This is a genomic window from Steroidobacter denitrificans (assembly GCF_001579945.1).
In the GTDB taxonomy this organism is placed as follows: Bacteria; Pseudomonadota; Gammaproteobacteria; order Steroidobacterales; family Steroidobacteraceae; genus Steroidobacter; species Steroidobacter denitrificans.
In genome coordinates, this window is sequence record NZ_CP011971.1 from 403701 (window position 1) to 461371 (window position 57671).

At 61.0% G+C, this 57671-nt stretch carries 49 protein-coding genes and 2 riboswitches (1 of these 51 only partly in view); of the genes, 31 read left to right on the forward strand and 18 right to left on the reverse strand.

The genetic code is table 11. The annotated features are described in order from the left end of the window. The 5 genes from ACG33_RS01725 to lpxC form a co-directional block, all read left to right on the forward strand. Positions 1 to 682, forward strand: partial view of a D-alanine--D-alanine ligase gene (locus ACG33_RS01725; protein WP_066918177.1) — the 3' portion only. Its footprint begins 263 nt before the window's first position; the window shows 682 of its 945 coding nt (coding positions 264-945); the start codon falls outside the window, past its left edge; it ends in the stop codon at positions 680 to 682. Next, a complete protein-coding gene (locus ACG33_RS01730) occupies positions 682 to 1509 on the forward strand; it encodes a cell division protein FtsQ/DivIB (protein WP_066918179.1) in 828 nt (275 codons plus the stop codon). Before ACG33_RS01725 ends, ACG33_RS01730 begins: the two co-directional genes overlap by 1 nt. Next, on the forward strand, positions 1502 to 2734 hold the full coding sequence (ftsA, locus tag ACG33_RS01735; RefSeq protein ID WP_066918181.1) for a cell division protein FtsA: 1233 nt from the start codon (positions 1502 to 1504) through the stop codon (positions 2732 to 2734). The genes ACG33_RS01730 and ftsA overlap by 8 nt, the downstream gene beginning before the upstream one ends. Positions 2735 to 2909: 175 nt before the next feature. Further along, complete coding sequence (gene ftsZ, locus ACG33_RS01740; protein WP_066918183.1) at positions 2910 to 4091, forward strand: cell division protein FtsZ; 1182 nt, start codon at positions 2910 to 2912, stop codon at positions 4089 to 4091. Between the two features lie 149 nt (positions 4092 to 4240). Beyond that, positions 4241 to 5158 carry a UDP-3-O-acyl-N-acetylglucosamine deacetylase gene (gene lpxC / locus ACG33_RS01745; RefSeq protein WP_066918185.1) on the forward strand — a complete coding sequence of 306 codons (918 nt, stop codon included), beginning with the start codon at positions 4241 to 4243 and terminating at the stop codon, positions 5156 to 5158. Positions 5159 to 5245: 87 nt separating this feature from the next. Here lpxC and ACG33_RS01750 read toward each other — a convergent pair whose 3' ends face one another. Further along, a complete protein-coding gene (locus ACG33_RS01750; RefSeq protein WP_157071627.1) occupies positions 5246 to 5560 on the reverse strand; it encodes a DciA family protein in 315 nt (104 codons plus the stop codon). A gap of 82 nt (positions 5561 to 5642) precedes the next feature. Then, positions 5643 to 5733: riboswitch (cyclic di-GMP riboswitch) on the forward strand. A 269-nt stretch (positions 5734 to 6002) separates the two neighbouring features. On the opposite strand from ACG33_RS01750, the gene ACG33_RS01755 reads away from it, so the two are divergent. From ACG33_RS01755 to mutT, 3 genes are all read left to right on the forward strand, one after another. Next, positions 6003 to 6923, forward strand: a complete 921-nt coding sequence (locus ACG33_RS01755; protein WP_066918189.1) for a M23 family metallopeptidase — start codon at positions 6003 to 6005, stop codon at positions 6921 to 6923. Between the two features lie 190 nt (positions 6924 to 7113). Next, positions 7114 to 9846: a preprotein translocase subunit SecA gene (gene secA / locus ACG33_RS01760; RefSeq protein ID WP_066918191.1), complete on the forward strand. Its 2733-nt coding sequence runs from the start codon at positions 7114 to 7116 to the stop codon at positions 9844 to 9846. Then, positions 9843 to 10271, forward strand: coding sequence for an 8-oxo-dGTP diphosphatase MutT (mutT, locus tag ACG33_RS01765; RefSeq protein ID WP_066918193.1), 429 nt, complete (start codon positions 9843 to 9845; stop codon positions 10269 to 10271). The genes secA and mutT overlap by 4 nt, the downstream gene beginning before the upstream one ends. A gap of 107 nt (positions 10272 to 10378) precedes the next feature. On the opposite strand, the gene ACG33_RS01770 is transcribed toward mutT, so the two are convergent. Then, positions 10379 to 11140, reverse strand: a complete 762-nt coding sequence (locus tag ACG33_RS01770; RefSeq protein WP_066918195.1) for an ABC transporter permease — start codon at positions 11138 to 11140, stop codon at positions 10379 to 10381. Then, complete coding sequence (locus ACG33_RS01775; RefSeq protein ID WP_066918197.1) at positions 11137 to 12063, reverse strand: ABC transporter ATP-binding protein; 927 nt, start codon at positions 12061 to 12063, stop codon at positions 11137 to 11139. Before ACG33_RS01775 ends, ACG33_RS01770 begins: the two co-directional genes overlap by 4 nt. Positions 12064 to 12403: 340 nt before the next feature. Between ACG33_RS01775 and ACG33_RS01780 the strand changes: the two genes are divergently transcribed. Further along, on the forward strand, positions 12404 to 14572 hold the full coding sequence (locus tag ACG33_RS01780; protein ID WP_083536351.1) for a prolyl oligopeptidase family serine peptidase: 2169 nt from the start codon (positions 12404 to 12406) through the stop codon (positions 14570 to 14572). Between the two features lie 23 nt (positions 14573 to 14595). Here ACG33_RS01780 and yacG read toward each other — a convergent pair whose 3' ends face one another. Further along, on the reverse strand, positions 14596 to 14790 hold the full coding sequence (yacG, locus tag ACG33_RS15540) for a DNA gyrase inhibitor YacG (protein WP_083536352.1): 195 nt from the start codon (positions 14788 to 14790) through the stop codon (positions 14596 to 14598). Between the two features lie 19 nt (positions 14791 to 14809). Beyond that, a complete protein-coding gene (zapD, locus tag ACG33_RS01785; protein WP_066918199.1) occupies positions 14810 to 15622 on the reverse strand; it encodes a cell division protein ZapD in 813 nt (270 codons plus the stop codon). Between the two features lie 172 nt (positions 15623 to 15794). Here zapD and ACG33_RS01790 point away from each other — a divergent pair, with 172 nt between their 5' ends. Next, complete coding sequence (locus ACG33_RS01790; protein WP_066918201.1) at positions 15795 to 16535, forward strand: DUF481 domain-containing protein; 741 nt, start codon at positions 15795 to 15797, stop codon at positions 16533 to 16535. On the opposite strand, the gene ACG33_RS01795 is transcribed toward ACG33_RS01790, so the two are convergent. Next, a complete protein-coding gene (locus ACG33_RS01795; RefSeq protein WP_237392664.1) occupies positions 16528 to 18753 on the reverse strand; it encodes a M3 family metallopeptidase in 2226 nt (741 codons plus the stop codon). The two genes, ACG33_RS01790 and ACG33_RS01795, sit on opposite strands and share 8 nt — an antisense overlap. Before the next feature lie 926 nt (positions 18754 to 19679). Between ACG33_RS01795 and ACG33_RS01800 the strand changes: the two genes are divergently transcribed. After that, positions 19680 to 20258 carry a PEP-CTERM sorting domain-containing protein gene (locus ACG33_RS01800; protein WP_168159991.1) on the forward strand — a complete coding sequence of 193 codons (579 nt, stop codon included), beginning with the start codon at positions 19680 to 19682 and terminating at the stop codon, positions 20256 to 20258. Between the two features lie 146 nt (positions 20259 to 20404). Here the strand turns inward: ACG33_RS01800 and ACG33_RS01805 are convergent, their stop codons facing one another. Genes ACG33_RS01805 through ACG33_RS01815 form a run of 3 tightly spaced genes read right to left on the reverse strand, consistent with a single transcriptional unit; the run spans position 20405 to position 24085 of the window. Then, on the reverse strand, positions 20405 to 21610 hold the full coding sequence (locus ACG33_RS01805; protein WP_066918205.1) for an exo-beta-N-acetylmuramidase NamZ family protein: 1206 nt from the start codon (positions 21608 to 21610) through the stop codon (positions 20405 to 20407). Then, positions 21607 to 22248 (reverse strand): DOMON-like domain-containing protein, encoded by a 642-nt coding sequence (locus ACG33_RS01810; protein ID WP_066918207.1) that lies wholly within the window; start codon positions 22246 to 22248, stop codon positions 21607 to 21609. Before ACG33_RS01810 ends, ACG33_RS01805 begins: the two co-directional genes overlap by 4 nt. Before the next feature lie 7 nt (positions 22249 to 22255). After that, complete coding sequence (locus tag ACG33_RS01815; protein ID WP_066918209.1) at positions 22256 to 24085, reverse strand: ATP-binding cassette domain-containing protein; 1830 nt, start codon at positions 24083 to 24085, stop codon at positions 22256 to 22258. A 133-nt stretch (positions 24086 to 24218) separates the two neighbouring features. Here ACG33_RS01815 and ACG33_RS01820 point away from each other — a divergent pair, with 133 nt between their 5' ends. Further along, positions 24219 to 24434, forward strand: a complete 216-nt coding sequence (locus ACG33_RS01820) for a hypothetical protein (RefSeq protein ID WP_157071628.1) — start codon at positions 24219 to 24221, stop codon at positions 24432 to 24434. Between the two features lie 18 nt (positions 24435 to 24452). On the opposite strand, the gene crcB is transcribed toward ACG33_RS01820, so the two are convergent. After that, on the reverse strand, positions 24453 to 24839 hold the full coding sequence (gene crcB / locus ACG33_RS01825; protein ID WP_066918214.1) for a fluoride efflux transporter CrcB: 387 nt from the start codon (positions 24837 to 24839) through the stop codon (positions 24453 to 24455). A 329-nt stretch (positions 24840 to 25168) separates the two neighbouring features. On the opposite strand from crcB, the gene ACG33_RS01830 reads away from it, so the two are divergent. The 4 genes from ACG33_RS01830 (at position 25169) to aguA (ending at position 30666) form a co-directional block, all read left to right on the forward strand. Beyond that, on the forward strand, positions 25169 to 26107 hold the full coding sequence (locus ACG33_RS01830; protein WP_168159992.1) for an FAD:protein FMN transferase: 939 nt from the start codon (positions 25169 to 25171) through the stop codon (positions 26105 to 26107). Between the two features lie 96 nt (positions 26108 to 26203). Further along, on the forward strand, positions 26204 to 29107 hold the full coding sequence (gene glnE, locus ACG33_RS01835) for a bifunctional [glutamate--ammonia ligase]-adenylyl-L-tyrosine phosphorylase/[glutamate--ammonia-ligase] adenylyltransferase (protein ID WP_168159993.1): 2904 nt from the start codon (positions 26204 to 26206) through the stop codon (positions 29105 to 29107). 38 nt (positions 29108 to 29145) lie between these two features. Next, positions 29146 to 29349: a zinc-finger domain-containing protein gene (locus ACG33_RS15545; protein ID WP_083536354.1), complete on the forward strand. Its 204-nt coding sequence runs from the start codon at positions 29146 to 29148 to the stop codon at positions 29347 to 29349. A 78-nt stretch (positions 29350 to 29427) separates the two neighbouring features. Further along, the gene (gene aguA, locus ACG33_RS01840) at positions 29428 to 30666 is read left to right on the forward strand and encodes an agmatine deiminase (protein ID WP_083536355.1); all 1239 of its coding nucleotides are present in this window, start codon (positions 29428 to 29430) and stop codon (positions 30664 to 30666) included. Positions 30667 to 30682: 16 nt separating this feature from the next. On the opposite strand, the gene ACG33_RS15980 is transcribed toward aguA, so the two are convergent. Continuing rightward, positions 30683 to 32764, reverse strand: a complete 2082-nt coding sequence (locus tag ACG33_RS15980) for a TonB-dependent receptor (RefSeq protein WP_066918219.1) — start codon at positions 32762 to 32764, stop codon at positions 30683 to 30685. A 232-nt stretch (positions 32765 to 32996) separates the two neighbouring features. On the opposite strand from ACG33_RS15980, the gene ACG33_RS01850 reads away from it, so the two are divergent. Next, positions 32997 to 35252 carry a patatin-like phospholipase family protein gene (locus ACG33_RS01850; protein ID WP_066918221.1) on the forward strand — a complete coding sequence of 752 codons (2256 nt, stop codon included), beginning with the start codon at positions 32997 to 32999 and terminating at the stop codon, positions 35250 to 35252. A 96-nt stretch (positions 35253 to 35348) separates the two neighbouring features. Here ACG33_RS01850 and ACG33_RS01855 read toward each other — a convergent pair whose 3' ends face one another. Beyond that, complete coding sequence (locus ACG33_RS01855) at positions 35349 to 35591, reverse strand: RNA-binding protein (RefSeq protein ID WP_066918223.1); 243 nt, start codon at positions 35589 to 35591, stop codon at positions 35349 to 35351. A gap of 317 nt (positions 35592 to 35908) precedes the next feature. On the opposite strand from ACG33_RS01855, the gene ACG33_RS01860 reads away from it, so the two are divergent. Next, positions 35909 to 36856: a helix-turn-helix domain-containing protein gene (locus tag ACG33_RS01860; protein ID WP_168159994.1), complete on the forward strand. Its 948-nt coding sequence runs from the start codon at positions 35909 to 35911 to the stop codon at positions 36854 to 36856. 177 nt (positions 36857 to 37033) lie between these two features. Continuing rightward, positions 37034 to 37663, forward strand: a complete 630-nt coding sequence (msrA, locus tag ACG33_RS01865; protein ID WP_066918227.1) for a peptide-methionine (S)-S-oxide reductase MsrA — start codon at positions 37034 to 37036, stop codon at positions 37661 to 37663. Between the two features lie 146 nt (positions 37664 to 37809). Here msrA and ACG33_RS01870 read toward each other — a convergent pair whose 3' ends face one another. The 3 genes from ACG33_RS01870 to ACG33_RS01880 form a co-directional block, all read right to left on the reverse strand. Continuing rightward, positions 37810 to 38655, reverse strand: coding sequence for a lipid-binding SYLF domain-containing protein (locus ACG33_RS01870; RefSeq protein ID WP_157071630.1), 846 nt, complete (start codon positions 38653 to 38655; stop codon positions 37810 to 37812). Positions 38656 to 38764: 109 nt separating this feature from the next. Then, the gene (locus ACG33_RS01875) at positions 38765 to 41536 is read right to left on the reverse strand and encodes a serine/threonine-protein kinase (RefSeq protein ID WP_066918229.1); all 2772 of its coding nucleotides are present in this window, start codon (positions 41534 to 41536) and stop codon (positions 38765 to 38767) included. A gap of 4 nt (positions 41537 to 41540) precedes the next feature. Next, positions 41541 to 42161 carry an ECF-type sigma factor gene (locus tag ACG33_RS01880; protein ID WP_210399232.1) on the reverse strand — a complete coding sequence of 207 codons (621 nt, stop codon included), beginning with the start codon at positions 42159 to 42161 and terminating at the stop codon, positions 41541 to 41543. Between the two features lie 305 nt (positions 42162 to 42466). Between ACG33_RS01880 and ACG33_RS01885 the strand changes: the two genes are divergently transcribed. The 4 genes from ACG33_RS01885 (at position 42467) to ACG33_RS01895 (ending at position 46269) form a co-directional block, all read left to right on the forward strand. Continuing rightward, a complete protein-coding gene (locus tag ACG33_RS01885; protein ID WP_066918233.1) occupies positions 42467 to 42871 on the forward strand; it encodes a hypothetical protein in 405 nt (134 codons plus the stop codon). A 27-nt stretch (positions 42872 to 42898) separates the two neighbouring features. Then, positions 42899 to 43105 carry a hypothetical protein gene (locus tag ACG33_RS01890; RefSeq protein WP_066918234.1) on the forward strand — a complete coding sequence of 69 codons (207 nt, stop codon included), beginning with the start codon at positions 42899 to 42901 and terminating at the stop codon, positions 43103 to 43105. Positions 43106 to 43264: 159 nt separating this feature from the next. Next, positions 43265 to 43402 carry a hypothetical protein gene (locus tag ACG33_RS15985; protein WP_210399138.1) on the forward strand — a complete coding sequence of 46 codons (138 nt, stop codon included), beginning with the start codon at positions 43265 to 43267 and terminating at the stop codon, positions 43400 to 43402. A 134-nt stretch (positions 43403 to 43536) separates the two neighbouring features. Further along, entirely contained in the window at positions 43537 to 46269 is a 2733-nt protein-coding gene (locus ACG33_RS01895; RefSeq protein ID WP_066918236.1) for a phosphoenolpyruvate carboxylase, read from the forward strand. 59 nt (positions 46270 to 46328) lie between these two features. On the opposite strand, the gene ACG33_RS01900 is transcribed toward ACG33_RS01895, so the two are convergent. Continuing rightward, positions 46329 to 46508 carry a hypothetical protein gene (locus ACG33_RS01900; RefSeq protein WP_157071632.1) on the reverse strand — a complete coding sequence of 60 codons (180 nt, stop codon included), beginning with the start codon at positions 46506 to 46508 and terminating at the stop codon, positions 46329 to 46331. A gap of 478 nt (positions 46509 to 46986) precedes the next feature. On the opposite strand from ACG33_RS01900, the gene ACG33_RS01905 reads away from it, so the two are divergent. Further along, on the forward strand, positions 46987 to 47457 hold the full coding sequence (locus tag ACG33_RS01905) for a MarR family winged helix-turn-helix transcriptional regulator (protein ID WP_066918239.1): 471 nt from the start codon (positions 46987 to 46989) through the stop codon (positions 47455 to 47457). A gap of 168 nt (positions 47458 to 47625) precedes the next feature. Here the strand turns inward: ACG33_RS01905 and folD are convergent, their stop codons facing one another. Continuing rightward, positions 47626 to 48519: a bifunctional methylenetetrahydrofolate dehydrogenase/methenyltetrahydrofolate cyclohydrolase FolD gene (gene folD, locus ACG33_RS01910; RefSeq protein ID WP_066918242.1), complete on the reverse strand. Its 894-nt coding sequence runs from the start codon at positions 48517 to 48519 to the stop codon at positions 47626 to 47628. 312 nt (positions 48520 to 48831) lie between these two features. Here folD and ACG33_RS01915 point away from each other — a divergent pair, with 312 nt between their 5' ends. From ACG33_RS01915 to ahcY, 3 genes are all read left to right on the forward strand, one after another. Further along, a complete protein-coding gene (locus ACG33_RS01915; protein ID WP_066918244.1) occupies positions 48832 to 49812 on the forward strand; it encodes a carbohydrate kinase family protein in 981 nt (326 codons plus the stop codon). Continuing rightward, positions 49809 to 50993: a methionine adenosyltransferase gene (gene metK, locus ACG33_RS01920; RefSeq protein ID WP_066918246.1), complete on the forward strand. Its 1185-nt coding sequence runs from the start codon at positions 49809 to 49811 to the stop codon at positions 50991 to 50993. The genes ACG33_RS01915 and metK overlap by 4 nt, the downstream gene beginning before the upstream one ends. A gap of 13 nt (positions 50994 to 51006) precedes the next feature. After that, positions 51007 to 51097, forward strand: a riboswitch (S-adenosyl-L-homocysteine riboswitch). Positions 51098 to 51114: 17 nt separating this feature from the next. Beyond that, positions 51115 to 52560 carry an adenosylhomocysteinase gene (gene ahcY, locus ACG33_RS01925; protein WP_066922686.1) on the forward strand — a complete coding sequence of 482 codons (1446 nt, stop codon included), beginning with the start codon at positions 51115 to 51117 and terminating at the stop codon, positions 52558 to 52560. Between the two features lie 73 nt (positions 52561 to 52633). On the opposite strand, the gene ACG33_RS01930 is transcribed toward ahcY, so the two are convergent. After that, a complete protein-coding gene (locus ACG33_RS01930; RefSeq protein ID WP_066918248.1) occupies positions 52634 to 53350 on the reverse strand; it encodes a hypothetical protein in 717 nt (238 codons plus the stop codon). Positions 53351 to 53713: 363 nt separating this feature from the next. Between ACG33_RS01930 and ACG33_RS01935 the strand changes: the two genes are divergently transcribed. The 4 genes from ACG33_RS01935 (at position 53714) to ACG33_RS01950 (ending at position 57384) form a co-directional block, all read left to right on the forward strand. Next, positions 53714 to 54037, forward strand: a complete 324-nt coding sequence (locus tag ACG33_RS01935; protein ID WP_210399139.1) for a hypothetical protein — start codon at positions 53714 to 53716, stop codon at positions 54035 to 54037. 126 nt (positions 54038 to 54163) lie between these two features. Then, a complete protein-coding gene (locus tag ACG33_RS01940) occupies positions 54164 to 55129 on the forward strand; it encodes an MBL fold metallo-hydrolase (RefSeq protein ID WP_066918252.1) in 966 nt (321 codons plus the stop codon). Between the two features lie 109 nt (positions 55130 to 55238). Continuing rightward, a complete protein-coding gene (locus ACG33_RS01945; RefSeq protein WP_066918254.1) occupies positions 55239 to 55505 on the forward strand; it encodes a GlsB/YeaQ/YmgE family stress response membrane protein in 267 nt (88 codons plus the stop codon). Between the two features lie 274 nt (positions 55506 to 55779). After that, positions 55780 to 57384, forward strand: coding sequence for an ABC-F family ATPase (locus ACG33_RS01950; protein WP_066918255.1), 1605 nt, complete (start codon positions 55780 to 55782; stop codon positions 57382 to 57384). The last annotated feature ends 287 nt before the right edge of the window (positions 57385 to 57671 follow it).

The following is a 57671-nucleotide window of genomic DNA, read 5'->3' on the forward strand; positions in this document are numbered from 1 at the left end:
GCCCTACACGGGTTCAGGTGTCCTGGGTGCGGCATTGACCTTGGATAAGATCCGCACCAAGCAGGTGTGGCTGTCTCTGAGCTTGCCGACGCCGCGATATGCGTGCGTGTCGGGCGTCGATGATATTCATCGGGCCGCGAGCGAGCTGGGATTGCCCTTGATCGTCAAGCCGGCCTGCGAGGGTTCCAGTGTCGGCGTCAGCCGGGTGTTCAGGGAAGCGGATCTGAACCAGGCCGTCGATCTTGCCCGGACTTATCCGGGTAGCTTGTTGATGGAACAATTGATCGACGGGGAGGAGTATACCGTCGGGATACTGGGTGAGCGGGCGCTGCCGTCGATTCGGATCACGCCGTCCGGCGAGTATTACGACTACCACGCCAAGTATGTTGCCGAGGATACGCAGTATCTCTGTCCGGGACTGCAAGGCGAGGCGGAGGCCGGCATGCTGGCTTTGTCGCTGCAGGCGTTCCGTGCGGCCGGCTGCGAAGGCTGGGGAAGAGTCGACCTGATGCGCGATCGCCGCGGTGTGAACTACCTGCTGGAGGTCAACACCACACCGGGGATGACCAGCCACTCGCTGGTGCCCAAGGCTGCACTGGCAGTCGGTATCGACTTCGATGAACTGGTATGGCGCATCCTGGCAACCAGCCGGGCGCGCACTGGTGCCGGAGGATCGTGCTGATGGTGTTCAACCTGTCTTTCAGGAGGAACCGATCCAATCGGCGCAAACCCGCCGGTGCCGGATGGGCGTTTCCGCCGGCATGGCTCAAGGCCTTGTTCGTGGGCGGATTTCGGACGGTGCTGGGTGCCGGCGCGCTGGCCGGCGGACTGGCGGTGATGGTGTGGGGATTGCTGGTATTGCTGGATCGGCCGATCGGGACGGTCGAGGCGGGCGGCCAGTTCCAGCGGGTCGCACCGGTGCAGATCGAGGAGGCGGTGGCGCCGTTTCGCGGCACCGGATTCCTGTCCGTGGATCTGGACGCCATGCGCGCAGCGATCGAAGGCATTCCTTGGGTGGACCGGGCGCGGATCGAGCGCCGCTGGCCTCATGGCGTCGGGGTGTTCATTACCGAGCATGTACCGGCGGCGCGCTGGGGGGATGATGGATTGATGAACACGCGTGGTGAGCTGTTCCTGCGCGGCGTGCGCCATATGCCGCCGGAGCTGCCGCTGCTCGATGGCCCGCAGGGCACCGAGACACAGGTCGCGAAGTTGTATCTGGAAAGCTATCCGCGCCTGTTGGAGGTCGGTCTGCGGTTGAGCAAGGTCGAACTGGACGCGCGTGGCGCGTGGGAGCTGACCTTGTCCAACGGGGTACGTGTTCGTCTGGGGCGCCAGGCCGTCCAGGCGCGTCTGGAACGATTCATCGAAGTGGCAAGCCCGATGCTCGCGGCTCGCGGCGGCGAAGTCGCTTATGTCGATCTGCGCTACAGCAACGGCTTTTCCGTGGGCTGGAATGCATCTACCCGCGTCGGCCGTGACGCAGAGGATTACGCTCCAGATGTCTAGAAGAAATGACCGCAACCTCATCGTCGGCCTGGATATCGGTACATCCAAGGTCGTGGCGATCGTCGGAGAGATGACTTCTGAAGGGCGTATCGAGGTGGTCGGCCTCGGTTCGCATCCTTCGCGGGGGTTGAAGCGCGGCGTCGTCGTCAATATCGAATCGACGGTGCAGTCGATCCAGCGGGCGGTCGAGGAAGCCGAGCTGATGGCGGGCTGCGAGATTCATTCGGTGTACACGGGAATCGCCGGTAGCCATGTGCGCAGCCTGAACTCTCATGGCATCGTTGCGATCCGCAACAAGGAAGTCACTTCGGAAGATGTCGATCGTGTGATCGATGCGGCACGTGCAGTGGCGATTCCCGCGGACCAGAAGATCCTGCACATTTTGCCGCAGGAGTTCCTGATCGATAGTCAGGAAGGGATACGCGAGCCGATCGGCATGTCCGGCGTGCGCCTGGAGGCGAAGGTGCACATTGTCACCGGCGCGGAAAGTGCGGCGCAGAACATCGTCAAGTGTGTGCAACGCTGCGGATTGACCGCGGAGGATGTCGTACTGGAACAGCTGGCCTCGGCCTATGCCGTGCTGGCCGACGACGAGAAAGAACTTGGCGTGTGCCTGGTCGATATCGGCGGCGGCACCACCGACATGGCGGTGTTCTCCGGCGGGGCGATTCGTCATACCGCCGTCATTCCGATCGCGGGCGATCAGGTGACGAACGATATCGCGGTGAGCCTGCGCACGCCGACGCATCACGCCGAGGAAATCAAGCTGAAGTTTGCCTGTGCGCTGTCGCAGCTTGCCAACGCGGACGAAACCATCGAGGTACCCAGCGTCGGCGACCGGCCGGCGAGGCGTCTGTCGCGACAGACGCTCGCCGAAGTCGTCGAGCCGCGCTACGAGGAGCTCTTTGCGCTGGTACGCGAAGAGCTGTGTCGTTCCGGATTCGAGGAGGTGATCGCCGCGGGCATCGTCATCACCGGCGGCAGCGCGAAGATGGAAGGAGCAGTCGAACTTGCCGAGGAAGTATTTCATATGCCGGTGCGCATGGGCGTGCCGCAACACATCATGGGATTGGTCGATGTCGTGAGCAATCCGATTCATTCGACCGGCGTCGGTTTGCTGCTGTATGGCCGCGAGAATTACCTGCGCGGTCGGCGCGAACCGCTGGTGGGGAGCGTACGCGGCGTATGGGAGCGGATGAGAGCGTGGTTTCAGGGCAATTTCTAGATGAAGGGAGCGTCCCGGCGGAGCACCGGGACATCGACATAGGGTTGGGGGATCGGATTGGGTGATCGAGTAAGGGCTGAGTGCGACTCGCGGGCTGCTGACCCGTGCGGCGTGCCAGGCAAGGGTCGAAACGTGGATTTGAGAGATGTCTAGAGGACATCGAAGGGGACTAGCGATGTTTGTACTTGCGGATACCGAAAACCAGGGCGCCGTCATCAAGGTCATCGGCGTGGGCGGCGGCGGCGGAAATGCCGTCGCCCATATGCTGTCGGCCGGGATCGAAGGCGTGGACTTCATTTGTATCAACACCGATGCGCAAGCGCTGAAGCATTCCAAGGTGAAAGTTGGACTGCAGATCGGTTGCAACATCACCAAGGGCCTGGGTGCCGGCGCCGATCCGGAAGTCGGTCGACAGGCGGCCATGGAGGACCGCGACCGGATCATCGAGATGATCGAGGGTTCGGACATGCTGTTCATTACCGCCGGCATGGGCGGCGGTACGGGAACGGGCGCGGCGCCGGTCGTGGCGCAGGTCGCCAAGGAGCTGGGCATTCTCACTGTCGCGGTCGTGACCAAACCCTTCGACATGGAAGGCAACAAACGCCTGGGCTCGGCTGAGCGCGGTATCGATGAATTAGGCAGGCATGTCGATTCTCTGATCACCATCCCCAACCAGAAGCTTCTGACGGTGCTCGGCGGCGATGTGACCTTGTTGGACGCCTTCAAGTCGGCCAATCAGGTATTGCAGGGCGCTGTCCAGGGCATTGCCGAGCTGATCACCCGGCCCGGCATGATCAACGTCGACTTTGCCGACGTGCGTACCGTCATGGCCGAGACCGGCATGGCGATGATGGGCTCGGGCTCGGCCCGCGGCGACAACCGCGCGCGTGAGGCGGCGGAGGCGGCGGTGTCCAGCCCGCTGCTGGAAGACGTCAACTTGCAAGGCGCCCATGGCTTGCTGATCAACGTCACGGCCGGGATGGATTTGCGTACCAGCGAGTTCAGCGTGGTCGGCGACACCGTCAAGCAGTACGCTTCCGAGGATGCGAACGTGGTCGTCGGCTGCGTGATCGATCCGGATATGCAGGAGGAAATCCGCGTGACCGTGGTGGCCACGGGCATCGGCCGTCCGGGTGTCATGGGCCAGCATTCGCCGGTGGATCAGCGTCGCATGACGGCGATTCAGGGAGGCCGCGGCCGCGTTCCCACCTTGGATGATCTGCATGTGCCGACCTATATCCGCAACCAGCGCGATCCGCATGTGTCGATGCAGCGCCGAGCGGTCGGTGACGGGTTGTCGGTCGAGGATACCTCGATGCTGGATATTCCGGCATTTCTGCGCCGGCAGGCGGACTGAAGACGGGGAGGCCGATCAGCATCGGGCGATAGACCGTCTCCGAACGCTGTTGCAAATGTGACGGCAAGTCAGAGACTTGCCGCTGTTTGCTCACAGTGCTAGGGTGCCGCGGCCTGCGTCCGATGTGCGCAGAAGGATAATCGAGCCGAATGCTGCGACAACGCACTCTCAAAAATACCATCCGCGCCACCGGCGTCGGCCTGCATTCCGGTAAAAAAGTGTTGATGGTGCTGCGTCCGGCACCCGTCGATACGGGCATCGTATTCCGGCGTGTCGATCTGGCGGAACCGGTAGACGTGGCGGCGCAGGCAAAAAATGTCGGCGACACCATGCTGGGCACCACCTTGGTCAGCGGCGGTGTCCGCGTTGCGACGATCGAGCACCTGTTGTCGGCCTGCGCCGGCCTGGGGCTGGACAACGCTTACGTGGACCTGTCGGCGGAAGAAGTGCCGATCATGGACGGCAGCGCCGGACCGTTCGTGTTTCTGTTGCAGTCCGCTGGTATCGAAGAGCAGGCCGCTCCCAAGCGTTTCATGCGTATCCTGGAGTGCATGGAGGTGCGTGACGGGGACAAGTGGGCGCGTTTCGAGCCGTATAATGGTTTTCGGATCAATCTGGCGATCGAGTTTGACCATCCTATTTTCAAGAAGCGTGCGCAAACCGCATCGATGGAGTTCTCGACCACTTCCTTCCTGAAGGAAATCAGCCGCGCGCGCACCTTCGGGTTCATGCGTGATCTGGAATTCCTGCGTGCCAGGAATCTGGCGTTGGGCGGCACGATGGAAAATGCGATCGTGCTGGACGATTATCGTATCCTGAACGAGGATGGTCTGCGTTACGAAGACGAATTCGTCAAGCACAAGATCCTGGACGCGATCGGCGATCTGTATTTGTTGGGCCGCAGCCTGATCGGTGAATTCAGCGGCTACAAATCCGGACATGCATTGAACAACCAGCTGGCGCGCAAGCTGATCGATACGCCCTCGGCCTGGGAGGAAGTCATCTTCGACGATGTGAAGGATGCGCCGATTTCCTACCTGCCCGTCGCTGCGATGGCGAGCGCTTAGCTGCCGAGCGTGGCGCTGCAGGCCGGAGCCGTCGGGTTCATGAAGATGTCGAAGCCGGCCGGACTCCTCCTCGGGTGCCGCGCATTGTCACCCGTCACGGAGCGACGGATCCTTGCGCCCCACCTTGACTTTGATTTTTGTGAACCGGGTCTCTCCGGTCTGGTTGAGGCGGGCGAGCAGAATGTCCTGGGCGTAGCGGATATAGGGACACCAGGCGGCGGAATCGGTCGCCACGATCAGTGTCTCGCCTCGATAACTGGCTGATATTATGTGATTTTTCTCTGGTCCTTCCAGCGATTTCCGGACCCGTGCGGTGAGATCGAGTACCGTCAGCGAACGCCGTTCCAGGGACTCGAACAGGGGGCCGAGGCCGGCGCTCAGAGGCTTCAAATGGTCGGACATCAGCTGAAATACATCAGGACGCACATGCCAGTGCTTGATCTTTGAGGGGTTGATTCTGCATATTCCGGATCCTTGAAGAAGATACTGCTCAGGGCAAACCTGCCGAAAGGCGGGGACGCAAAGCCACCGGTCTAAGGTTCGCGATGTCGGGCTACGATAGCGGGGTTGCCAGGATGTACAACACGAATTTATCGAGTTGGCGTCCACCGCGCGCGAATCCAACCGCGAGCTCGCCGTCTGCCGGCGGCTGGCTCAGGAATGATATGGGCGCAGCGGAATTCTTAATCGGACGCGAGTTGGATACAGTGAGATTAAACCTAAAGAGCGCGCGCTGCCGAGGACCGCAGATCCGATTCGGACCGACTCGCCTGATATCTCAAATACCGCTCGCACCCGCCGCCGCGGCGCGCACCTGTGATACCGCTCCCGGGGAGCGGATCTCATGAATGTGATCGTTTTCTCGCGGCGACTGGGCCGGGCTCGCCAGTTCGAACTCGGTCGACCGTTGGCGATGGGTGTATCGATCGCAGTCGTACTCGCCGTACTGTCCATCGTGTTGGCGGCAGGTGTACAACTGGGGCGTAGCGGCCTGGTCAAGGATCCCGCTGCACAAGTCGGCGAGTGGGGCGTTCGGCTGGAGGAGCAGCGCGGACAGGTACTCAAGACACGTCGTGAACTGCAGGACCGGCTCGATGCGCTGGCAGGTCGTGTCGGACAGATGAATGCCCGTATGATTCGCCTGGATGCGCTCGGTCGTCGACTGACGGAAATGGCGAACCTCGATAAAGGCGAGTTCAATTTCGATTCCGAGCCGGCCGTCGGCGGACCCGAGGGCCTGGTCGAAGGCGCGGTGGCGACCTCCAGCGACTTGACCGTCATGCTCGACGACCTGGCTCATCAGATCAGGGATCGCGAGCGGCAGCTGAGTGTGCTGGAAAGTCTGATCTCCACGCGCAATCTCAGCCAGCAGATCGTGCCGGGTGGACGCCCGGTGGCGAAAGGCTGGATATCCTCCTATTACGGCCTTCGCACCGATCCGTTCACCGGGCGCAAGGCGTTCCATCGAGGCGTCGATTTCGCCGGTCCGGCAGGCTCGGAAGTCGTCGCGGTGGCCTCGGGCGTCGTGACCTACGCCAAGGAGCGCTTCGGGTACGGCACTACGGTGGAAGTCAATCATGGCGACGGCTATGTGACGCGTTACGGCCATAATCAAAAGGTGCTGGTCGCGGTCGGCGATACGGTGCAGAAGGGCCAGTCCATCGCCCTCATCGGCTCTACGGGCCGTTCCACCGGTCCGCATCTGCATTTCGAGGTGCTCAGGCAGGGACGTGCCGTCGATCCGATGAGTTTTGTGCGCCGTTGAACTCCGTCCGGGACGGATATCGCATCCACCGCGCCGTCTGCGGAAAAGCCGCCTGCGGATTAAGATGGGGTGTCGGGCCGGCCGCGGCTTGCGGGTAAAACACCGGCGGAATTTTATCCGCCTGCGTTGAAAAACGGTGTGGGTGTACAATAACCGGCTTTCTCCCCTGCTCATTCTTCGGAGTTCCAGCGTGGCGAATTGGTTTGCGCAGCTGTTCGGCAGCCGTAATCACAGGCTGTTGGGCACTTACACCCGAAATGTCAGCTGCATCAACGCGCTGGAGGAGTCGCTCAAGACGCTGAGCGACGTGCAGCTGCGGGGCAAGACGATTGAATTCCGCGAACGACTGGCAGCGGGGGCCTCCCTGGACAGTCTGCTGCCGGAAGCTTTTGGCGTCACGCGCGAGGCAGCCCGGCGCGTACTGGGCATGCGCCACTTCGACGTGCAGCTGATCGGCGGCATGACCTTGCACCAGGGCAAGATTTCCGAGATGCGTACGGGCGAGGGCAAGACCCTGGTCGCGACCTTGCCCGCCTATCTGAATGCCCTGCCTGGCAAAGGCGTACATGTCGTCACCGTCAACGAGTACCTGGCTCAGCGCGACTCGGAATGGATGGCGGCGGTGTACCGGTTCTTGGGGCTGACGGTCGGCGTGATCAAGAGCGGCCAGTCATCCGAGGAGAAGCGGGCCGCCTATGCCTGCGATATCACCTACGGCACGAACAACGAGTTCGGCTTCGACTATCTGCGGGACAATCTGGCATTCCGGCTGGAGGATCGTGTTCAGCGCGAATTGTTTTTCGCCATCGTCGATGAGGTCGATTCCATCCTGATCGACGAGGCGCGTACGCCCTTGATCATCTCCGGACCGGCGGAAGAAAGCACCGAGCTATACGTCAAGATCAACGCGCTGGCACCACGGCTCGGGCGCCAGGAAAGCGAAGAGGGCGAAGGCGATTACTGGGCCGACGAGAAGTCGCGGCAGGTCCACCTGTCCGATGCCGGCCACGAGCGCGCCGAGGAACTGATCGTGGAGACAGGCCTGCTGCAGCCGGGTGAGAGTCTGTACGACGCCGCAAACATTCGCCTGATGCATCATCTCAATGCCGCCTTGCGGGCGCATTCCCTGTATCACCGTGATGTCGAGTACATCGTGCGCAACGGCGAAGTGATCATCGTCGACGAATTCACCGGCCGCACGATGCCGGGACGGCGCTGGTCCGATGGACTGCACCAGGCGATCGAGGCGAAGGAGAACGTGCGAGTCCGTGAAGAAAACCAGACCGTCGCCTCGATCACCTTCCAGAACTATTTCCGCATGTATTCGAAACTGTCCGGCATGACCGGCACGGCGGATACCGAGGCATTCGAATTCCAGTCCATTTACGGACTGGAGGTGGTCGTCATTCCGACGCACCGGCCGATGATTCGCAAGGATCTGTCCGACTTCGTGTACCTTACCCAGAAAGACAAGTTCGAGGCGATCATCGAGGATATCCGCGACTGCGTCGCGCGCAGTCAGCCCGTGTTGGTGGGAACGACATCGATCGAGACCTCGGAACTGCTGGCCGGCCTGCTGCAGAAGGAAAAAATTCCCCACGAGGTGCTCAATGCGAAGCAGCATGAGCGCGAGGCGAGTATCGTGGCACAGGCCGGTCAACCAGGCAGCGTGACCATCGCGACCAACATGGCCGGCCGAGGCACGGACATCGTGCTGGGCGGTAACTTGGAAGTGGAGCTGCAGAGTGTCGATCCGGCGGATGAGACGGGCCGGCTGAAAGTACGCGAGGCGTGGCAGCAACGGCACGATGCCGTGCTTGCGGCCGGCGGCCTGCACATCATCGGCACCGAGAGACACGAATCGCGGCGTATCGATAATCAACTGCGCGGACGTTCCGGCCGGCAGGGCGATCCGGGTTCCAGCCGCTTCTATCTGTCGCTGGAAGACAATCTGATGCGGATATTCGGTGATCCGCAGCGTACCAAGCGCTGGCTGCAGACCGCCGGCATGAAAGAAGGCGAAGTCATCGAAAGCCGCATGCTGTCCAAGCAGATCGAGCGTGCTCAGCGCAAGGTCGAAGCGCATAACTTCGATGCCCGCAAGAATCTGCTCGAGTACGATGACGTGGCGAACGATCAGCGCAAGGTCATCTATCAACAGCGCAGCGAACTGATGGCGGCGGAGGAGATCGCCGATGCCATCTCGGGCATTCGCCGTGAAGTGGTGAATGCCATCATGGATCGGTTCGTGCCGCCCAACAGTCCCGAGGAAATGTGGAATGTCGAGGGGTTAACCGAGGCGATCGAACGCGATTTTGCAGTACAGGTTCAGCCCAGGCAGTGGCTGGAGGCGGACAAGGAACTGGTGGAGGACGGGCTGCGGGCGCAGCTGCTTGCCGAACTCGAGGAGGCGTACCGACAAAAGGAACAGGCGTACGGGGTGGAGGCGGTGCGCTATGTCGAGAAGGCGGTCATGCTGCAGCAGCTCGATTCCCACTGGCGTGAGCACCTGGCGGCAATGGATTATCTGCGCCAGGGCATCCATCTGCGCAGCTATGCGCAAAAGAATCCTAAGCAGGAGTACAAACGCGAGGCATTCGAACTGTTCTCAGCCATGCTCGATCGCATCAAGCATGATACGGTTTCGATGCTCTCACGCATGCAGCTGCGTACCCAGGCGGATATCGACGCCGAGGAAGAGGAGCGTCAGCGGCGCTTGGCGCGAGCCATGCAGTTTCAGCACGCGGCGCCCGAGCAGCTCACCGCGCAGCCCGAACAGGGACCGCTTGCCGAGCCCCGCGCTGCCGCGCCGGTTGCGCAGTTTGTGCGTGAGACACGCAAGGTCGGCCGTAACGAGCCCTGTCCCTGCGGATCGGGACGCAAGTTCAAGCACTGTCACGGCGCATTGGCGCGCGAAGGTTGAATGCCCCCCGCCCCGCGGCGGTAGACGCCGCGCTCGATGTCGTAGCCGGCGCGCTGTTCGATGCCGGCGGCCGGGTGTTGATCGCCCAGCGCCCGGTGGGTAAGCCGCTGGCGGGAAGCTGGGAATTTCCCGGCGGAAAACTGGATCCGGGAGAAGCACCTTACGACGCGCTGGTGCGCGAGTTGCACGAGGAACTGGGCATCGAGGTGCAAGCCGCTGTACCCGTGATCAAGTATGAGTATGCCTACCCGCAGCGGCGTGTAAGACTCGATCTGTGGCGAGTGATTCGCTTTCGCGGCGAGCCGCAATCCCTGGACTTGCAGGCCTTGCGCTGGGCGAGGCTCGATGAACTCGAGTCGGTAAATCTTCTGCAGGCCGATCTGCCCATGATCCCGGCCTTGCGGGCAGCATTCCCCTCCGCATGAAGCATCGAGCGCGGCTTCGGAGGCATCCGCAATGGCATGTCTGGAATCATGCCTGGATCCATGTTCGGAGCCAGGCTCGGAGAGCCTGCCTTGGCTCTCGATGAGGCTCATGTCTTGAGCCGATACCCCGTCCTGAAGATCCAGCCGACGAGCAGCAGGCAGACCAGCATGAAGACGGCAGTCATGCCCAGACTCAGGACGACGCTGACGTCTGCAATTCCGTAGAAGCTCCAGCGAAATCCGCTGATGAGGTATACGACCGGATTGAACAAGGTGATTTTCTGCCACAGCGGCGGCAGCATGCTGATGGAATAGAAACTTCCACCCAGGAAGGCCAGCGGCGTCACGATCATGATCGGCACGACCTGCAGCTTTTCCCAGCCGCTTGCCCAGACGCCGATGATGAAGCCGAACAGGCTGAAGGTCACCGAAGTGAGTATCAGGAAGGCGATCATCCAGGCAGGATGGGCGATCTCGAAGGGCACGAACAGGCGAGCCGTGACCAGGATGATCAAGCCGATCAACACCGACTTGGTCGCTGCCGCTCCGACGTAACCCAGCATGATCTCGAAGTAGGATACGGGTGCAGACAGCACTTCGTAGATGGTGCCTGCATAGCGAGGCATGTAGATGCCGAAGGAGGCGTTGGAGATGCTCTCGGTCAACACGGACAGCATGATCAGGCCGGGCACGATGAACGCGGCGTAGCTGACGCCCTCCACCTCGGTAATGCGCGAACCGATCGCAGCGCCGAAGACCACGAAGTACAAGGACGTGGAAATGACCGGCGAGAGCACGCTTTGCACCAGCGTGCGAAACCAACGGGACAGTTCAAAAAAATAGATAGCGCGCACGCCGTAAACATTCATTTGTGCCGGCCCACCAGGTTGACGAAAATTTCTTCGAGTGAGCTTTCCTGGGTATGAAGATCCTTGAAATCTATTTCTAGATCATTGAGTTGCCGCAGCAGGTGAGCGATGCCGGTGGTATCACCATGGGCGTCGAAGGTGTAGATGAGATTGTTGCCGTCGGCCGACAGCGTCAGCGGCTGATCGGCGAGCGAGGCCGGAATCCGTTGCAAAGGACTTTGCAGATGGAGCGTCAGTCGTTTTTTGCCGAGCTTGCGCATAAGAATATGCTTGTCTTCCACCAGGATGATTTCACCATGATGGATGATGCCGATACGATCGGCGATCTGTTCGGCTTCCTCGATATAGTGTGTCGTCAGGATGATGGTGACGCCGTTCGCGCGCAGGGAACGGACCATTTCCCACATGTCACGCCGCAGTTCCACATCCACACCGGCGGTGGGCTCGTCCAGGAACAGGATCAGCGGCTCGTGCGACAGCGCCTTCGCGATCATTACGCGCCGTTTCATGCCTCCGGACAGGGCCATGATCCGGGTGTCTCGCTTGTCCCACAGCGACAGGTTGCGCAGGATCTTTTCCAGGTAAGCCGGATCGGGACGCCTGCCGAACAGGCCGCGGCTGAATTTCAGCGTATCCCATACGCTCTCGAAGGCATCCGTGAACAATTCCTGGGGAACGAGTCCGATCTTGGATCGTGCCGCACGATAGTCGCGAACGATGTCATGGCCGTCGGCCAGGACAGTGCCGCAAGTCGGCTTCACAAGGCCGCATATGATACTGATCAGGGTGGTCTTGCCGGCACCGTTCGGACCCAGCAGGGCGAAGATTTCGCCGCGCCGGATATGCAGATCGATGCCCTTGAGCGCCTGAAATCCCGAGGCATAGGTCTTGACCAGATTCGAGACCGAGATGGCCGGCTGCACGTTTCCTCCGTATGTCGAGGCCGAAAGAGGGATTTCCGGCCGTCGTGCGACGCCGGTCCATTATAGGAGGTGATCGGTGCCGCGGCGTGAGGCGCCGTTGCGGCCGATGTCATTCAAAGTGCCGTTTGGAAGAGGCGCAGGATCCTCCCGTGGTAATGCCGTCCGAGCCGGTATGCGATGTCGGGAATGGCGAAGGACTGTGGCCCGTTGTTTCTCTGGTTGCTGAAAGTCGATCCATCGGCCTGCATCGTTCGTGCGTCTCGCTACACTCATGGGGAACGCCATATACACCGCGTAGTCGGAAATAATGCAGCTCTGAACAATCGTCGAGGGCAACATCATGAAAAGAGTGCTGACACTGGCTGCCGCGGGCGTCTTGTCCGCCTGCGGCGCCCGGCCGGCCGTGGTGCCGGGATCCCCCGGTGCGGCAATCTATCCTGAGACGCCTCGTGGCGAGCACTTGGACCTGTATCACGACGTGCAGGTTGCGGATCCGTATCGCTGGCTGGAAACCGATGACGAGCAGACGCGCCGCTGGATCGAAGCACAGAACGCACTGGCACAGCCCTACCTGGAATCCATCCCGGCGCGTGAACGCATCAAGAACCGTCTGACGCAACTCTGGAACTACGAGCGTCAAGGGCTGCCGGCAAAGTACGGCGGCCGCTATTTTTTTCTGCACAACGACGGATCGCAGAATCAAAGCGTCCTATATGTGAAAGAGACGGCTGATGCCGTGCCGCGCGTCGTGCTGGATCCCAATACGTTCAGCGCGGATGCGACGGTCGCGCTGGGGGAATTCGTGTCCAGCCCCGACGGGAGACGGGTTGCCTACAGTCTGTCCGACGGCGGCACGGACTGGCGCAGCTGGCATGTGCGCGACGTGGAAAGCGGACAGGACCTGCCGGATGAATTACGGTTCATCAAGTTCGTGCCGGTGGTCTGGACGAAGGATTCCCGCTCGATGTATTACGCCCGGTATCCGCAACGCATCGACGGCCACGAAGATGATACACGGCAGCGGGAAATCTTTCGGCATCGGCTGGGCGAGACGCAGAACGAGGATGAACGGATCTTTGTAGTCACCGATCATCCGACCCGCAATCCCTTCGTGCAGATGTCCGACGATGGCCGCTACCTGATCATCTGGTTGTACGACGGATCGCAATCCACCGGAATCTATTATTTTCCGCTCGCCGAGGATGGTTCGCCCGGCGATCTGGTGCGCCTGTTCGATAGCTTCGACGCCGATTACCGGTTCGTGGCGGAAATCGACGATGTTTTTTATGTGTATACCACGGCACACGCACCCAATGCGCGACTGATCGCGGTGCCGGCTGCGGGAAAGCGAAACAAGAAAGGCGATCCGGAGCAGGCGCCGGTGTCGACCGAGCCGCTTGGCGTGCGGGTGATCGTGCCGGAGAAAAAATTTGCGATGGCCGAGGTGACGATCGTCGGCGGACGGATCATCGCTCAGTATCTGCAGGAGGCTCATTCGCTGGTGCAGGTGCTGGATCTGGATGGGCAACCTCTTTATCAGGTGAAGCTGCCCGGTCTGGGTCAGGCAGCGGGGTTTGCCGGCGATGTCCAGGATCCGGAGACGTTTTTCATCTACACCGATTTTTTGACGCCTGCCTCCGTCATCAGGCTGGACGCCGGCAGCGGCCGAACCCAGATTGTACATACGCCGCGGCTCGAGGCCGACATGGGGCAATTTGTGACCGAGCAGGTGTTCTATTCCAGCAGGGACGGCACACGGGTGCCGATGTTCATTACGCACCGGAGGGACTTGCAGCGGGATGGGCAGGCACCGCTGATGCTGTATGGATATGGAGGATTCGGTATACCGCTGCAGCCGGAGTTCAGCGTGCCCGTCCTGGTATGGTTGGAAATGGGCGGCGTCTATGCGGTCGCCAATCTGCGCGGCGGTTCGGAATACGGCGAGGCCTGGCATAGCGCAGGGACCAAGCTGCAGAAACAGAATGTCTTCGATGATTTCATTAGCGCCGCACAGTGGCTGATCGAGAAGAAATATACCTCCACGCCCAAGCTTGCGATCCGGGGGCGCAGTAACGGCGGGTTGCTGGTCGGCGCCGTCCTGACGCAGCGGCCCGAACTGTTCGGGGCCGCGCTGCCGGCTGTCGGCGTATTGGACATGCTGCGCTATCACACGCCGAATTCGAACGCGCGCCAGTGGTCCAGCGATTACGGCTTGAGCGAAAACGCAGCCGAGTTCGCCGCCCAGTATGCCTATTCGCCGGTGCACAACGCGCATCGAACCTGCTATCCGCCGACGCTCGTGACGACGGCCGATCGGGACGACCGCGTTGTGCCGTGGCATAGCTACAAATTCGCCGCGGCGCTGCAGTACGCTCAATCCTGTGCGAAGCCGATTCTGCTTCGGGTGGAAACTCGTGCCGGACACGGCACCGGCAAGCCGGTGTGGATGCAGATCGAGGACTACGCCGACCAGTGGGCGTTCCTGGTGAAGTCGCTGGAAATGAATTGAGGGTCCGCGGCCGATTCTTGCGATCAGCTCTCGGAAGATTTCGACCCGTCCTCCGGATCGGCGTGTTCGCCTGGAATCGCATGCTTCCCGGAAGCCCAGGCGCCTAAATCGATGAGTTTGCAGCGTTGGCTGCAGAAGGGGCGCCAGGGCGATTTTTCCGACCATTCCACCCGTCGATTGCAGGTTGGGCAAGCGGTATTCGGTGCTGATGTCGACACGCTGGAACCGGTGGCGGGCTCAGGTGCAGGTCGTGAGCAAAAACGCGATATCGTCCTGCGTCTGGACCGGACGCGAGTTGATGTCGGTCCATTCCATGAAGCGGATACTGCAGCGGTGATGGCTGCCGCTGATTTCGGGAAACAGCGCCGTATCGGCCGGTAGCGTGATGCGCAGGAGTTGGCAGGGATTGTCACGTTCGAAGGCCAACTGAAAACCGCCGCCTGCGGCGGTTTCCGGCCGCGAGCGGGCGGCTTCCCGGGTGAGCCAGAGCAATTCGGTGACGGCGTCGCAGAGTGGGCGAATCGTCGTCATCCAGTCCTGGAAGGCCGCGGACCGAACCTCGAACGGCCGGTTCAGCCAATGACGATAGTCCGGTAGATCGAATTCGCAGGTTCCGCCGGGAATCGTGCTGCGATGTTTGATCGAGTTGAGAAACTCCGAATCGCGCAGGCGCTGCATGAACAATGCGCCGGCGGCGTTCAGCTCGGCGCGCAGTCTGGCAAGATTGGATAACAGCGATTGCAACCGTCCTGCGTCCACCCCAGGACGCGTCTGATAGTCATGCATTATTGACATCTGGCGCTCGAGTTCCTTGAGCACTTCGCTGCGAATGTCCCCGCGCGCGGTGATGGCCAGGATTTCCAGCAATGAATTCATCGCTGCACGCGTCGACCAGGCGTCTTCGCATTCTTCGTGATACAGCATTTGCTGGTACAGAAAGTCCAGCCGCAGGAATGTGCGCATCCGCTCGTTGAGCGGCTGTTCGTAAACGACACCGGATGCAACTCCCCGGGCTGCGGGATGCGGCGATTTGCGGTCGGGCGAGCTCATCCTGCGGATTGTGAAGCAGTCTTGCGCTGTTTAGAAACATTTTTTGACAGTTCCGCTGATTTGTGTAACGTCCGGCCGGGACGGCGGCTGTGGGCTGGCCAGGATGCCCTTTTTGTAACCCCGTGATTCGCGTATAAAGGCGCCCTCACCAGCACTGCAGGAGTTTTATCCTATGCGCTATCGGATTAGCCTTGCCCTCGTCGCGATCGCCGCGCTGACAGCGGGTTCCCCGGTTCGTGCCGATTGGACCGGGCAAGGCGAGGCGGGTTTGGTCATCTCCGGCGGCAATACCGAGACCGAAACCGCAAATGCCAAATTGAAGTTGGCAAACGAGATAGGCAAATGGAAACATTCCTTCGGCCTGGCCGGATTGTATGCATCAGACGATGCCGGCACGACAGCGCAACGTTGGGAAGCCTTTGGACAGTCCGATTACAATTTCTCGGATCGTACATTCTGGTTCGGGGCAGGTCGTTATGAGGATGACAAGTTCAGCGGCTTCGAATATCAAGCGACGCTGTCGAGCGGTCTGGGCCGCAAGTTTATCGATACGGAGGCGACCCAATTCGTGGGTACGGCCGGCGTCGGTTATAAGTTCTTCGAAACGCGCGATGCATTCGACGATGCCGGTGTCCTGGTGGAATCCGGTGACAACGATAGCGAGGTCGTCTTCCGCGGTACGCTTGCGTTCGAGCATGCTTTCAATGCTTCCACCAAGCTGATCGACGCGTTTGTCACCGAAGCAGGCTCTGACAATACCTACCTGCAGAACGACCTGACCTTGCAGGTGAAAATGACCGATGTGCTGGCGTTGGCACTCGGATATTCGGTACGCCACAACACCGATCCGCCCATGGGTTTCAAGAAAACCGACACCTTGACGACGGTCAATCTGGTATACGAATTCAAGTAGACGGTATTTTTTCCTCCTCGAGGGCCGAGCCGCCGCCGGTGAGGCCCCGGGATTCCAGCAGCGGGACGATGTCGGGCCGCTGACCGTAGAAATCCTCAAAAATCGTCAGCATGTCGGCGCTGAAACCCTTCGAAAGGATTTTTTGCCGCAGATGCTGGCCGCCGGCGCGTGTCAGCCCTCCATGGGTTTTGAACCAATGCACGGTGTCGGCCGCCAGTACTTCGCTCCATATATAGGCGTAGTAGCCCGACGAGTAACCGATGGGCGAGGCGAAAATGTGTGAAAAATAGGTCGAGCGGTAGCGCGGCGGCACTGGAGGAAAGTCCATACCGGCGGCTTGGAGCGCGGCAGCCTCGAATTTCTCCACTGCGGATTGCGGCGGCGTTTTGCCGGCGGGTAGCTGGTGCCAGGCCTGGTCCAGCATCGCCGAGGCCAGGTACTCGGTCGTGCCATAGCCCTGATTGAACTTGCTGGCCGCCAGTACTTTGTCCATCAGGGACTGGGGCATCGCCGCGCCGGTGCGGTGATGCTTGGCATAGTTCGCCAGCACTCGTGGCTCGATCGCCCACATTTCATTGTACTGCGAGGGATATTCGACAAAGTCACGCGGCACGTTCGTGCCGGAAAACAGCGGATACGCCACGTCCGAGAACAGGCTGTGCAGGGCATGGCCGAATTCGTGAAATGCCGTGGTGACTTCATCAAAAGTCAGCAGCGTGGGCTGGCCTGCCGGGGGCTTGGGCACATTGAGGTTGTTGATCACCACCGGCCGTGTACCCAGCAGGCGTGATTGATCGACGAAGGTGCTCATCCATGCGCCGCCGCGCTTGTTGCTGCGCGCATACCAGTCGGCCATGAACAAACCCAGGGTAGAGCCGTCGGCATCAAAGACTTCGAAGACGCGGACGTCTTCATGATAGGTGGGCAGGTCCGTGCGTTCCTTGAACGTTATCCCGAAGAGCTCCGTTGCCGCGAACAGTACGCCGTCGCGCAGAACCCGCTCCATTTCGAAATAGGGCCGTACTTCGGCTTCGTCATAGGCGAATTGCGCTTTCCGGACCTGTTCAGCGTGGAAATCCCAGTCCCAGGCTTCCAGCCGGAAGGATTCGGTGCCGTTTTCCGCAGCCTGACGGTCGATCAGCTGCTGTATGACGGCCGCCTCCTTTTTGGCGTTCGCCATGGCGGGCGGAGCAAGCTGCTTCAACATGCCGTCCACGGCGCCGGTCGTCCCGGCCGTTTCGTCTTCGAGCACGTAGGCTGCATGGTTCGCATAACCTAGCAGCGCAGCGCGCTCGGCGCGCAGCTTCACGATCTGCGCCACCAGGCCGGTAGTGTCGTAGGTTCCCCCCCAGCCGCGCCCGATGGAAGCGCGGAAAATACGTTCACGCAAGGCACGACTTGTCAGTTGCGACAGCGGCGGTTGGCCGGTGGTGTTCAGCAAGGCGATGACCCATTTGCCCGGCATGCCGCGCGCCTTCGCCGCTTCGGCGGCGACTGCGATTTGTTCATCCGTGAGTCCGTCGAGCTCGGCGCGCGAGTCCACGACGATTGCGGCGGCGTTGACGCCGTTGAGCACCTGCCGGCGGAATTCGGTGGTCGAACTCGAGAGCTGCTCGTTCAGTTGTTTCAGTGTTTCCTTATCGGTGTCCGAGAGCCTGGCGCCGGCGCGCACAAACAGCGTCTCGTAACGTTCCAGCAGCCGCAGGGATTCAGCGTCCAGGCCCAGCGTGGCGCGGCGTTCGTAAAGATCGTGTACGCGGGCATACAGCGCGGGATCCAGGAAGATCGCATCGGTATGCGCCGCGATCGGCGCCGCCGCCCAGCTTTGGACATCCTCGATCACGGGGTTCGTGTTGGCTGCAGCGAGATTCTCGAACACCGCCTGCACGCGCGTCAGCAGGCGTCCCGAACGCTCCATGGCGAGGATGGTGTTTTCGAAGCTTGGAGCGGCCGGATTGGCGGTGATCGCCGCGATTTCCTCGCGCTGCTGCGCCATGCCGGCGATGAGGGCAGGCTTGAAATGTTCGTTCTTGATGCGGTCCAGCGGCGGAAGCTGGTACGGGAGCGTGCTTTCCCGTGCGAAAGGATTGTCCGATGGCAGCGTGGTCGTGGTCGTGGTCGTGGTCGAGGCGTAGGTCATGGGGATTCCGAAGATGGTCGTCGCTGCCAGAAGCAGCGTGGTGATCAGCAGGGATGTCGAGCGTGAAACGTTGCCCATGATATTTCCTTTCATTGCCGGGCCGGCCAAGCCTCGCTGCGGGGACGGCCCGGCCGGGTCCGATCGCCTGCTCGGCCAATACGCCAAGCCTGATCCGACAGGGTTGCAAATACGTGGGTATAGCTCAAGTCGATTGTCGTTCGATCGGGCCGCGAGGTCGAGATTTCGCAATGGCCGCTCCCGTTTCCCGTCCGGCTCCCGGAGGATAGCGGAACATTGCCGCCGCTGATCACAGGCGCGGCGGCGCTCGATGAGACGGGAACGGCTCGGCGCACTGCGCACCGGATGGCGCTGCCATGGGTTTCTGCATTGGTCATGGAGCGGTTCATCGTAATGCCCGCGCCGCCGTGCGAACGCTCGGTCCGATGCCGGGAATTTTTACAAGCTTCACGCCTGTTTGACTCGCCTCGCTTTGCGACGAAGCACAAATCGTGACGGGTTCCTCATCGCCGGTGTGAGCTGTTTAACACCCCGCCGTCCATCATGGTTCATGGCAAGGCGCCGGTGCGTCAACAGATGCGTCTGGACAGTGTTTTTGTCGCATATGCTTACAGAGCTGGTATGGAACCCGCGCAGAATGGCCGGTAATGAACGTTGGACCGAAGTTTGCATTGCATTGGTCAGGCTGAATTTCCTGGTTGAAGACAATGCGAAGACGCCGATCGATTCTATTGCTCGTTCTGATTCCGAGCGCGCTGGGTGTTGCTGCCTTGAGCGATGTTTGGAGCGGATCGAATACCCGTATGGATGAATATACCGCCTCCGTATCCGCTGCCGGACCTGGTTTCGGAACCGGCGTGTTCAGCCAGGACCCGTGCGTTTCGGATCAGATGTCGTCGACATGCATTCATGCAGATGCAGGTGTGCAAGCTGGATATCCGGAGCTGGATTTTGCGGATCAACACCACGGATCCGATCGTCGGTGGATGGGGAGACCCGCGGGTGAGGAAGGAGAAGCCGTCTCGCGGCTGGCGCGCCTGCATGCGCCTTCGCCGGGGAGCGATCCGGAAGCGGCGACCGCGGACGAAGCGGCATCCGCAGACCGACCGATCCGATTCGCGGACATGGGCGGCCTGCGTGGTAGCGGCGCGGGCGCCAGGGCAAAGCTTGTACCGGATGAGCAGGGAACAGCGGCTGAAAGGTCACCGCCGGCGGATCATCCTGGCGCAGATCCTGTCGAGCCTGCCGCTGATACTTCCGCGGATTCGCATCCGAATACCGGCTCGGACACTGAAGAACAGCCGTCGCTACCGGTACAGAATACGGATACGGCTCGGGATACGAACTCGGATGCAGGCCGGGGAGCGCACCCGGGGATGGACGATGAACCGGGGCATGGAGACGGGCATCCGCCGGCATCCTTCTATCCCGTTGATCCCGAGCATCCGCCGGTGCAGGTGCCCGAGCCGGGTACGCTGGGATTGCTGATCGTCGGTCTGTTGGGATGTGCCGCTCGCCGTAGGACGGTTCGCAGGGCCGGGTCGAGTACGAATTACCAGGCCTGAGTCACCGTCGGCGCCGGAGCGTCATCCCGGGCACCATTGCCGGGCAGCCGGTCACAGGCGCGGTGGCGCCCGATGAGACGAAAACGGCCCGGCGCACGGTATACCGGACGGTGCAGTCGGCCCGGTGGCGGCGCTCGAGGCTGCATTCAGCGATACAGCAGAATGTCCTCGCGTTCCTTGCACCAGGCCGCTTCATCGCGCCCCGCCAGCGTATCCAGATCTGCGGCCGTCGCAGCAGCATCGTCCACCCACTCCCGCAGCAGAGGGCTGCCGTTGATCAAGTCGATCGCCAGGCGCTCATGCTCGTATTCATAGGGAAAATCACGCCATAATGCGTAGTCCGGATACATGCGGCGCAGTGCCTTGAAAGCAAGCGCCTGCAACCGCCAGGGCTGGAATCTGCGATGATCGTAGCTGCCGGTCTCCACATGGATCTGCAGCCCCGCACAAAGCTGTCCGGCATGCTTGTGGAACGAAGGCTCGAACCAACAGGGCCGCAGTTTGCATCCTTGCAGCCATTGGGGTGCCAGATTCTGCATCTGTGCGACTAGTACGCGTGTGTCCAGATCCGGTGCGCCGAACAATTCCAGCGGCCGGGTCGTGCCTCGCCCCTCCGACAAGGTGGTGCCTTCCAGCATCACGGTACCGGCGTAGCAGCGCGCCATCGAAAGATTCGGTGCATTGGGGCTGGGATTGATCCAGGCACGCGTGCCCAATGGCCAGCCGAAGCCGGGACCTTGCTCGGGTTTCCATCCCTGCATGACAATGACCCGGTAGTCGACATTCAGCCGCAAGGTTCGGATGAACCAGTGCGTCAGTTCCCCGAGGGTCAGGCCGTGGCGCATGGGCAGGGGGCCGGCGCCGACAAAGCTTTCCCAGCCTGCACGCAGGCGCAGTCCTTCGACGGGCCGTCCCGTAGGGTTGGGACGGTCGAGTACCCATACGGATTTACCGTATTCAGCGGCCGCCTCGAGCACATAGCGCAGCGTGGTGATGAAGGTGTAGATGCGGCAGCCGAGGTCCTGCAAGTCGACCAGCAAGACGTCGAAGCTGTCCATCATGGTGCGGGTGGGGCGGCGTACGTCGCCGTACAGGCTGAACACCGGGATTCCGTGTACGGGATCCTCGAAATCGGCCGATTCGATCATGTTGTCCTGTTTGTCGCCGCGCAGGCCGTGCTGCGGACCGAATGCCGCCGTCAAGTGCAGGGATTCGATTCGTGCCAGCGCGTCCAGCGTATGGGTCAGGTCTGCGGTCACCGATGCGGGATGCGCGAGCAGCGCGATTCGCCGGCCGGCCAGTTCGGTACGCAGGTCAGGCTCGCTCAACAGGCGGTCAACGCCGAATTTCATCCCATTCTTCCCGGTGCCGGTGCCGGTGCCGATGCCGGGGGCAGGGGGAGCTGCGCCACGAAACCTTCTGCACAATGGAAATCGGGCCTGCCGAGTGGATGCGCCAGGGCCCAGTAGCTGATCCGCCCCTGCAGATCTTCCAGCACGGCTGACAGGCCTAGAGACAGGCATGGATCAGCGCCGCCGGTTGCCGTTCTATCGGCAATCGTTGCATTCTCACCGGCCGCCGGTTGCAGATACGGTATCAGCGGATCCAGCTGAACCACCACGTCCGTTTCGAGTTGCTGCAAACGCCGCCGGCATACGATCCGCGGTGCCGGTTCGGGGTGCAGCGCGCGCATGCCGGCACGATAGTCGTCAAAACGATAGATGGCCCACGTCCTCGACGGCGAAAAATTGAATTCCAGATAGGCGGATGCGGTCTCGGGGGCGATGAAGGCTTCGAAGCAGGTATGCCGCCATAGTTCATCGACGTGGCAGGGAGGCTGCCGGGGCGGTAGCCGCAACCGGTCGATATCGCCGTCCAGCCTATAGTGGAAGACGGTCCGGCCCTGGCCCAGGGTATCGATGCGCACGGTGAAGCGTTGCACGAAGTCGCAGGGTGTTGCCGGATGACAGATGAGGGGCAGGGCGGGCATGTTCGGATTATGCGCCGTTCCGGGAATCGACGAGATTCGATCGGGCTTCCAACTCGCTCCAGCGCTCGAACCGTTCGTTGAGCCGGTGCTCGAGATCCTGTGCCTGGCGCCGATCCGCCTTGATCCGCTCGCTACCTTGCTTGTGATACTCCGCACTGCTCATGTGTTCGGTGAGCGTACGCTGCTGTTGCTCGAGATTTTCGATTTCGGCGGGCAGCGCTTCCAACTCGCGTCTTTCCTTGTAGCTGAGCTTGGCCGGTGCTGCGATGCGCGTGGGCGGCGGCAGGCCGGCTTCGTCAGAGCTTTCCTTCCTGAGCTTGGGCGGTTGCTGTGCTACAGGGCGTTGTGCCAGCCAGTCGCTATAGCCGCCGACGTACTCCTGCCATTTGCCGTTTCCTTCCGCGACCAGTGTCTGGGTCACCACATTATCCAGGAATGCGCGGTCATGGCTGACCAGCAGCAGAGTGCCGCCGTAGCCCTGCAGAGTCGACTCCAGCAGTTCGAGCGAGTCGATATCCAGATCGTTCGTGGGCTCGTCCATGACCAGCAGGTTCGCGGCGCGGGCGAACAGTCGTGCCAGCAGCAGCCGGTTACGTTCGCCGCCGGACAGCGCCTTGATCGGTGAACGAGCACGTTGCGGGGTGAACAGGAAATCACCGAGATAACTCATCACGTGCTTGCGCTCACTACCGATCTCGATCCAGTCGGATCCCGGACTGATCGTTTCAAGTACGGATTTCTCGGGATCGAGCTGGTCGCGCATTTGGTCGAAGTAGGCGATCTGCAGGTTCGTGCCCAGGCGAACCGAGCCCGAATCCGGTTCAAGCTTGCCCAGAATGAGCTTGATCAGGGTGGATTTTCCGGCGCCGTTCGGACCGATCAGCCCGAGACGATCGCCACGCTGGATGCGAAGCGAAAGATTCTGCACGATGCGGCGCTCGCCGAAAGACTTGCCGACCCCTGCCAGCTCGGCGACCAGCTTTCCGGAGCGATCGCCGGAATCCAGGCTGAGCTTCACCTTGCCGAGCTGTTCGCGCCGCGCGGCGCGCTGCTCGCGCAGTGCTTCGAGTCTGCGCACACGGCCCTCATTGCGAGTGCGCCGTGCTTCCACTCCACGCCGGATCCAGGCTTCTTCCTGCGCCCAGAATTTATCGAACTTGCGATTTTCGATGCCTTCGGCGGCAAGTTGTTCGCTCTTGCGCGCTTCATAAACCGCGAAATTTCCGGGATAGGAGCGTAGCAGCCCGCGATCGAGTTCCAGGATGCGTGTCACCACGCGGTCCAGGAAGGTGCGATCGTGCGTGACGACGATCGCGGCGGGACCCTTGATCAACAGATCTTCCAGCGCTTCGATGCCGCCGATGTCGAGATGATTGGTGGGTTCGTCGAGAAGCAGTAGATCCGGCTGTAAGCTGAGCGCCAGCGCCAGCGCGGCGCGTTTGCGCTCGCCGCCCGAGAGGTTTTGGGGCGCGCGATTCGGCGTGACGGCGAGCCGGTGCAGATACTCACCGAGTCTGGCGTCGATGCGCCAGCGTTCACGGTCATCGGCGATTTCGTCCAGCCGCCCGCGCAGGACCAGGCTGTCGCGAACGTCGGCGGCCGGCGGCAATTCGGGCTCCTGCTCGATCAGCGTTACGCGCAAGCCGTCCTGCCGAACCATTTCGCCGTCATCCAGTGGTGAGATTCCGGCAATGATTTTCAGGAGAGACGACTTGCCGGTACCGTTGCGGCCGATGAGCCCGACCCGTTCGCCTGCATCGATCGTCAGGGATGCGCGGTCCAGCAGCGGATGCAGGCCATAGGCGAGTTCGGCGTTCCTGAGCGTCAGCAGTGGCATGGTAATGAATGGGGCGAGGAAGGCGGTGAGCGCGGCAGTGCATCATACCTGCTTGCCCCGCGTCGAGGCGCACCGGTCCGGCGGTCGTGCGGCAAGCGTGAGCCCGGGGTCTGTTTCGGGCATCATGCGCTTCATGAAGATCGCAAAGCCGTTGTTGCTGGTCACGACGCCCATCGGCCTGGCCGGCGGACTCTACGAAGGCTGGCAGCTGGCGGGCGGCCTGGTGGTCGCCATGGCGGCGTTGATCGGCGTGATCGCGGTCGCGCTGGGATCCATCGTACTGACCATCCGACGTGAGCGCGCGGCGCAGGAGCAGAGGAACAAGGAGGCAGCTGCCGGCCCGCAATGATTCACGGGTTCGGCATGCTCATGGTCTGCTGCCGGTGCCGGCCAGTTCAAAACCTATCCATAGCGCCATCATCGCGGCGAGAATACTGAACAGGACGTTGGCGCCGGCCAGAAGGTGTTCGCTGCGTTTCAGCAAATACAGAGTTTCCAGTCCGAAGGCCGAAAATGTCGTGAAGCCGCCGAGCAGACCCGTGAAGAGCAGCAGCCGGGTATCGGGGGAGAACAGATCGTGCTTCGCGATCATGCCCGCCAGGATGCCTGCGATCAGGCAGCCGAGCACGTTGACACAAAAGGTTCCCAAGGGGAATTTCCAGCTCACACTATGGTGCAGCACCCAGCCGGACAGCTTGTAACGGCCGACCGCACCTGCGGCACCGCCCAGCGCGACCAGTATCATCGGTTTCATTGCCAATCTCCCGCGCCGCTGATGAATGCCTCCGGTCACCGTCGCCATTATTGCAGAGCGGGCGCCGAGGGAGCGACATGCCTACGCAACCCGCATGCAGTCCAGATCGACAGCCTGAGGGGCGGTGCAGGGGCACGGCCCTGCCGTTGACCGCTTGTTCCGGAAGATGATGAATGTGCGGGACGGTACGATATGAGTATTGCGAGCATGTTGTCGACCAACAATTCCTGCGGGTTCCTATGAATCGATCGATCTTTCTATTGTGCGCCGCCCTGGTCCTCGGAGGATGCGTCCGGGCGCCGGTCGAATTGGAAATTTCCGGGCCTACCATGGGAACGAGCTATTCGATCAAGATCGTGGCGCCGCCGGCGGATGTGGATACCGCCGCGGTGCAGACGGTCATCGACGATGTCCTGGCACGCATCGACCGATCCATGTCGGCCTACCGCGGTGATTCGGAGATTTCCCGCTTCAATGCATCGCACTCGACAGAATGGTTCGAGGTATCAGAGGATCTGGCGAATGTCGTACAGGCGGCGCTGCAGTTCAGTGAGGACTCGGGCGGCGCCTTCGACGTCACGGTGGCGCCGCTCGTGGCGGCCTGGGGTTTCGGGACTGCGGAGAGGACGCCGCAGTCCCTGCCTGAACCTGCGGCACTCGATGCCCTGCGCGCCAGCACCGGGTATGAAAAGCTGCAGGTCCGTATGCGGCCGCCGGCGCTGCGCAAGACGCTTGCCGAGGTGCAGATCGACTTGAATGCGATCGCGCCGGGTTATGCAGTCGATCAACTCGGCGGGCGGTTTTCGTCACTGGGCATCAAACGCTACATGATCAATATCGGCGGGGAAATACGCGTGCAGGGCAGCAATGCGCAGGGCGCTGTATGGAAAATCGCCGTCGAGCGGCCCGTGGATGGCGAAACCATACCGTACGCGATCATAGGATTGAGCAATCTGGCGATAACCGTATCGGGTGAATACCGGCGTTACTACGAAATCGATGGCCGGCGATATTCCCATACCCTGGATCCTCGTACCGGCCGGCCCGTCGAGCACTCGCTGGCTTCCGTTGCCGTGATCGGCCCGACATCGATGTACACCGACGGCTGGGCAACCGCTTTGAACGTGCTGGGTGCGCAAGCGGGTTATGACCTGGCGATGCAGCGCGATATTGCGGCCATGTTCATCGAGCGGCGGGATGGCCGGCTGCGATGGCGAGCCACGCCGGATTTCGAGGCACGCCTGAACTGGCCGGATATCGATGAATGATGTACAGCGCCGCGCTTGGACACCGATCCGGTTCGTCCGCCGGCGGGTCATGCGCTCGTGACGGGGTGATGAATGGAAGGACGCCTGGATGTCGATATGACGCAAGACGCAAAAGGCGCACCACCTGACTGGCCACGGCGGCTGGCGGCCGAGAGTGCGCAACGCCTGACGGCCGCCTGCGAGCGTGCTCCGCAAGTCTGGGCGCGGATCCTTGCATGTGAGGCGGTGCGGGAGTCGTTGCCGCATGTCTGGGCGTGCAGCGAATTCGCAGCAGCCAGTTGCAGCCGCGACCCGTCGCTGCTGGAGGGGCTGCTCGAACGGGGCGATCTGCTGACGCAGGTCGATGAGTCCTGGATCGCCCGGCAGCTTGCCGCCGATGTCGATGGGGAGGACGAGCCGGCGCTCATGGAGTCGATGCGACTGTTTCGTCGGCGTCACATGCTGCGCATTGCCTGGCGCGATATAGCTGGCTGGGCCGGCCTGGACGAAACCTTGCGGGATCTCTCCCTGCTGGCGGATGCCTGCGTCGAATTCGCCTACCGGCGGATGTATGCCGCAATGATGGCGCGATACGGTACGCCGCGCGGCGCCGAAACGGGCGAGGCACAGCCGCTGCTGATCCTGGGCATGGGCAAGCTAGGCGGGGGTGAACTGAATTTTTCCTCGGACATCGATCTGGTTCTTTTGTATCCGGAGGAGGGTGAAACCGACGGGCCGCATCCGGTGGACAATGCGGAATTCTTTCTGCGGCTGGGGCGGAAACTCGTGCAGCTGCTGGCGACGCACACGGTCGACGGCTTCGTATATCGAGTCGACTTGCGCCTGCGGCCGTTCGGAGACAGCGGCCGGTTGGCCGTGAGTTTCGGTGCCTTCGAGCATTATCTGCAGCAGCATGGCCGGGATTGGGAGCGCTATGCCTACGTCAAGGCACGTGCCTTGACGGCGCTGGAGCAGTATCCGGCGCTGTACGATGAGGTGCTGCGTCCGTTCGTATATCGGCGCTACCTGGATTTCGGGGTATTCGAGTCGCTGCGCGATATGAAGGCCATGATTTCCCGCGAAGTGAAGCGTCATGACATGCAGGACGATGTGAAACTGGGGCCCGGCGGCATCCGGGAGATCGAGTTCATCGTTCAGGCGCTGCAGTTGATCCGCGGAGGCAGTGATCGCCGCCTGCAAAGCCAGGAGCTTCGCAAGGTGCTGCCGCGGCTGGTCGGGCGGCGGTTGTTGCCGGCGCAGACGGTCGAGGAATTGCAGAATGCCTACGGCTACCTGCGGACCGTGGAAAACCGGCTGCAGCAGTGGAATGACGAGCAGACACATCGCTTGCCTGACGATGAACGCGCGCGCGCGCGCCTGGCCTATGCGCTGCACGCTCCGGACTGGGAAGCGCTGATGCGCGATTTGAATACTCATCGCGAATGCGTCATGCGCTGTTTTTCGCAGATCGTATTCGGCCCGGTGGATAGCGAGGCCGGGCAGCGCAGTTCACCGGTAAGGTTCGATCTGGACATGGCCGCCGCGGAGCGCCTGCGTAGTCTGACCTCATTGGGATTCGAGGAGCCGGCGGCTGCCGGCGATTTACTGGAACAGCTGCGAGCCGGCGCCTATTACGGCCGACTGGACGCGACCGGACGGCGCCGGCTGCATGAACTGCTGCCGCGATTGCTGCCTGGGATCGCACGCTGTGCCGCACCGGCGATGGTATTGGCGCGCATTTTGCGCATCTTGGAGAGAATCGGCGGACGTACGGTCTACCTTGCGCTGCTCAACGAAAACAGCATGGCGATGCGCCGCTTGATCGATTTATGCGCGCAAAGCCAATTCCTGACGGATCAGATCGCCGCGCAGCCGCTGCTGCTCGATGAGCTGTTGGACGCGCGGCTGCTGGAGGAATCATTGACGCGGGCGCAGTTTGCGGAGGAACTCGCCGGCCTGCGCATGACGATGCAGGGCGAGGATCCCGAGCGCCAGGTGGAAATTCTTCGGCAGTTCCAGAGCGCGGCGATATTTCGTGTTGCGGTGGCCGACCTTACCGGCCGACTGCCATTGATGAAAGTCAGCGATCGTCTCACCGATATCGCCGAGCTGATCGTTCAGGAAGCCCTGGCGCTGGCCTGGTCCCAAATGACGGCGCGTTATGGAACGCCGGCGTGTCTGGACGAGGACGGTCGCGAGCGGATACCGGGCATGATGGTGGTGGCCTATGGCAAGTTGGGTGGGCTGGAACTGGGCTATGGATCGGATCTCGATCTGGTCTTTCTGCATGATTCGAGCGCTGGCGCGCAGCGTACGCAAGGACCGCAGATCGTGGACAACGGCGTGTTTTTTCAACGCCTGGGTCAGCGCCTGGTGCATCTGCTCACGGTGCATACCGGGGCCGGACGCTTGTATGAGGTGGATACCCGGCTGCGCCCCGGCGGCAACCGGGGGCTGCTGGTACAGTCGCTGGCGGCGTTTCGCGACTATGAATTCCAGGAGGCTTGGACCTGGGAACATCAATCCTTGCTGCGGGCGCGGGCGATCGCGGGCGATGCGCCGCTGCGCGAGCAGTTCGAGACGGCGCGCATCGAGATATTGCGCCAGGCGGTGAGACGCGACGATCTGCAGGAGGAAGTACGCAGGATGCGCCGGCGCATGCGCGAAAATCTGTCGAAGGCGCGCCCCGGCCAATTCGATCTGAAACAGGATGCCGGCGGCGTTGCCGACCTGGAATTCCTGGTGCAATTCTGGATGCTGAAATGGGCCGACCAGTATCCCGAGATCGTGACCTTCTCGGACAATATCCGCCAGCTGGAGAGCCTGGCCTCCGGAAATCTCGTACCACAGTCGCGGGTGGATTTCCTGGTGAATACCTATCGACGATATCGCCAGCGGCTGCACCGTCTGTCGCTGGAGGGGCAGGATAGCGTGGTGAGCGATACGGAATTCGTGGATATTCGCCGCGGAATCGTCGAACTCTGGGACGAGGTCATGCGTGAGGCGGGTAATCTGCGATAATCACCGCATCGCATCCAGCATGTCCGAGGCCCGCCATCATGACCACGCACCAAACGACCGCGAAGCGTGTCCAATCCAACACTGAAAGCCACTATACGGTCACCCTTGATGATGTGCCGCTGGCCTGTCCCATGCCGGGGATGCATTTGTGGAATTCACATCCTCGTGTATTCCTGCCCATAGAAAAAAGCGGCTGGGCGAAATGTCCGTACTGCAGCGCCGAGTACACACTAAGCCGCTGAGATCGGCGGTCCTGTCATGTCTGCAGAGCGGATATGGAGTTGCGCTGTGGAGTTGCGCCGAGGCGCTAAAATGTCGGGATGACGACGACACTTGCCGCGACTCCCGCCGCCGACGGTTTTCACATGCCCGGCGAATTCGAGCCTCATGCCGGATGCTGGATGCTCTGGCCCGAGCGTCCCAGCAACTGGCGCTCGGGCGCCAAGCCGGCCCAGGCGGCTTTTGCCGCGGTGGCTGCCGCTATCGCCACGGCTGAACCCGTGACGGTGGGGGCATCGGCTGCGCAGTACGTACACGCGCGCTCGATGCTGCCGGATGCGATCCGTATGGTGGAAATGAGCAGCGGTGATGCCTGGATGCGCGACGTCGGCCCGACGTTCGTGGTGGATGGACACGGTGGCGTACGCGGCGTGGACTGGCAATTCAATGCCTGGGGTGGGTTGAACGGCGGCCTGCACTGGCCTTGGGATCAGGATGATCTGGTGGCGCGCAAGGTGCTCGAGGTCGAGGGCGCGGCGCGTTATCGTGCTCCATTCGTGCTGGAGGGGGGCGCCGTTCATGTCGACGGCCAGGGCACCTTGATCACGACTGAGGAATGTCTGCTGAACCCCAATCGTAATCCACAGCTGGATCGTGGCCAGCTGGAAATTCTGCTGCATGAATATTTGGGCGTAACTCAGATCATCTGGCTCGGCAATGGTGTCGTGGATGACGAGACCAGCGGGCATGTCGATAATCTCTGCTGTTTCGCACGGCCTGGCGAGGTGGTGCTGACCTGGACGGACGAGCGGCGGGATCCGCAGTACCGGATCTCCAGGGATGCCTACGAGCGATTGATGGATGCACGCGATGCGCAGGGCCGTGCATTGAAGATACATAAGTTGATGCAGCCCAAGCCCATGTATCGCCGGGCGCAGGACGTAAAGGACATCGACCGGGCGGAAGGAAATTTACCGCGAAGGGAGGGCGAGCGGCTCGCAGCTTCTTACGTGAATTTCTATATCGCGAATTCCACCATCGTCATGCCGCTGCTCGACCGGCGGTACGACCGGGAGGCGGCGCGCTGCCTGCGGAATATTTTTCCCGAGCGGCGCATCATCGGTGTCCAGGCGAGAGAGATTTTGCTGGGCGGCGGCAATATTCATTGCATCACCCAGCAGGTGCCGCGGCCGGCCGCGGTCGAACAGGATGCACCGACGGTCGCGATGACGCAGCGCAGCGCTGCGGCCGGACGATCGCGTTCGGCGGGATGCGGCATCCGCCAAGAGGCCGCAGCCAAGTCTTCACGCAAGGGTCGAACCCGTCTCGCGGAGGACTGAGGCGCCGTTCTGTGATCTACGGAGATCGATATCCCATTTCCAGGAATACCGTGCGATCGCGCCCTGGAAAATATCGATAGCTGCCGAAAGCGAAATCGGCGCGGTCGGCATAGGCGCGGTCAGTGAGGTTGTTGACTCGCAGGGTTGCACCCCAGGACGAATTCACGTCCCAGCGCAAACGCAGATTCAGCAAGTCATGTCCGCTGTATTCGCGGGCGTTGGAAGCATCGACGTAATAGCGGCCGATGGATTGCCATTCCAGTTCGGCGCGTACCCGATCCAATGGACGCCAGCTCAGGTGTGTGGAGTTGATGTGCCGGGGGGCCGTGTCCATATCGCGTCCTGCGATGATGATCTCGCTGCCTTCCACGATATCGTTCGCATAGCGATGCTTCGCATAGGTGCCGGCCAGCGACAGCGACAGGATATCGGCCGGTAGCCAGGACAGTTCATACTCGATACCTTCGTGATCCGTGCGTCCGTTACTGACGTTGAACGCATTGGAATCGCGGAAAATGACATGATCTTTTTCCATCGAGAACAAGGACAGCGCATAGCGCAAGGAGGAAAAGCCGCCGCGTGCGCCGATCTCGATGTTGCTGATGTGCTCGGCATCCAGGTCTGCGATCGATTGCTGACGCTGTAGACGATACAGTTCGTTGGTATCGGGGGCGCGATAGCCGCGCGTATAAGCAAGATAGACGGTATGCCGATCGCTGATCGAGTAGGCGAGGCCTAACTTGGAGGTGACATTCGTGAAGTCATCACTGCGATCCGCCGGACGATTGAACAGGCAATCCGCCGGTTCGCAACGGGTCCCGTCATCGCGGGTATTGCCGGCAAGCATGCGATTGTCGTAGTCGTAATAGACGTATTCGGCGCGCGCGCCGCCAGTCAGCTTCCAGTTTGCCGCAAAAGGCTGTTCGAATTGAGTAAACAGAGCGGCCACCGTGCTTTGGACTCGGTAGTCGTAGTGCTTGCCGGCCGGGCGGATGGCGTTTGCCGCAGGGGCTCCATCGGTTGCGGGGCCCGCCTGCGTTTCCTTGAGAAAGCCGTCGGCCCATTCAAGGTCCATGCCGGCGAGGATCCGGGTGTTGCCGAATGCAAGGATATCCAGTGCAGTGAGGATGCCGATCGAGTCCTGACCGTTCTCTTCCAGGGGTTTGCCGACCAGGAAATGCTGCAGGAATTCCATGCGTGAATGGCGCAGGTAGGGCTGTACCGACAGCTGCAGGCGGTCGTTCAGCGAACGGCGGTATTCGGCGCTCAGACGCGCCGCATAGGCATCTCGATAGGCTTCCGGGTTTGGATTCGAGCGCGCAAGGCGTTTGTTGCGGTAGGCGTTCTCGCCCTGGATGAATCCGGCAGTGTCCTGATTCAGGTTGGTCGCCGCCAGTCTGAGAGCGAACGTGCCTTGTGAGAGTTGGCGCTGCAGCTCCAGATTGAGCTTTTGCTCCTTAAGCCCCGAATCATCGCGCCAGCCGCCGTCATGTGTGGCCACAAGGGTGCCGCCATAAGCGGTGGCGCCGTGATGACTCAGCGCCAGCTTGCCGCGATAGTAGTCGTCCGGCCCGGTTTCCAGCGCCAGGCCCAGGGCCGGGAGTTGATCGGGTGCCGCCTGGATGATATTGATCGCACCGTGCATTGCACCGGAGCCGTATGCCACCCCGGCGGGGCCGCGCAGCACCTCGATCGAGCGCGCCTGCTCGGTGTTTATTTCGAACATCTCGTTGACATTGCAGAAACCGGTCGGACGAATCGGGATGCTGTTTTCGAGGAACAGGAATACGCCGCATGAGCCGGGCCCCGAAAGCACGGGCGAGCGGATCGCGGTGAGGCTTTCCTGGCCGTTATTGCGCTGGATCATGGCGCCGGCAGCCCGGTTGATGATTTCGACATGATGTGTGGAACCCACCAGCGAGACTGCATCATCACCGATCAAGGAGACGCTGCCGACGAAATCACGCAGCGGCTCGGCGGTGCGGGTCGCCGTGACGATCACTTCGTCCACGCGCCCGGCGAGACTGATTTCGGGTGCCGCAAACAGTGTGCCGACGGGAATCAGGGCACCGAGGAGGGCGCATAGAGGCCGTCGCACGCAGTGGCCGGCAGGGGGCGCTATTCCAGGGGTGGATGTTCGAAGAGCGGTTCTTGAAACGGGCAGGTCGGTCGGCATGTGGAATTCGAAACAGCGCGCGCAGGCGATCAGGGGACGGGAAAGCTTATGAAGCATACGGTCCGAGGCCGGGTTTTGGTACCCTCGGCCGGGCTCCTCCACGGGCGGGTAGAGAATGTTTGGAGCCGGTACATGCCGTTGGCGTAGCATTTCGATGATGAGCCTATTGCGCACTAGATTCGCCGCGATACTCCTGGGGATTTTACTGTCGTGCCACGGCGGTCAGCGTGCGGCTGCGGACACGGCTGCAGCGCCGGGCGAGCCGGAGCGTCTGCGCGTCGGCCTGGTGCTCAGCGGCGGAGGGGCGCGCGGAGCGGCGCACGTCGGCGTGCTCAAGGTTCTCGACGAAATGCGCGTGCCCATCGACGCCATTGCAGGAACCAGCATGGGTGCGGTCGTCGGTGGGCTGTATGCCTCCGGTATGACGGGTGTCGAGATCGAAACCTTGATCCGCTCGCTCAACTGGCAGGAGGCCTTCAAGGACCGGCCGCCGCGTACGGAACTGGGATTTCGGCGTAAGCAGGACGACCGTAATTTTCTGGTGCGCTATGCCCTGGGGGTGACCGAGGAGGGATTCACGATGCCGCGCGGCCTGGTGCAGGGCCAGAAGCTCGAACAGGTATTGCGCAGCTATACCTTGCCGGTAGCGGAAACCCGCGACTTCGATGCATTGCCGATTCCATTCCGCGCCATTGCCACGGATCTCGAAAGCGGCGGGGAAGTCGTCATGGATGCCGGCGATCTGGTGTCCGCCATGCGCGCCAGCATGTCCGCGCCGGGGGTGTTCACGCCGGCGCAGCGCGGTGGACGGATGCTGGTGGATGGCGGACTGGTCGACAATCTCCCGGTCGAGACGGCGCGCGCAATGGGCGTGGATGTGCTGATCGCGGTCGACGTCAGCTTTCCCCTGTATGCGCCCGAGGAACTGCGCTCACCCCTGGAAGTGACCAATCAGGCGTTCGCAATCCTGATCCGGGCGCGCACGCGTGAGCAACGCGAGAAGCTCGCGCCCACCGACATCCTCATCGAGCCGCCGCTGGGCCGGTTTCCATCCGCCGACTTCAGCCGGGTGCCGCAGGCCTTGAACGCCGGGGAGCAAGGCGCGCGCAAGGTGCGCCAGGCATTGGCCGCCCTGTCGCTCGACGAGCGCCGATACCAGGACTATCTCGCCCAGCGAAATCCACGTTCGACCCAGGCGCCGCTAGTGCAGTTCGTGCGGGCCGATCCGCGGACACCCGAGTATGAGGCGCTGGTCCAGGCGAAGATGGCGGACCTGGTCGGACACACGCTCGACAAGGTGCAGCTTCGCCGCCGGATGTCCTCGCTCTATGCTCTGGATCGCTTCGAGTCCATCGACTATGCCCTGGTGGAGGAACAGGGGCGTACCGGTCTGCAGCTGGATCTGCGCCGCAAGAGCTGGGGGCCCAACTATGTCCGCTTCGGCTTGAACCTGGAAGACGATTTCGAAGGTAACAGCCGCTACAACGCCGCACTGCGATTCATCGCCACCGAGATCAACCGCCTGGATGCGGAATGGCTTGCGGATCTGCAGATCGGCGAGCGGCCGCGGATCTTCACGGAGTTCTATCAGCCACTTTCGCTCGCCGGCCGGTATTTCGTGGCACCGCAGCTGGAGTTCGAGGAACGCAGCGTATTCGATCGCGACCGGCTGGCGGAGTATCGAGTGCGCACCTTGCAAGGCGGCATCGACGTGGGACGCGAGCTGTCCAATTGGGGCGAAATACGCTTCGGCATGCGCCGGGGTACGGGCCGGTCACGCGTGCTGATCGGTGATCCGGCGCTGTTATCTCCGGAGGTTGAGGATGCGTTGGTGACCCGGCGCTATGACAGCGGCGGGTATTTCGGGCGTTTTTCCTATGACAGGCTGGACAGCTTGTTCTTTCCGCGCCACGGTCAGCAGTTCGAGCTGGAGTGGCGCGGCGAACGCACCAGCATGGGCGCGATCAGGAATTTCGACACCTTCTCGAGCAGCTGGCTGATGGCGCGCTCGTTCGATCGGCATACGCTTATTTTCTGGGTCGACGCGGGCACCACGATCGGCGACGAACCGACACCGCAGAATCTTTTCACATTGGGAGGATTCCAGAACCTCTCTGGCCTGCCGCCGGGTTACTTGTCCGGTCCGCATTACGCGATCGGCCGTCTCATGTATTACCGCCGCATCGGCCGGGGCGGCGAAGGCGTACTGGATCTGCCGGCTTATGCCGGCGTGTCTTTCGAAGCCGGCAACACCTGGATGGACCGCCGGGATATGAGTTTCGGAGACTTGCGCAAGAACGGCAGCCTGTTTTTCGGCGTCGATACTCCGCTGGGGCCGGTCTATCTCGCCACCGGCTACGATGAAGGCGGAGACAGTGCGTTCTATCTGTTCCTGGGCCGAACCTTCTGACGGACACTACGAACCTGTAGCTTGACGGAGACTTCGAGCGGAAGTTCGAGCGCCGGCGTTAAGATCGATGGCCGCCGCTCGTCGTGCAGACAATCTTTATTTTTCCATTTTCTCGAACTGCAGGCTGGGTTGATCGCCCGGACGGAAGTATAGGTATCGGCCGCTCATTTCCTTCAAGGCGCGATCGCGCTCCTCGCGGGTGGCGAACCAGTGTTCTTTGTGCCAGTCGCTGCCGACCAGGTTCTTGAACGGATCGGTCGAACGCAGCTTGACGCGTATACCGAAGCGGCATTGCGCAGGCAGTGGCCGGGCAAGGTTATGTTCGTGAAAGATGGCCATTTAGTATCTGATTGATATTTCTAATAAAACCACATGCAGCGCATTGTGTTCTGAAAATATGCCTTGTCTGAGCGTTGGATTTTGCCATGGACGGACAAGGATAAGCGGATCTCAGTCGTTGCGTAAATGCATGACAAACCGGTCTATTCAGGGATGAGTGTTGCAGCCTTCCCGGTCATATCCGAATCACTGTCGCATGACACGCGGAAACGCGTGCCCCGCCTCGAGTGAGGTAAGGGTTCGAGCGCCGGCCGGATGCCTTTGGGCGGGAGCGGCGCGACCCGGTGCAGCGACCCAACCTGCAGGAGGAAATGCGGATGATCATCCGTCGGACCCGGGAAAGCATGAGCAGCGGCCTGGGCAAGGACCAGGTTCAGCCGGACATGAGTCACGCCATCCTGAGTCTGCGGACTCGCGCCGCCGAGTATTCGCTCGGCTGCGGACGTCTGGCACTGCTATGCGCCTGGAATGGCCGCCAGGATGTCTGCACCGAAGGACGCCGTGTCAAAGTGGATGATGATACCTGGCTGGTGATGAAGGGCGGATCTGCCGACGTGCGTATCCGTGGTCTCCAGGAAATCCAGGCGCTGACGATTCTGTTTCGCCGCGGTATGCCCGAGGAGGTACTCGGCACCCTGATCACCGACGAGGACCGTTTGCTCGAGTCGGGCGAGCCGCCGTCCGCGTCGATTCTGCCGTTCCTGTCGCATTTGCAGACGCATGATCGCAGCGTAACGCCGGTATTGCTATTCATCCGGCGGCACTGCGACATGGGGCTCGAGGATCCTTTGTGGTATGAGGAGCAGTTCGCATTTCTGCTGGAACGCATGTTGATGCATCATCGCAGCGTGGTCGTCCGTGCGCACAATATTCCGGTGCGCCGCGCCTCCACCCGCCGCGAGATTCTGCGCCGCGTGTCGTTGTCCACCGATTTCATTCATTCCTGCTATGACCGGCCGCTGACGCTCGGCGACATGGCAAAGTCGGCATATCTGTCGCGCCATCATTTCCTGCGCCTGTTCAAGAGCATCAATGCGGTAACGCCGCACGAGTATTTGCAGCGCAAGCGTACCAGCGTGGCCGCGCGCTTGCTGCGAAGCAGCGAAATGGCGGTCGAGCAGATCGTGAGACAGGTCGGATTCGATTCACGTTCGACTTTGTTTCGTGCGCTGCGCCGATTTCATGGGCTTACCCCTCGGCAGTGCCGGCGCATGCCGCAGGCCTTGCCGTTCATGGACCCGGAGGCGCTTGTACTTTCGGTCTGAGATGTGTGGCATATCGGCGTTCGGGCCGGATGGGCGAAGGCCATCCCCAGGCAGAAGGGCAGGGGCCTCGTGCGGGCGTCGGGGAGGGCGGCGAACCGGCCGGGATCTTGCGCGGCAGGTGAATTGTTGCAAAATAGCTTTCGAAGTCCGCCTCGGCGCGGCCCGCGAGGTTCCACCATGCTTTCCTTTCACAGACCCGGCGGACCTGAATCCTCCAGGCTTTCCGGGCGCGCCATGCCCATGCCCGTACCCGAGCGGCATGCAGTGAACGGAAACCCGATCGTCCCGCCGTATCCGGAGGATATGAAGCCGGCCTTGTTCGGCATGGGGTGTTTCTGGGGTGCGGAGCGCAGGTTCTGGCAGGTGCCGGGCGTCTACAGCACGGCTGCGGGCTATGCCGCGGGTTCCACGCCCAATCCAACCTACGAAGAGATCTGTTCGGGCCGCACCGGTCATAGCGAGGTCGTGAGAGTGATCTACGATCCGCGGCGGGTGAGCTACGAGACCTTGCTCAAGACATTCTGGGAATCCCACGATCCGACCCAGGGCATGCGCCAGGGGAACGATATCGGCACCCAGTATCGCTCTGGCATTTATGTCTACGATGCCGAACAGCGTATTGCCGCGCATGCAAGCAGGCGCGCTTTCGGCGAGTGTCTACGGCGTGCGGGTCATGGGGAAATCACGACCGAGATTCTGGATGCGCCGGAGTTCTATTACGCGGAAGCGTATCACCAGCAGTACCTGCACAAGAATCCAAACGGCTATTGCGGACTGGGAGGATGCGGCGTCACGTTGGATATTTGATCAGCCGTCAGAGTCAGCCGTCAGAGGAATGACGGTGCGGATGAGCGGCGGCTGGGCCGCACAAGAAGGAGGTTCGAGAGCACGGGCGTCGACCGTCCGATACGGGTCCTTTCAAAGATCGTTCCGAGGGATCACTTTCTGAGATATCACTCTGGCGGTTCCTGGCCTGGATGCGGATCTTCCATCGGATAGGTGACAAATCCGTTCTCGTCGGCCTGACCTGCAGTGCTCTGCGAGGCGGCGTCGGTCGCCGAGTGAGATGCCGGCGTCGGGGCCGATGCCGCGGTAGTGTTGGGCGATGCGGTATAGCCGGCGGTCCGATCGACGGCAGCGATGAACGTGCCCGCCGGTGCGGGCGCCGCCGGCGCGTCGGAGCGGATGATGTCGCTGGCGAGGATGCCGGGACGGCCGTAGAAATCCCGATTGGAGCGATGATCGATCGTCAGCGCCGAGCCGTCGAGCGCCACGCCCGCGAATAGACCGCTGGCGCGCGAGTAGGAATACACCTGGGCCGTGAGCCCGATATCCGTCGCCGCTGAACTCTGGCGCCCCATCGGACCGGCGGCAACCGAGGCATCGGCGCCCAGGGTGACTTTGCCGCCGACGATACCCTCGATGCTCTGGCGCGAAGTGAATACCAGCACGACATCCGTCGACTGTACGCCGATCTGGAAGCCGAAACTGCCGCCCGTCAGATTCACGAACACCGGGTTGCTCCAGGTGCCGTTGTCGTTGCGGACCACCAGTACTCCCTTGCCACGCCGCCCGCCGATTCCCAGTCCGACCTTGATGACATTGGGGATGACGGCGATGGCATGTGCGCGCTGCAGGAGCCACGCCGGAATATTGTCCTCCGGCATTTGCATGAGTTCGGTGAGCACCTGTGTGGAATTCAGCAGACGCGCGTCCTGTCGCTCATCTGCGCCGGCACCGGCGCTGAATGTGCATAAAAGAAAAAACGCAAGCCAGACGGAAAGAATTCGTGCTCGCATCGTTGCTCGGCCTCTTGTGATCATCCTGCCTTGAGACTGTAACAGAAGCGGATCGTTCGGGTGACGGCGTGATGACCAGGTGGCGCGCAGGCGATGAAGAACCGGACCGCTAGTTGCGCGCGGCCGCAGGGGGGGATCCATCGGTGACGCCGCGGCTGGTAGCCAGTATCAATTCCTGGAGCTTCTCGCGCTGGCCGCGATCCGTATAGAACCGCGTCATTCGTTCGCGGGCCACGGTACGCGCGTCGCGGTCGGCGTTTTCGTCGATCGCAAGAACGCTATAACTCTCGGTGAGATAGCGCTCTGCCTCGATGATACGTCCTTGCCGATATAATACTTCACCCAGGCCGTTGGCCGCACGCGCCGAGCGCCATGCGGGTGCTTCGGTGCGTTTCCATCGATTCATGGACGCCGTGAACATGGCTTCCGCATCGGTCAGACGATGGGTCATGAGCAGGACTTCGCCCAGCAGGTGTTCTGCGGAGGCTACGTACTGATGGTCCGGCGGAAGCAGCTTCGAGAAGGTGTCGAGTGCTGCTCGTAATTGCGTTTCCGCCTGCGTGTAGTCGCCGAGCTGAGTCAGCAGTGCGGCAAGGGCGGTGCGATAATAGGCGGTGTCCGTGTGCTCTGTGCCCATTGCCGCGATACTCGAGTCGAGTGCTGCATGGGCGTATTTTTCGGCCTCTTCGATCCGTCCCTGCGCGCGGAGGATACGGGACAAGGAGTCACGTACGTCCGCCACAGGGCGGCTGTTCTCTCCGAACAGCGTGATCTGGTCTTTAAGGGAATCAACAAACAGAGCTGAGGCATCGTTGATGCGCCCTTGCAGATACAGCACTTCACCTAGGCGGGCTTTGGCCAATACCCGATCCGGATGCAAGGGTGCGACCGTCACACTAAAAATCGCGACGGCATCGCGTGCGGCCCGTTCGGCGGATTGCAGATCCTCGCTCCATTGATAGAGACGTGACAATTCCAGCAGCACCACAGCCACTTCCATGTCGCGCGGCCCAAGGACTTCGCGATACAGATCGAGGCTTTCCTCGAAGTACCGGCGTGCCGCCGGGAGGTTGCTTGCGTCAAGTTCGAGACGGCCACGATTGACCAGGAGCTTGGCATAGCTCGGTGTGCGCTCCAATCCTTCGGAACGCGCTTGCTGCAGCGCGTCGCGAAGTATCTTGTCCGAGCCTTCCACATCCCCGACCTGGCGCAAGGCGACGGCGAGTTCGGCCATGGCAGCGATGATCGCCGAGCCGTCGTTATCGGTCATCTGCTTGCGGATATGCACTGCGTCTTCGAGAAAGCTGATTGCCTTGTCGGTGTCGCCGCGCCGGCGATACGCGCGCCCGATCGATTCCAGCAGCCTGGCACGCACTTCCGGATGCTGGCCGAGGTCCTCCCGGACCTGCTGTCCTGAGCGTTCGAGCAGCTCACGAGCGGTGATCTCGCGTCCTTCGTGCGTGAACGGATCGGCAGCAGAGAACACGGTCAACATAAAGTCCGAAACTTTTTCTGCTCGTTCGCTTTCGAGTTCCGCCCGGTCCCGTTCAGCGGCGATACGCCGAGTCTGGACCGACATTGCCACCGCGAAGCTGATGATCAGCGCCACAAAGAGGGTGCCGGCAGCAACACCGTAGGTGTGCCTGCGTACAAAACGCTGTGAGTAGTACAGCCAGTTGCCTTGGCGCGCGGACACCGGTTCGCGCAAGAGATAGCGTCGTACGTCAGCGGCAAGCTGCTCGACCGAGCTGTAGCGATGCTGAGGCTCCTTGCGCAAGGCGCGCAGAGCGATGGCATCGAGATCGCCTTGCAGCCGCTTCTGCAGCTTCTCAGGTGTCGTACCGCGTGCTGCCGCAATTGCGCGGATGTCCACCGGTTTGTCGCCCGCTGGATGATCGATGGCGCGCCCTATCATGGCGCTGGGGCGCGTCGGATCGGCGATGCAGATCGTGCGCTCCAGTTCGAGTTGACTGGCAGACGCCGGAACGATGTAGGGCCGCAATCCGGTCAGCAACTCGTACAGCACCACACCAAGGGCATAGACATCGCTGGCCGTCGTCACGTTGCGGCCCAGTATCTGTTCGGGACTGGCGTATTCCGGCGTCAGCAGCCGGTCGTTCATGCGTGTCAGTGCAAGCACTGTCGGTGCGTCACCGGCATCCAGAAGCTTGGCGATACCGAAATCCAGCAGCTTGGGTGAACCTTCGGGAGTCACCAGTATATTCGCGGGCTTCAAGTCACGATGGACGATCAGATTTTGATGGGCATACTGGACGGCGCCGCAGATTTCCAGAAACAGCTTCAGACGCCCACGCAGATCCTGCTGCCGGGTGTCGCAATAGCGATCGACCGGCTCCCCATGGACATATTCCATGACCAGGTAGGGTTGGCCCTCCGGCGTTTCGCCGGCGTCGAGCAGTCTGGAGATATTGGCATGATTGAGGCTGGCCAGGATCTGGCGTTCAGCTCTGAAACGCATGCCTAAATCGCCTATGGTGGCGCTGTCGACGATTTTGACCGCTACTTGCGCAGAGTATTGACGATCGGCGCGTTCTCCTAGATAGACGGTGCCCGTACCACCCTGACCCAGTACGGAAACGAGCTTGTAATTGCCTATGATCCGCCCGATGTACGCTTTGCGTCGATCGCGCGCGGTGGCATCGATTGCGGCACCGAGCGCATTCGTCAGGGGACCGGTTGACTTGCCGGAATCACATTCGAGCAGTTCCAGGAGTTCCCGGCGAAGTGCGGCATCCTCGGCGGTTTCTCGAGTGATGAAGGCAGCGCGTTGTACCGGTGGCAGTTCGATAGCCTGTGAAAACAGTTCCTCAAGGCGAGCCCAACGCTTGTCGGCGAGCCTCGCTGATGGATCGGTATTCATGGATTCAAGCTTCGGATTCGCGGCGAGGCGGACGCATCTCTCGCAGCATCCAGGCTTTTGCCAGGCGGATCTCCCGATCGACGGTGGCTTCGGACACCTTCAGGGTTTCCGATAGCTCCTGGTAGGTGAGGCCGCCGAAGTAATGCAGCTCCATCATTTTGGCCAGGCGCTCACTCTGTTCGGATAGCCGGATCAGCGCTTCGTCGATCTCCAGGATGTCGATGTTACCTGCGGTTGCGGGGGCAATATCGAATTCGAACTCGTCCAGCGAGTCTGTCGTAGCGCCCCCGCGTTTGTCGCGACAGCGCATCTTGGCATGATCGACCAGTATGCGCCGCATCTGGCGGGCAGCCACGGCGAAGAAATGGGCTCGATCCTGCCAGGGCACGTCCATTTCCACCAGCTTGACGAAGGCTTCGTGAACCACTGCGGTGGCTTGAAGAGTATGGTTTGGGCGCTCTCGTCGCATATAACGGCGTGCCCGATTGCGCAACTCTTCATATATGAGCGGCGTCAGCCGTTCCAGAGCCCGACTGTCGCCTGCTTGCCAGGCGGATAGCAGCCGGGTGACGGCCTGAGGATCCGGCGGTGCGATGGCAGCTGCAATCGTGTTGCTCAGAAAGATCTCCGCTTCTGGCCCCGTGTATCTCTAACTATCGGATATATCCACGGTTTTGTCATCCAGGGCACCGAAGATCGTGGATTGAAGTCACTTCGGGCCAGCAGCTGCTGCAGCGCAAACTTTGGCGGCTCGACTCAGGTATATCCAGGTAGGGATTTCCCTTAGTTTCTTCTAAGGCATTCGCCGATCCCTCCGATTTTTCCATAAGCGCAGCAGTAGTGTGATGGCAATCACATTTACATGTCGCTTACCCCAGTGAATCAGTTTGTCGATGAACGCTTCCATCACTTTTCGGGAGGGATATTGTCATGCGCAAGATTCTTGCAGCTTCCTTGACGATCGCTGGCGTTATGTTCATGGGTCAGGCATTGGCCGACGGCAGCGGCGGCGGCAAGCGGCCGGTCCTGCAGCTGGCCGACGGCAGCGGCGGCGGCAAGCGGCCGGTCCTGCAGTTGGCCGACGGCAGCGGCGGTGGCAAGCGGCCGGTCCTGCAGTTGGCCGACGGCAGCGGCGGTGGCAAGCGGCCGGTCCTGCAGTTGGCCGACGGCAGCGGCGGTGGCAAGCGGCCGGTCCTGCAGTTGGCCGACGGCAGCGGCGGTGGCAAGCGGCCGGTCCTGCAGTTGGCCGACGGCAGCGGCGGTGGCAAGCGGCCGGTCCTGCAGCTGGCCGACGGTAGCGGCGGCGGCAAGCGCCCGGTGGCGCAGGTCGTCTGAGCTCTCTGGATCGAGGAGTAGGTGCTCATGAAAAAACGCATTGTATTGGGTGCGGGACTGGTGCTCACGCTTGGTACCGCCGTCGCCAGCATGTATGGGCGCGGCGAGACCGACTCAGTGCTGAATCTTGAAATGCAGACCGATGCGTCATCGGAGGTCTCAGCGGCCACCCTAGCCCTGTGGAAGGCCACGGCAGCATCAAGGGACTACACGGCGCCGAAGCTGCCTATCTAGCGCCCGGGATGTGCATGATCGGCTCGGACCGGCTGCCGATTCCGGCATCCGGTCCGAGTCCGTTTGTTGCGTCATTTCCATGGTCCGGGACCGGAGTAGGTAGTAGATGCTGACGAATTGCGTTTCGTCAACGAAGTGCGGCGTCGTGTGTCTCGCTGCATGGAGCAAATCCTCATCGATGATCCGGCGCGGCCTTCGGATGAGGGAACTCTGCGATTGCTGCTGGTGCCGCGTTTCGGAGAGGCCATCGAGGTGCTGGTGCACGCAGTCCATATGAGAACTTGTGAGAACTATTGAGGCACTCGTCCGAGTTGCTTGGTCGATCCGCGCCGTACCTGCTGTCATAGCGGCTTCAGACCGCCACGGCGTGCTCTGGGCGCGCTCTGATAGACTCCTTCATTTCGCGCCATTCTTTTTTTTGCGACCTGTTCATGTCACGCGCCGATATTATTTTTCCTCCCAAGGATGCCGAGTTGCGCGAGGACGTCCATATCCTCGGGATGCTCGTCGGAGAGATGATTCAGGAGCAGGGCGGAGAGGCCTTGTTCCAGGCGGTGGAGCAGGATCGCCAGGCGGCGATCGCGCGCCGGGACGGGGATGCGGAGGGGGCGCTGGAACTCAGCGTACGTACTCGCGATGTGCCGACGACCGAGGCTGGAGAACTGGTGCGCGCATTCTCCACTTGGTTCGAAATGGTCAATATGGCCGAGAAGGTGCACCGCATTCGCCGCCGCCGGCAGTATCTGAACGAGGGAATCGTTCAGCCCGGCGGTATCCAGGCAGCGATCATGCGACTCAAAGAATCGGGGCTCGATCTGGCCGGATTACGCCAGTTGTTACTGGAGCTGTGGATCGAACCGGTGTTCGCCGCGCATCCGACCGAGTCCACCCGGCGCACGATCCTGCGCAAGCAGCAGCGGATCGCGCTATTGCTGTTGAGGCGTCTGGGGCTGTCGCACACTGCGGCGCTGGGCGAGACCCGAAGATTGCTGGAGCGCATACGCGCTGAAATCACCTCCGGCTGGCAGACCGCGGACAACTCCCGCGAGCGGCTTACGGTTGCCGATGAGCGCGAGCACGTGCTGTTTTTCATTGCCGAGGTGCTTTACGAGATCGTGCCGGCCTTCTACGAGGAGCTCGAGGCGGCGATCAAGGAGGCCTATGGGGAGCAGAGCGGCGATTTTGAGGTGCCGGAGATACTGCGGTTCGGGTCATGGGTCGGCGGTGACATGGACGGCAATCCCAATGTCAACGCCAAGACGATACGAGAGACGATCGCACGGCATCAGCAGATCATCGTCAATCGATACTTCCTGGAATGTCAAAGCCTGGCCGAAGCGTTGTCGCAAAGCGAAACACGCATCGGCATTTCCGACGCCTTGCGGGCGCGGATCGATCATTATCGGGTGTTGTTGCCGGGTACCGCGAATCTGGCCCCTGCGCGCCGCGATCGCATGCCTTATCGCCTGTTCCTGGCCCAGGTGCTGGAGCGGCTGCGCGCAACCTACGACGGCCGAGCGAACCATTACGAATCGGCTGCGGATTTCCTGGCAGACCTGGCGCTGATCGCACAGAGCCTGGAAGCCAACAAGGGTCTGCATGCAGGATTGTTCCAGGTGCGCCGCCTGATCCGCCGGGTGCGCACCTTCGGTTTTCATCTTGCTACGCTCGATATTCGTCAGAGCGCTCATGTGCATCGTGGCGTCATCGAGCATGGTTTGGCCGATCCGCAATGGTCGGCATATACCTGCGAGCAGCGCACCCGGCAACTGTGCGAGGCGCTGGAGCGTGATGTCGGCCCGAGCCGAACGCTGGATCCCCGCGGCAGGCGAAGCGTGTGGGTACTGGAGACGGTGGCGCACATCCTGCATCGCTATGGTGCCGATGCGATCGGTCCGTACGTGGTCAGTCATGCACGTGATGTTGACGATATTCTGTCGGTACTGTTGCTGGCGCGCTGGGCCGATACGGCTGACCGGCATTCGGGCGATCTGCCGGTGGATATCGCACCCATGTTCGAGTCCGGCGCAGCTCTGGAAGCCTGTGGGGAGATCATGGGCAGACTTTTCAGGGAGCCGGTCTATCGGCGGCATCTGCTGGGCCGGGGCAATCGACAGTATGTGATGATCGGCTATTCGGCGAGCAACAAGGAAAGTGGGATCATCATGTCGCGCTGGCGCCTGCGCCAGGCCCAGGAAGCCCTGTTCGCAGCTGCCGATGGCGCGGGCATCGACTTGACGTTGTTCCATGACCAGGGCGACGCCATCGACCGTGGCGGCGGACGCACGGAAATACTGGTGCGCGGCGGTCCCGATGGCGCCAGGCGTGGGCGATTGCGCATCACCGAGCAGGGCGAGCTGATCAATGAAAAGTACGGTCTGCATCCCATTGCGCTGCGAGTGTTCGAACAAGCCTTCAATGCTCTGTCACTGTCCCGGGGCGGCATCATGCCGCCGGAACGAGTCGATCCGCGCTGGCGCGAGGCAATGGATGCGCTGGGAACGCTAAGCGCCCAGGCATATCGCTCGCTCATCTATGATTCGGCGGGCTTCCCCGAGTTCTTTCGCCAGCTGACACCCATCGATGTCATCGAACATATGCAGATCGGTTCGCGCACGGGCTGGCGCCCCAGGGTACCGGGTCAGCCGGCCGGGATCGCTGAACTGCGCTCGAGCGCCTGGTGGCACGCATGGTCGCAATGTCGCTACATGCTTCCGGCCTGGTTCGGTGCGGGCAGCGCTTTGGCTCAGGTCATGCAGGCGCAGGGACTGTCAGTGCTGCGTGAGATGTACGAGCAGTGGTTCTTTTTCACGAATCTCATCGACGATATCGAGCGTTCTCTGGCGCGGGCGGATCTGGAGATTGCAGCGGTTTACGAGGGATTGGTCGATATCGAGTTGCGGCGCTTCACTGCCGTGCTGCGTGCCGAGTATGAGAAATCCCGGGAGCAGGTACTGCGGTTGCGCGGCACCGCCCGGCTCCTGGACGGGGAGCCGACCGTGCAGCGGTCGATCATGCTGCGCAATCCGTATATCGACCCCATGCATCTGGTGCAGGTGGATTTGCTGCGCCGCTGGCGTGCCGGCGAGCGGAAGGATCATGAGCTGCGAGGGGTGCTGCTGGCCACGGTAAGCGGCATCAGCCAGGGTCTACAGGGTGCCTGATTGCCGAGCGGTACGCCTCGGTATCTTCAACCATGAAGGCGCCATTCAGCCTAGATTGGTCAGCCGAGATTGGCGTTGTGCAGATGGGACATCAGCCAGTTGGCGATCAGTTCTGGAGCATTGCCGCGCAGCGTCTCGCACAGCTGGGGTTGATCTCTCAGCAAGCGAAAGGCGAACGCCACCGCATCGGTCGCATGGCTGCGGCGCGATTCGGGTAATTGAAACCATTCTTCGAGCACCCGTGCCCGGGCGTCCTGGTTGAGTATTGCCCTCTCCACTGGGCGCGGAACATAGCAGTCTCCAATTCGATATGCACAGTTTTTTTACGGTATTTTCATGCGTTATAGCAAGCGTTGCACAACATTGTGGAAACGGTCTCAGAAATAGGCAGTCTTGCTTGTAAAGGACGCCCGCCGGGTATGCCGTAGCAAACGGCGGCGCTGATGCCGGAAAGTAAGAGCCAAGAGCATGAAAATCCGCGTAAATCCGGCTGCGGATTTTCCCGGATCGAGACCGACGGGGGTTGTTCCGGCGGCCGGTGTTGCAGACCATCCTATTCATCGGCGGCAAATTACGGCAAAATACGTTGATTCGCCGGCCACTCCCTGGTCGGATCGGGTGTTTTCCGTGAAAAAGACTGTTCAGAAGAAACCGCGGCAGCGGTCAGCTTCGAAATCGACTTGTCCCTGGGTCAAGCTGTCGAGCACTGGTTCGAGCTTGAATACCGAGGATTTCCTGACGTTCCGCGTGACGCGCTTGTCGAATGCGATGCGCACGAACTTGACCAAACCCTATCTGGCTCAATTCGGACTGAGTTTGCCGGAGTGGCGCCTGCTGGCGCTGGTGGCGCGCTTTTCGCCGCTGCGCTTTTCCGAAGCTACGCTGCGCAGCGGCATGGATAAAGGTCAGGTGAGCCGCACCTTGCGTGTCATGGCGGAACGGGGTCTGACCAAGATGAAGACCATCCGTCCGGCGGGCTCACGCGCTCGCGAGGCGCTGGCGGCCCCGGTCATGGTCTCTGTCACCGCCAAGGGTCAGGCGTTGTACAAGTCCGTGCTGCCCGTCGCCCGTAAGCGACAGGCGGAAATACTGTTGACGCTGAGTGAAAGCGAGCGCAAGGCCTTCTACTCGATACTCGACAAGCTGTTCGCAGTCGCGGGCGGCGACACCGAAGACGAAGTCGAGTGAATTTCCCGGCCGTACTTCGTTACGGCCGGAGTATCCGCCTCGGAGGCATCCCAAGAAGATTTCCTTGGGCCGTATCGCCCGCCGTTTTGACGTTGGCCGTCATCCGGGGCGCTCGACCGCCATCCCGAGGACTCGGCTGCCATTCCGATGAGTCGACTGCCATTCCGATCAGGGAGCGAGTTGTTCGGCTGTTGGGCCGAAACGAATACGCTGGGCCGCATTGAGGGTATTCAGCAGCAGACAGGCGATCGTCATCGGGCCTACGCCGCCCGGGACGGGAGTGATCGCGCCGGCGCGCAGCACGGCGCTGTCGTAATCCACATCGCCGACCAGGCGAGATTTGCCGCTGCCGTCGTCGATGCGGTTGATGCCTACGTCGATGACGACGGCTCCAGGCCGAATCCATGCGCCGGCGATCGCCCGCGGACGGCCGATCGCGGCCACCAGAATATCCGACTCGGCGCATAGTTGCGGCAGGTCGCGCGTGCGCGAATGCGCAATCGTTACGGTACAGTCATTCTGCAGCAACAACTGGGCCATGGGTTTGCCGACGATGTTGGAGCGTCCGATGACCAGGGCGCGCTTGCCGGACATGACCGGTATGACCTGGCGAATCAACGATAGGCAGCCCAGGGGCGTACAAGGCACGGTGGCCGGTTCGCCCAGCGACAGGCGGCCGACGTTGATGGCATGAAAACCATCGGCATCCTTGGATGGATCGATTGCTGCAAGGACCGCCGAGTCGTCGACTCCCGGGGGAAGCGGCAGCTGTACCAGGATACCGTGCACATCCTCGCGCGCATTCAATGCTTTCACCAGATCGATGAGTTCCTGTGTCGTGGCGCCGATGGGTAGACGATGATCGAAGTGGCGAATGCCGGCAGCCTGCGCCTGGCGTGTCTTATTGCCGACATAGACCTGGCTGGCAGGATCCTCGCCTACCAGGATGACCGCCAGTCCGGGCACCAGTGAGTGGCTGACTGCGAGTTCGGCAACACGAGCGGTAATACGTGCATGCAGACGCTGCGCTGTGGCGCGGCCGTCGATGATCGTGGCAGTCATATGAATTTTCCCTCAAGGACGGCGTCGAAATCCGCAAAGCCGGGAATTGTCGGGGTCCGTCATTCCGCTGGCAAGCCTGCTGCGCGTAGCTTTGCCGCAGATCCTCCAGTGCGTTTTGCAGGATTCATGGGATGAGCGGCAGGCCGGTACGGCAGGATGGCCGATATCGAGGTGTATGTCCTTCAATTCGGGGGTTATTCGTGGCAACTTGCCCATTCGAGGTGCCGCTTGCCATACAATTCCGGTCCTTGCCGCCCGGGTTGGGGCGGCGGCACTCCGGCAAGTTCTCCAGGTATCCATCATCGAAAGCCGATGACTACACGACTACAGAAGAAAGCCCTGATTTGCGGCTCTGTCGCCTTCGATACGATCATGGTGTTCGAGGATCGTTTCAGAAATCACATTCTGCCCGACAAGATACATATGCTGAATGTGTCGTTTCTGGTGCCCAGAATCCGGCGCGAATTCGGGGGGTGTGCCGGAAATATCGCCTACAACCTGCATCTGCTGGGCGATGTCGGCTATCCAATGGCGACCGTCGGGCACGACTTCGGTCCGTATGCGCAATGGATGCAGGAACGTGGCGTGCCTGGAGATCACATCAGGGTCATCGATGACGAACACACCGCCCAGGGCTTCGTCACGACCGATCTGGATGACAATCAGATATGGGCATTTCATCCAGGCGCGATGCAGCAGGCGCATGTCAACCAGGTTTCCGAGGCGTCCGATGTCGCAATCGGTATCGTAGCGCCGGACGGCCGTGAGGGCATGCTGCAGCATGCCGCGCAGTTCGCCGCACAGAACACGCCTTTCATTTTCGATCCTGGTCAGGGATTGCCGATGTTCAATGGTGATGAACTGAAGGCCTTCATTGCCCAGGCGACCTGGTTGGCGGTGAACGATTACGAGTGGCAGGTGGTGCAACAGAAAACCGGCTGGACGGCCGGCGATGCACTGAATCATGTGCGGGCGCTGATCGTCACGCGCGGCGCGGAAGGGTCCGTGATCCATACTGCGGATGGCGAACTGCATGTTCCGTGCGCCAAGCCGGCAGCGATCGTCGATCCGACCGGGTGCGGTGACGCCTATCGTGCAGGTCTGTTGCATGGCTTGCTGCATGAACTGGACTGGGAGACCACCGGGCGCATCGCCTCATTGCTGGGAGCGATCAAAATCGAGTTTCGCGGTACCCAAAATCATCGCTTCACGCCGCAGGAATTCGAGCGGCGGTATCGAGAGAATTTCAGAGTAGACCTGTCCCTTGCGACTTCAGGAACCCACCTATCATGAGCAGCAGTTATCTATTCACATCCGAGTCGGTTTCCGAAGGGCATCCGGACAAGGTATCGGATCAGATCTCGGATGCGATCCTGGATGCGATCCTGGCGCAGGACAAGCATTCGCGCGTGGCGGCGGAAACGCTGTGCAATACGGGACTGGTCATCCTTGCCGGGGAGATCACCTCGAACGCCGCGGTCGACTATCAGTCGATCGCTCGCGAAACCATTCGCCGCATCGGCTATGACAACACCGATTTCGGTATCGACTATAAGGGCTGCGCCGTACTGGTGGCCTATGACAAGCAGTCGCCGGACATTGCCCAGGGCGTCGACGAAGGGCGGGGACTCGATCTCGATCAGGGCGCAGGCGATCAGGGCCTGATGTTCGGTTATGCCTGCGATGAAACGCCGGAACTGATGCCCCTGCCTATCTATCTGGCGCATCGCCTGGTGGAGCGCCAGGCGCAGTTGCGCCACTCCGGGGCGCTGTCATGGCTGCGTCCCGATGCAAAATCGCAGGTCACGGTCAGGTATGTCGATGGACGTCCCAAGGAGATCGATACCGTCGTCCTGTCCACCCAGCACCACCCGGATGTGGACCACGCTACGTTGTCCCAGGCCGTGATCGAGGAAATCATCAAGCCGGTCCTGCCGCAGGAAATGATCGGTAAAAAGATCAATTATCTGGTCAATCCCACGGGTCGCTTCGTCATCGGCGGGCCGCAGGGTGATTGCGGGCTGACCGGACGCAAGATCATCGTGGATACCTATGGCGGTGCTGCGCCGCATGGCGGCGGTGCGTTTTCCGGCAAGGATCCTTCGAAAGTGGACCGTTCGGCAGCCTATGCCGCTCGTTACGTCGCCAAGAACATCGTGGCGTCCGGGCTGGCGGCGAAGGCTCAGGTGCAGGTGTCGTATGCCATCGGCGTCGCTCGGCCCACCAGTATCATGGTCACCACGTTCGGCACCGGCAAGATTGCCGATGAACAACTCGAGGAACTGGTCACCAAGCATTTCGATCTGCGTCCGAAAGGCATCGTGCAGATGTTGGATCTGCTACGGCCCATTTACGAAAAAACGGCTGCTTATGGGCATTTCGGCCGCTCGGAACCGGGGTTCACCTGGGAAAAGACCGACAAGGCCGAAGCACTGGCGCTCGATGCAGGAGTCAAACGAGCGGTAAACGGCTAAACTATCCTATCCGCGCGCTGAGGGGCGCTGCAGCAGGTCAGGATTTTCCCGCCTGCCAGGCTCGGTGCGCACACTGCCATCTACGGCAACGGCGCCCATTCATCTATATATGGAGCTGAACATGAGCGCAGTTGCAACGCCGAATGCCTCGGCCGGACGCAATTCAACCCCGTTCGCCGGCGACTTTCATGTTGCCGATCTGTCCCTGGCCGACTGGGGACGCAAAGAGATCCTGATCGCCGAGACGGAGATGCCTGGCCTGATGGCGATCCGCGAGGAGTTCGCAAAGTCGCAGCCCCTGAAAGGGGCGCGAATCACCGGGTCCTTGCACATGACGATCCAGACCGCGGTATTGATCGAAACGCTCGAGGCGCTGGGTGCGCAGGTGCGCTGGGCTTCCTGCAATGTGTTTTCGACCCAGGATCATGCTGCCGCGGCGATCGCAGCCGGAGGTACTCCGGTGTTCGCCTACAAGGGCGAGTCGCTGCAGGAGTACTGGGAATTCACGCATCGCATTTTTGCGTGGCCCGACGGTGGTTATTCGAACATGATCCTCGACGATGGCGGCGATGCGACTTTGCTGTTGCACCTGGGCGCGCGTGCCGAGGCCGACCCGGCCGTATTGTCGAAACCCGGCAGCGATGAGGAAATTGCGTTGTTCGATTCGATCAGGGCGAAGTTGAAGACCGATGCGTCCTGGTATTCGACCCGCTTGAAACAGATCAAGGGGGTGACGGAGGAGACGACCACAGGCGTCAATCGCCTGTACCAGATGGCCAAAGAGGGCAAACTGGCTTTCCCCGCCATCAATGTCAACGATTCAGTCACCAAGAGCAAGTTCGACAATTTGTATGGTTGTCGCGAATCGCTGCTGGACGGCATCAAGCGGGCGACCGACGTCATGATTGCCGGCAAGATTGCCGTCATCTGCGGCTACGGCGACGTCGGCAAGGGATCGGCACAGGCCATGCGCTCGCTGTCCGCGCAGGTGTGGATTACCGAGATCGACCCGATCTGTGCGTTACAGGCGGCGATGGAAGGTTACCGCGTAGTCACGATGGAAGAAGCTGCCGACAAGGGCGATATATTTGTAACGACGACCGGTAACTTTCATGTGATTACCCACGATCATATGAAGCGTATGAAGAACAATGCCATCGTGTGCAACATCGGACACTTCGATAATGAGATCGATGTGGCCTCGCTGCGTAAGTACACCTGGGAAAGCATCAAGCCGCAGGTCGATCACATCATTTTCCCGGACGGCAAGCGCATCATTCTGCTGGCCGAAGGGCGCCTGGTAAATCTCGGCTGCGCGACCGGACACCCGTCCTATGTCATGAGTTCATCATTCGCCAACCAGACACTGGCGCAGATCGAGTTGTTCGCGAACACACGGGAGTATCCGATCGGCGTTCATGTGTTGCCGAAGCATCTGGACGAGAAGGTGGCGCGGCTTCAACTGGCGAAGCTGGGCGTGCAGCTCACGCAGCTGACCGATGAGCAGGCCCGGTATATCGGGGTGCCGAAGGAAGGACCGTACAAGCCCGATCATTATCGCTACTGATCAGTGTAGGCGGATCCGGCGAACGCCGGATCCGCCGCTGTAAGCAAGCATGCCGGCCAAGCACACCGATGACTCAGTGATCGGCTGTTGCACTGCCGGTGGGCGCATCCGGTGCGGGCAGTGCCATCAGTGCGGAGACCGTCAGTGCAGGGGTCGTGGTATCCAGTTGCTTCGGTACGCAACGCAATTGGTCGGTAAGCACGCGAACCGATAACTTCGGCAGCACGTGGTCGCGCAGACCCTCCATGAGCTCGCAATCTCCAGGCTTCAGATCCAGCTTGCGGTCGCGGGAGAGCTCTATGGTTCTCCATTCCGCGGGGAATGCATCGCTGCCGATCGTGGGTTCGAGTCCCAGCTGCCGGAGCAGCTTTTGTTCGCTTTCACCCAGAGGGGAAGCAGGGGGCTGTGTGGTTGCAACCGGTGTTGCCGTCGTGATCGTCACGAAGAAATTCCGGGAGGGCCGATTCAGGCTGCAGCCGCTGGCGCGCACTTTCGTTTTTGGGTGCGCTCCGAGCGCCAACAGCATGTCCTTGATGCGTCTTTCTGCCGCGATGCAATCATAGGCTGTCGTGAAACCTGAGTAGGAGTATCTGATTTCCTGAGGATACCAGACGGCCTCGATGGTCTTCGTATCATGGGCCTGCGGAGCATGGATTGGGGTGTCTTCGGCAGGACCGGGCGCAGCATTCGCTGTAACCAGCGGACCGGTGATCAGCGTCAAGGCTGCGAATGTCAGCAGGGCGGTCGTACATCCGAGTAGGAAACGAGAACGGATCAGCAGCGTGCGCATGTTGACTCTCCTCCATATGATATCGGTCGTTCAGGCCGCATCTTCTACCAGGGTTGGCCTTTACCAATGAGATCGGAAAAAACGAGCGGCGTTCCATGGAGAAATGCTCCTACCGATTAAAATTCGTTCATGATCGCCATGCGTCAGAACGGCGCAGTCCGGGTGTCAAGGTGCGGATATCTTCAGCATATACACCTTGGATGGGTTCATTGACAAATCGTCTTTCCGCACCTGTCCATACGTTAGGTAGGTATATTTCTCACATTGTTATGCAGCTCTTGCGCGTCCAGAATGCAGCGGATTGTCAACGCTACGGGGATGCATGATCCTGGCGATCGAGACAATGAAGAGGGAGGTGCAGCCATGTCTCCTGAAGGGCCGAGCGTTGTTTGCAAGGTGATTCATACGACGTGCGCCGCCTGTGGCGCTTTCACGGAGTATGACGGCACCCGTGCGATGAATGTTCGCCAGCTGCGAGTATTGCGCGAGCAGCGCTGCCTGCGTTGCGGTGAGCGGGGTCGTACGGTGATCGCGATGCTGTCGTGCCATGCGAAATCATACCGTTTACGTAAACTGCCGTTGAATCCCCTGGGAACGTTCCCATCGGCGCGGTTCAAAGAAGCGAACGAGCGGCCGGGGGTCGTTGATCTGCAGGGGTTTAGGGCGCGCGGTGGTATCAGCGCATAAGGGGGCGACGCATAGTCGATCTCGAGTCGCGGCTTGTATCGGCGTGCCGAGATCCCTGAAGCAGTGGCTCAAATACCCTGGATATCGTGCATGGCGTGCAGATGAAAGGAACAGTATCATTCTCCGATGAACGTATTCTTTGAACGTATCGATCACGGTATCACGGTGATCGATACGGGATTTGTTCGACCCAGGTTCGATGCAAGCTATCTGCTGGTGGAGAATGGACGCGCAGCCTTCGTCGATACGGGTCCCAACAGTGCTGTCCCACGGCTGCTGGCGGCGCTGCAGAGGCATGGATTGACGCCGCCGGACGTCGACTATGTCATCCCCACCCATGTGCATCTTGATCATGCCGGCGGTGTAGGCTTATTGATGCAGCAACTACCGCGGGCGCAGTTGGTCATACATCCACGTGGCGTACGGCACATGACCGATCCCGCGGCGCTGATGGAAGGGGTGCGCGCCGTGTATGGAGCCGAAGTGGCGGCGCGCGACTATGGAGAACTCGTACCTGTTCCAGCCGATCGAGTAGTTGCAACCGAGGATGGGATGGTGGTCGAACTCGGCGGACGGGCGCTGCGATTTGCCCATACTCCGGGGCATGCACGCCATCATCACTGTATCTGGGATGAAGTCAGCGCAGGATGGTTCACTGGTGATGCCTTCGGGTTGGCGTATCCGGAATTGCATACCCCTGCCGGACCCTATGTCGTACCTGCTACTGCGCCGGTACAATTCGATCAAATTGCGCTGCACACTTCGGTCGAGCGTTTGTTGGCGGAGCAACCGAGCCGTATGTATCTAACCCACTATGGCGAGGTACGGGATCCGCAAAAACTTGCGAGACAGTTACTGCGGCAAGTCGATGCCATGGCGGATGCCGCGCGCGCCCTGGCCCAGGCGGGATTGCGGGGGCGCGGCCCGGCCCATCGTCATGAGCAGTTGAAACGAGTCTTCAAGGATATCTATTTCACCGAACTGCGCTCGATGGGGTGTTCGCTCGATGAGGCCACCCTCCAGGATGTGCTGGGGATGGATATCGAACTCAATGCCCAGGGACTGGGTGTCTGGCTCGACAAGGCAGCGTGATTGGCCCCGCAACGGTAGCGGGTTGAGCGGCGGATCCGCGGGCGTTCTTGGAACCAGACTCGGTCTCGCGTCATTATCATGATCGGATCCGAAATTTCCGGAGGTGGTTATGGGTATCCTGATATGGTTGATCGTAGGCGGAATCTGCGGCTGGCTGGCTAGTATCATTATGCGAACCGATGCGCAACAAGGTATTTTTCTCAATGTCGTCGTGGGTATCGTGGGTGCGCTGCTGGCAGGATTCATCATCTCCCCGTTGATCGGAGTCGGTACGATCAACGAAGGTATTTCGATCGCGACATTCCTGGTGTCGCTGGCGGGAGCCGTCGTGCTGCTGGCCATCGTCAATCTTTTCCGGCGCGGCAGCGTGCGCTGAGGTAAGGCGCGCAGCTTCGGGCCTGCGCAGCCTCGATTTCGGCCAGCCCTGCCCTGTCGCGGCCATTTCGGCTAAACTTGAGGCTTGGGGGCGTTTTGCATGACGCAGTACCGCGTTCGCGGTGCCGCCTTGACGCCCGTTTCGCCGGAATTCCCGGCGGATACATCCAGAGGCCACGGGCCCGTCAGCGGCCGATACCCGTCGCGCAGGGGAATGGCGAATTGCGCGTCACTGAGGCGAATTATTCGGGCGCATACGTCGTCCACGGGAAAACATGCTTTCTACTTCCAATGTCACGGTTCAATTCGGCGCCAAGCCGCTGTTCGAGAATGTCACGGTAAAATTCGGCGACGGCAATCGCTACGGGCTCATCGGCGCCAACGGCTGCGGCAAATCCACGCTGATGAAGGTTCTGGGCGGTGAGCTGGAGCAGAACGCCGGCGAAGTCATGCTGGAGACCGGAATGCGGCTGGGACGGCTCAACCAGAACCAGTTCGCTTATGAGGATCAGCGCGTGCTCGACGTGGTCATGCAGGGCCATGTGGAGATGTGGGAGGCGATGCAGGAGCGGGACCGCATCTATGCGGATCCCGAGGCCACTGACGATGACTACATGAAGGCGGCGGAACTGGAGGCGAGGTTCGCCGAGTTCGGCGGCTACGATGCCGAGTCGCGCGCCGCCAGTATTCTCACCGCTGCCGGCATCGGTCCTGTCTATCACGATGGGCCTATGCGGGAGGTGGCGCCGGGTTGGAAATTGCGCGTATTGCTTGCACAGGCCTTGTTCTCCCGGCCGGACGTATTGTTGCTGGATGAGCCGACGAACAATCTGGACATCCATTCGATCCGCTGGCTCGAGGGCGTGCTGAACCAGTATGACGCCACCATGATCATCATCAGTCATGACCGGCATTTTCTGAACCAGGTCTGTACGCATATCGCCGATTTGGATTACGGGCAGGTCAAGATCTATCCGGGTAATTATGACGATTTCATGCTTGCCTCCACCCAGGCCCGTGCTCGTGTCGAAGCTGCGAATGCCAAGGCACGCGATCGTATTTCGGACTTGCAGGAATTCGTACGCCGCTTCTCCGCGAATGCTTCCAAGGCGCGTCAGGCGACCTCGCGCTTGAAGCAGATCGACAAGATCAAGATCGAGGAGATCAAGCCGTCCTCGCGTCAGAACCCGTATATTCGTTTCGAGCAGGCGAAAAAGCTGTATCGCAATGCCGTCGCCGTGGAAGAGTTGAGCTTTCGATATCCGGACAGCGATACCGACGTGCTCGACAACATCAGCTTCGGCGTCGAGGCAGGCGAACGCATCGCAATCATCGGTCCCAATGGGGTCGGCAAGACGACCTTGATGCGCTGCCTGGCCGGAGAATTGGTGCCGACGCGGGGCAGCGTCGAGTGGGTGGAGAACGCGCAGATCGGTTACATGCCGCAGGATCCGCAGGCCCAGTTCATGCAGCCTGTCGATTTGCTCAACTGGATGAGTGAATGGCGCAGCAAGAGCGACGACGAACAGATCGTACGCGCCACGCTGGGTCGACTGCTGTTCTCGGGTGATGAAACCCGCAAGTCCGTGAAGGTATTGTCGGGCGGCGAGAAGGGCCGGATGATCTACGGCAAGCTGATGCTGGTCAGGCCGAACGTCATGCTCCTGGACGAGCCGACAAATCATATGGATATGGAGACGATCGAATCCTTGCAGATCGGCTTGGAGAAATACCCCGGTACGCTGATCTTCGTATCTCACGATCGTGAATTCGTCTCGGGGCTGGCGACTCGCATCATCGAACTGCGGCCGGGGGGCGCGGCAGTCGATTTTCGGGGCAGCTACGACGAGTATCTGGGCTCCCAGGGCATCGCCGCCTGAACGGTTCCCCAAGCCGGTCCCGGCCCTTTCCCGGTATCGGTGCCAGGCACCGGATCCGGGAGAGCCGGATCCAGGATCGATCCGTCATCGGGTTGCGGGGTTCTGGAACGGACCTGCTGGTAATACTTGTTGGACCAGGCAGAACCGGCGGATGACGGGGTGGCCGGTGGTGCGGAGGAGCTGTCCGTGCGAATTTACTGTTCACGGCCGCAGGTTCCTGTATAGTGTGCAAGGCTCGTAACTGTTCTCTTTATGCTTCTTGACCGCGCGCAGCCTTAGCGTTTCTC

What these genes read in the sequence shown, in the direction of transcription:
- ACG33_RS01730 (WP_066918179.1), top strand. Translation starts at nt 682, where the DNA reads ATGGTGTTCAACCTGTCTTTCAGGAGGAACCGATCCAATCGGCGCAAA.
- ftsA (WP_066918181.1), top strand. Translation starts at nt 1,502, where the DNA reads ATGTCTAGAAGAAATGACCGCAACCTCATCGTCGGCCTGGATATCGGT.
- ftsZ (WP_066918183.1), top strand. Translation starts at nt 2,910, where the DNA reads ATGTTTGTACTTGCGGATACCGAAAACCAGGGCGCCGTCATCAAGGTC.
- lpxC (WP_066918185.1), top strand. Translation starts at nt 4,241, where the DNA reads ATGCTGCGACAACGCACTCTCAAAAATACCATCCGCGCCACCGGCGTC.
- ACG33_RS01750 (WP_157071627.1), bottom strand. Translation starts at nt 5,560, where the DNA reads ATGTCCGACCATTTGAAGCCTCTGAGCGCCGGCCTCGGCCCCCTGTTC.
- ACG33_RS01755 (WP_066918189.1), top strand. Translation starts at nt 6,003, where the DNA reads ATGAATGTGATCGTTTTCTCGCGGCGACTGGGCCGGGCTCGCCAGTTC.
- ACG33_RS01770 (WP_066918195.1), bottom strand. Translation starts at nt 11,140, where the DNA reads ATGAATGTTTACGGCGTGCGCGCTATCTATTTTTTTGAACTGTCCCGT.
- ACG33_RS01780 (WP_083536351.1), top strand. Translation starts at nt 12,404, where the DNA reads ATGAAAAGAGTGCTGACACTGGCTGCCGCGGGCGTCTTGTCCGCCTGC.
- zapD (WP_066918199.1), bottom strand. Translation starts at nt 15,622, where the DNA reads ATGAGCTCGCCCGACCGCAAATCGCCGCATCCCGCAGCCCGGGGAGTT.
- ACG33_RS01790 (WP_066918201.1), top strand. Translation starts at nt 15,795, where the DNA reads ATGCGCTATCGGATTAGCCTTGCCCTCGTCGCGATCGCCGCGCTGACA.
- ACG33_RS01795 (WP_237392664.1), bottom strand. Translation starts at nt 18,753, where the DNA reads ATGGGCAACGTTTCACGCTCGACATCCCTGCTGATCACCACGCTGCTT.
- ACG33_RS01800 (WP_168159991.1), top strand. Translation starts at nt 19,680, where the DNA reads ATGGGGAGACCCGCGGGTGAGGAAGGAGAAGCCGTCTCGCGGCTGGCG.
- ACG33_RS01805 (WP_066918205.1), bottom strand. Translation starts at nt 21,610, where the DNA reads ATGAAATTCGGCGTTGACCGCCTGTTGAGCGAGCCTGACCTGCGTACC.
- ACG33_RS01810 (WP_066918207.1), bottom strand. Translation starts at nt 22,248, where the DNA reads ATGCCCGCCCTGCCCCTCATCTGTCATCCGGCAACACCCTGCGACTTC.
- ACG33_RS01815 (WP_066918209.1), bottom strand. Translation starts at nt 24,085, where the DNA reads ATGCCACTGCTGACGCTCAGGAACGCCGAACTCGCCTATGGCCTGCAT.
- ACG33_RS01820 (WP_157071628.1), top strand. Translation starts at nt 24,219, where the DNA reads ATGAAGATCGCAAAGCCGTTGTTGCTGGTCACGACGCCCATCGGCCTG.
- crcB (WP_066918214.1), bottom strand. Translation starts at nt 24,839, where the DNA reads ATGAAACCGATGATACTGGTCGCGCTGGGCGGTGCCGCAGGTGCGGTC.
- ACG33_RS01830 (WP_168159992.1), top strand. Translation starts at nt 25,169, where the DNA reads ATGGGAACGAGCTATTCGATCAAGATCGTGGCGCCGCCGGCGGATGTG.
- glnE (WP_168159993.1), top strand. Translation starts at nt 26,204, where the DNA reads ATGACGCAAGACGCAAAAGGCGCACCACCTGACTGGCCACGGCGGCTG.
- ACG33_RS15545 (WP_083536354.1), top strand. Translation starts at nt 29,146, where the DNA reads ATGACCACGCACCAAACGACCGCGAAGCGTGTCCAATCCAACACTGAA.
- aguA (WP_083536355.1), top strand. Translation starts at nt 29,428, where the DNA reads ATGACGACGACACTTGCCGCGACTCCCGCCGCCGACGGTTTTCACATG.
- ACG33_RS01850 (WP_066918221.1), top strand. Translation starts at nt 32,997, where the DNA reads ATGATGAGCCTATTGCGCACTAGATTCGCCGCGATACTCCTGGGGATT.
- ACG33_RS01855 (WP_066918223.1), bottom strand. Translation starts at nt 35,591, where the DNA reads ATGGCCATCTTTCACGAACATAACCTTGCCCGGCCACTGCCTGCGCAA.
- ACG33_RS01860 (WP_168159994.1), top strand. Translation starts at nt 35,909, where the DNA reads ATGATCATCCGTCGGACCCGGGAAAGCATGAGCAGCGGCCTGGGCAAG.
- msrA (WP_066918227.1), top strand. Translation starts at nt 37,034, where the DNA reads ATGCTTTCCTTTCACAGACCCGGCGGACCTGAATCCTCCAGGCTTTCC.
- ACG33_RS01870 (WP_157071630.1), bottom strand. Translation starts at nt 38,655, where the DNA reads ATGCGAGCACGAATTCTTTCCGTCTGGCTTGCGTTTTTTCTTTTATGC.
- ACG33_RS01875 (WP_066918229.1), bottom strand. Translation starts at nt 41,536, where the DNA reads ATGAATACCGATCCATCAGCGAGGCTCGCCGACAAGCGTTGGGCTCGC.
- ACG33_RS01885 (WP_066918233.1), top strand. Translation starts at nt 42,467, where the DNA reads ATGCGCAAGATTCTTGCAGCTTCCTTGACGATCGCTGGCGTTATGTTC.
- ACG33_RS01890 (WP_066918234.1), top strand. Translation starts at nt 42,899, where the DNA reads ATGAAAAAACGCATTGTATTGGGTGCGGGACTGGTGCTCACGCTTGGT.
- ACG33_RS15985 (WP_210399138.1), top strand. Translation starts at nt 43,265, where the DNA reads ATGGAGCAAATCCTCATCGATGATCCGGCGCGGCCTTCGGATGAGGGA.
- ACG33_RS01895 (WP_066918236.1), top strand. Translation starts at nt 43,537, where the DNA reads ATGTCACGCGCCGATATTATTTTTCCTCCCAAGGATGCCGAGTTGCGC.
- folD (WP_066918242.1), bottom strand. Translation starts at nt 48,519, where the DNA reads ATGACTGCCACGATCATCGACGGCCGCGCCACAGCGCAGCGTCTGCAT.
- ACG33_RS01915 (WP_066918244.1), top strand. Translation starts at nt 48,832, where the DNA reads ATGACTACACGACTACAGAAGAAAGCCCTGATTTGCGGCTCTGTCGCC.
- metK (WP_066918246.1), top strand. Translation starts at nt 49,809, where the DNA reads ATGAGCAGCAGTTATCTATTCACATCCGAGTCGGTTTCCGAAGGGCAT.
- ahcY (WP_066922686.1), top strand. Translation starts at nt 51,115, where the DNA reads ATGAGCGCAGTTGCAACGCCGAATGCCTCGGCCGGACGCAATTCAACC.
- ACG33_RS01930 (WP_066918248.1), bottom strand. Translation starts at nt 53,350, where the DNA reads ATGCGCACGCTGCTGATCCGTTCTCGTTTCCTACTCGGATGTACGACC.
- ACG33_RS01935 (WP_210399139.1), top strand. Translation starts at nt 53,714, where the DNA reads ATGTCTCCTGAAGGGCCGAGCGTTGTTTGCAAGGTGATTCATACGACG.
- ACG33_RS01940 (WP_066918252.1), top strand. Translation starts at nt 54,164, where the DNA reads ATGAACGTATTCTTTGAACGTATCGATCACGGTATCACGGTGATCGAT.
- ACG33_RS01945 (WP_066918254.1), top strand. Translation starts at nt 55,239, where the DNA reads ATGGGTATCCTGATATGGTTGATCGTAGGCGGAATCTGCGGCTGGCTG.
- ACG33_RS01950 (WP_066918255.1), top strand. Translation starts at nt 55,780, where the DNA reads ATGCTTTCTACTTCCAATGTCACGGTTCAATTCGGCGCCAAGCCGCTG.